Source organism: Castellaniella hirudinis, assembly GCF_042651965.1.
Taxonomy (GTDB): domain Bacteria; phylum Pseudomonadota; class Gammaproteobacteria; order Burkholderiales; family Burkholderiaceae_B; genus Castellaniella; species Castellaniella hirudinis.
Window position 1 is genome coordinate 57,672 of record NZ_JBHSDY010000003.1, and the last position, 56,507, is coordinate 114,178.

The window sequence follows — 56,507 nt, forward strand, 5'->3', positions numbered from 1 at the left end:
CGTCACCATCGGTGATGATCGCGCCGGCATTCCCCTGCGGGCGTATTCGATCGCCAATGCGCCCCGGCCCGACGGCGAAATCGTCTTGCAGGTCGCGCGCGCCGACGACGGCGTCACCAGCGCCTGGATCCATGACGTGTTGCGGGTCGGCGACAGCGTCAAGATCAATGGCGCCTACGGCACCTTCATCGGCGATCCGTCCGCGGAAACCCCGGTGCTCTGCCTGGCGGCGGGCACGGGCCTGGCGCCGATCATGGATCTGGCCGAGGCGGCCCTGCGGCGTGGCTACCGCAAAAAAGTGGACCTGATCTTCTCGGCGCGCACCGTGGCCGACGTCTATGGCCAGGGCATGATGGCGTGGTGGCGCACCAAGCATCGTAATTTCGACTATAAAATAACCCTCACGCGCGAACAGCAGGAAGGCTATCTGGCAGGCCGCATCGACACGATTCTGCCCGGCCTGTACCCCGACCTGTCCGCGCATAGTATTTTCATCGCAGGCAGTCCTGAATTCGTGGACGCCTGTGTCGCGGCGGTCAAGGCCCTGGGCGCGAAGGACGAACTCATTCACAAGGAAGGGTTCTTCGCCATCCAGAACGCCCGCTCCGAGGGCCGCTAATCCTGACATCCATGTTCTGACCGTCTTGATCCCCGCCATCCAGCATCGCATCGACAGCTTCCGTCAACAGCAGCGGGTTCGCGCGGGTTCGCTGATCATGTCGGTCTTCGGTGACGCGGTGCTGCCGCGCGGCGGGCGGATCTGGCTGGGCAGCCTGATCCAGCTCCTCGAACCGCTGGGCCTGAACGAACGCCTGGTGCGGACCTCGGTGTTTCGCCTGGGCAAGGAAAAATGGCTGCGGGCCGACACGCATGGGCGTCGGGCGGAATACGTGCTGACCGATTCCGGGCGCTTGCGCTTCGAAGAAGCCTCGCGCCACATCTATTCATCCCACGCACCGATCTGGGACCGCCGCTGGCGCCTGATTCTGGTCGTCGGCGATCTGGATGCCCGGCAGCGGGACCGCCTGCGTCAGGCCCTGCTGTGGCAGGGCTTCGGCAGCCTGGGCAGCGATTGCTTCGTCCACCCGTCGACGCACCTGGAGGCCGTGCATGACACGCTGGAGGCCGATGGCCTGGGCGACATGCTGGGCCATCTGCTGCCCCTGCTGGCGGCCGACGCGCGCATCGCCCTGACGGCATCCGACGCCGATCTGGTGGCTCGGGCCTGGAATCTGGAACGCCTGGCCGAGTCCTACACCGCCTTCGTGGCCGATTATCTGCCGATCCTGGCGGAACTGCGGCGCGACCGCCGGGTCCGTCTGGAACCCGAAGAAGCCTTTCTGGCGCGGGTGCTGATGATCCACGATTACCGCCGGCTGTTGCTGCGCGACCCGGAACTGCCGGAAGTCCTGCTGCCGGCGGATTGGCCCGGGCAGTCCGCACGCATGGTGTGCCGCGAACTGTACCGCCGCCTGGCCGAACCGTCCGAATGGCATCTGGACGCCCACATGCGGCTGGCCGACGGCACCATGCCCGCGCGCCTGGAAGACAGCGTCGAGCGCTTCCCCTCCGACGATCCGCTGGTCTCGATCTCGCTCTGATCCGCGCGGATGCGTTCCGCGCGTTCCGGGCTGATCCGGGTCCAGGCGTCTTGTTTCAGGCTTTAATGATACATATTTGAATAAAAAAATCTGATTTACGTGTTGCGCCGGGATCCCTTGATCCAGAGGTTGATCTGATGAATGGATGAGTCAGACCCAGGTTTATCTTGATGGTTTTCCCGAATGAATGTGGGTTACATATCAGACAGGCTTGCTCATCCGGCTCAAGTCCTCTATGTTTTCTCTGATACCAAATCCAATGTTTAAAAAATGGATTTGTAATACATCGGGATCGAATGCCGCCTGCCGTCCGCAGAACGGCACGGAATCCCGGCGAGGAGACATGCCGTGCATGCGGAATTCTTGCAGTTCCTGTTTTCGGGGCTGACCGTCGGGGCGACCTATGCCCTGGCCGCCCTGGGCTTCAACCTGATCTACAACTCCAGTCACGTGATCAACTTCGCCCAGGGCGAGTTCATCATGCTGGGCGGCATGCTGGCGGTGTTCTTCACCCAGGCGGGCCTGCACTGGGCGCCCGCCTTCGCGCTGGCCGTGCTGCTGCCGGCCCTGGTCGGGGTGTTGCTCGAAAAGTGCGCCATCGAACCGGTCAAGGACGCCGACACGGTCACCCTGATCATCATCACCATCGGCGCCTCGCTGGTGCTGCGCGGCCTGATCCAGGTCTGGCTGGGCAAGGGCGCCCACAGCCTGCCGCCGTTTTCCGATCACGCCCCCCTGGCGGTGCTGGGCGCGACCCTGCAGCCCCAGAGCTTCTGGGTGTTCGGGGTGACGGCCGTGGTGGTGGCGCTGCTCTGGTATTTCTTCAGCCGCACGCTGTCGGGCAAGGCCATGCTGGCCACGGCCTACAACCGGGTCGCCGCGCAACTGGTGGGCGTGAGCACCGGCTGGGTCCTGCTCATGAGTTTCGCCCTGGCGGCCGCGCTCGGCGCGCTGGGCGGCATCCTGATCACGCCGATCACGCTGACGTCCTATGACGTGGGCATCATGCTGGGCCTGAAGGGCTTTGTGGCGGCCGTGGTGGGCGGCCTGGGCAGCGGCCTGGGCGCGGTGGTCGGCGGCCTGCTGGTCGGTGTGCTCGAGGCCATGGGCGCGGGCTACATCTCGTCGGCCTACAAGGACGCCATTCCCTTCGTCCTGATCCTGCTGATTCTGTTCTTCATGCCGCGCGGCCTGTTCGGCGGTCTTTCTACCGAGCGGGTGTGATCATGCGTGGACGTTCCCTCATCGGTCTGGGCATTCTGGCCCTGGCCTTGGCCGCAGCGCCCTTCGTGGTGCCCAACAGCTACTACCTGGACATCATCATCCGCATGTGCATCAATGCCGTGATCGTTCTCAGCCTGAACCTGCTGGTCGGCTATGCGGGCCAGATCAGCCTGGGCCATGCCGGCTTCGTGGGCCTGGGGGCCTATGCTTCGGCGGTGCTGCCCAGCCATTTCGGCTGGCACCCGCTGCTGGCCCTGGCGGCCGGGGCGGTGGGCACCGGGCTGCTGGCGCTGCTGGTCGCGCGGCCCATTCTCAAGCTCAAGGGGCACTACCTGGCCATGGCGACGCTGGGCCTGGGCATCATCATCAATATCGTGATCCGCAACGAGTCCGAATGGACCGGCGGCCCGGACGGCATGCCGGTGCCGTCCATGGAACTGTTCGGCTATGAACTGATGCGCGATACCCAATGGTATTGGGTCGTGGCGGTGCTGCTGTTGCTCAGCGTCTGGGGGGCGCTGAACCTGATCGACTCCCCGTTTGGCCGCGCCCTGCGAGGCTTGCACGGCTCCGAGATCGCTTCCCAGGTCGTGGGGGTGGACGTGCCGCGCTACAAGACGGCCGTGTTCGTGCTGTCGGCCGTCGCGGCCAGCATCATGGGCAGCGTCCTGGCGCATTACGTCGGTTTCGTGACCCCCGAGGTCGCCAACTTCTTCCATTCGATCGAGCTGGTCACCATGGTCGTGGTGGGGGGGATGGCGTCGGTCTTCGGCTCGGTGCTGGGGGCCGTGCTGCTGACGGCATTGCCGCAGGCCCTGGCGACGTTCGAGGGTTGGGAAATCGTGGTCTTCGGCGCGATCCTGATGCTGTGCATGATCTTCCTGCCGCGCGGCCTGGTGCCGACGCTGGCGGCTCGCCTGCGCGTGGGGGACTGACATCATGACCCTGCTCGAAGTCGATCGTCTGTGCATCCAGTTCGGCAACGTCCGCGCCGTCCAGGACGTCAGTTTTTCCGTGGACGAAGGGGTGGTGTATTCCGTCATCGGCCCCAACGGGGCCGGCAAGACGACCCTGTTCAACCTGATCACCGGCGTTTATCGGCCGACGTCGGGCGCCGTCCGCCTGGACGGCCAGGAAATCCAGGGCCGCACGCCTTATGAACTGGCCCGCCGGGGGATGGCGCGCACTTTCCAGAATCTGCAGGTCTGGATGAACATGAGCGCCCTGGAAAACGTCATGGTCGGGGCCCATCTGCACCTGGACGGCAGCCTGTTCAAGGCGTTGCTGCGCACCCCGGGCCTGCGGCGCCGCGACCAGGCGCTGCGCGAAGAAGCCGCCGGCCTGATGGCGTTCGTCGGCCTGGAATCCTATGTGCGGTCGCGCGCCGACAGCATGCCCTATGGGGCGCTCAAGCGCCTGGAGATCGCCCGGGCGCTGGCCATGAAACCGCGCCTGCTGTTTCTGGATGAACCGGCCGCCGGACTCAATCCCAAGGAAACTCAAGAGGTCGACGTCCTGGTGCGGCGGATCGCCGAAACCGGCGTGACCGTCGTCCTGGTCGAACACGATATGAAGATGGTCATGAACCTGTCGGACCGGATTCTGGTACTGGACTATGGCAAGCGCCTGGCCGAAGGCTCGGGACCCGAGGTCCGCAGCAATCCGGACGTGATCGCGGCCTACCTGGGCGGCCACGCCTGATCGGGGACATCATGCACGCATTGGACATCATTCAGGAAGAACACCGCAATCTCTGGCGCATTGCCATCACCATGGACTGGGTGGCCGGCGAATTGCAGACGGGCGCACCGGTCGAGGAAGGCTTCTTCCACGCGCTGTTCGACTACATCCAGGAATTCATGGACGGCTGCCACCATGCCAAAGAGGACCAGTACCTGTTCCTGGCCATGCGGCGGCGCGCCCCGGAGGCCTCAGCCTCCATTCTGGACGCCCTGGAGGCGCAGCACCGCCAGGGGCCCGACAGCCTGCAGGAACTGCGCAGCTATCTGGGTCGCGGGGGGCTGCTGGCGGAACAACCGGCGTTCATCGACGGCCTGCGCCAATACGCGGACCAGTTGAAGCAGCACATCCGGATCGAGGAAAAGGATGCCTTCCCGCTGGCGCGTGAAGTCCTCCAGCCCGAGGATTGGGCGGGCATCACGGCGGCGTTCTCCGATCACCGCGACCCCCTGTTCGGCGATCAGGCCCGCGCGGAATACCGCGAACTCTATCACCGCATCGTGTCGCTCGCGCCGGAAACGATCGGCCTGGGGGGCAGTCAGGCGGGGGCCTTCGGCCACCTGGCCGCCGCCGCGCGCGAACCGCTGCTCGAAGTCCGGGATCTCGAGTCCTGTTACGGGCGCATCCAGGCGCTCAAGGGCATCAGCCTGGACGTCTTCAAGGGCGAACTGGTCGCGCTGGTGGGCGCCAACGGGGCGGGCAAGACCACCTTCCTACGCACGCTGTCCGGCATCCAGCCCATGAGCGCCGGGCAGATCCGTTTCGCGGGTCGGGATTTGTCCCGGGTGCGGGCGGACCGGCGCGTGCAGGCCGGCATCTGCCACAGCCCCGAGGGCCGCCAGGTCTTCGGCCCCCTGTCGATCGAGGACAACCTGCGCCTGGGCGCCTACCTGCGGCCCGCCGGCCGGGTGGACGAGGACCTGGAGCGCGTCTATGCGATGTTCCCCGTCCTGCGCGAAAAGCGCCGCCTGCCCGCCGGGACGCTGTCCGGGGGGCAGCAGCAGATGCTGGCCATCAGCCGGGCCCTGATGGGGCGGCCGCGCCTGTTGCTGCTCGATGAACCGTCCATGGGACTGGCGCCCCTGCTGGTCGAAGAAGTCTTCAACGTCATCCGCGCGCTCAAGGCCCAGGGGATTACCATCCTGCTGGTCGAGCAGAATGCCTTCGCCGCACTGGGCATCGCCGACCGCGCCTACGTCCTGGAGACCGGCAATATCGTGCTGTCGGGCACCGGTCAGGACATGATCCGCAATGAACAGGTGCGCGCCGCGTACCTGGGTATGTGAAACACCGAGAGGAATCCGTCATGAGCAAGCAATTCGCATCCGTCGCCGATCTGGAAGAAAAGAAGGCCACTTTCGCCCGCCTGTCCGAGCACTGCTGGTCCTATACCGCCGAAGGCGACCCGAACACCGGCGTCATCATCGGCGACGAGTCCGTCCTGATCTGCGACACGCTCGCCACCCCGGTGATGGCGCGTCGGCTGATCGCGGAAATCCGCAAGATCACCGACAAGCCCATCAAATACGCCGTGCTGTCGCATTACCATGCCGTGCGGGTGCTGGGCGCTTCGGGCTACCGCGACGAGGGCCTGCAGGAAATCATCGCCAGCCAGGGCACCTACGAGATGATCGTGGAACGCGGCGCGCAGGACATGCAGTCCGAATACGAGCGCTTTCCGCGCCTGTTCCAGGCCTTCGAGTCCATTCCGGGCCTGACCTGGCCGACGCTGGTCTTCCAGGACGGCATCAGCCTGTGGATGGGACGCGACCTGGAAGTCCGTATCTTCCATCCCGGCGCGGGCCATACCCGGGGCGATACCGTGGTCTGGGTGCCGTCTGAAAAAGTCCTGTTCTCCGGCGACCTGGTCGAATACGACGCCGCCTGTTATACCGGCGACGCCCAGTTGGCCGACTGGCCGGCCACGCTGGACGCGCTGGCCGCCCTGGGGGCCGAGAAACTGGTGCCGGGGCGCGGTCCTTCGCTGGACACCCCGGAACGGGTCGCCGCCGGCTTGGCCTATACGCGCGACTTCGTGTCCACCCTGTACACGGCCGCCTGCGAGGCGCACGCGCAGGGCCTGGACCTGAAGCAGGCCATGGCCCACATCCGGAGCGCCATGGATCCGAAGTTCGCCCAGGTCTTCATCTACGAGCATTGCCTGCCCTTCGATGTGGTCCGGGCCATGGACGAGGCCGGCGGCATCCGCCATCCGCGCATCTGGACGGCCGAACGCGACCAGGAAATGTGGCACGGCCTGCAATCGGGCAACTGACCCGCGCGGCGGGTATCGCGGCCCAAAGACCGCGACCCGCGCCGGTCCGGAGGAGACAGACATGCTCAGCACTTATCAGTATCAGAAATTCGAATATCGTCCGCCGCGTGAACTGGGATCGAATACGCCCGTCCGCCACCCTGTCGTGGTCGTGGGCGCCGGTCCGGTCGGCCTGGCGACTGCCATCGATCTGGCCCAGCAGAACGTGCCCGTGCTGCTGCTCGACGATGACGACACGGTCTCGGTCGGTTCGCGCGGGGTCTGCTACGCCAAGCGGGCCCTGGAAGTGCTGGACCGTCTGGGGGTGGCCGATCCTTGCGTGAACAAGGGGGTCAGTTGGAACGTAGGACGCACCTTTTTCCGCGCCGAAGAGGTCTACAGCTTCAATCTGCTGCCCCAGCCCGACCATCACCGGCCGGGCATGATCAATCTGCAGCAGTATTACCTGGAAGAATTCCTGGTGAAACGGGCCCAGTCCCTGCGGTCCCTGGATCTGCGGTTTCGCCACAAGGTCGTGTCCATGCGCGCGCGCGACGACGGCGTGGCCTTGCAGGTCGAGACGCAGGACGGCACCTACGCGGTCGAGGCCGACTGGCTCGTCGTGGCCGATGGCGCCCGCAGCTCCATCCGCCGGATGATGGGCCTGGAGGCCGAGGGCAAGGTCTTCATGGACCGCTTCCTGATCGCCGACGTGGTCATGAAGGCCGATTTTCCCGCCGAGCGCTGGTTCTGGTTCGACCCGCCCTTCCATCCCGGTCAATCGGTCCTGCTGCACCATCAGGCCGACAATGTCTGGCGCATCGACTTCCAGCTCGGCTGGGATGCCGATCCCGAAGAAGAAAAACGCCCGGAACGCGTCATTCCGCGCATCAAGGCCATGCTGGGCGAAGAGCACGAATTCGAGCTCGAATGGGTCAGCGTCTATACCTTCCAATGCCGGCGCATGAGCAAGTTCCGCCATGGCCGGGCGCTGTTCGTCGGCGACGCGGCCCACCAGGTGTCGCCCTTCGGTGCGCGCGGCGCCAACTCCGGCATACAGGACGTGGATAATCTGGCCTGGAAATTGCGGCTGGTGATGGAGGGCAAGGCGCCCGACCGCCTGCTGGACAGCTATTCCGACGAGCGGGTCTGCGCCGCCGACGAGAACCTGCTGAACTCCACGCGCTCGACGGATTTCATCACGCCCAAGACGAAGACCTCGCTGGCCTTCCGCAATGCGGTGCTGGGGCTGGCGCGACACTACCCGTTCGCCCGGGCGCTGGTGAATTCGGGCCGCCTGTCGGTGCCGACGATTCTGACGGATTCCGCCCTGAACACGCCTGACGATGCGGTGTTCGCCGGCGACATGATGCCGGGCGCGGCCTGCGACGACAGCCCCATGCGGGCCCAGGTGGATCATTTCTGGCTGCTGGAGCGCCTGGGCAACCGCTTTCAGTTGCTGGTCTATGTGGACAAGCCGGGCGACGTCGCCCGTGCCGATGCCTTGCAGGCGTTGATGTCCGGCCCCCTGCCGGTGGACGTCATCCTGGTGACGCCTTCGGGCGGACGTTCGCCGCACGGCTTTCGCGTCTTCGAGGACTACACCGGCCGCTTCGCCGAACGCTATGACGCCCGGCCGGGGTCGGCCTGGCTGATCCGCCCCGACCAGCACGTCGCGGCCCGTTGGCGCACGCTGGATGCCGGGCGGATCCGCCAGGCGCTGGCCCGCGCCACCTGCAACCAGGAATGAATCCCATGGGACTGAATCTGAACCTGAATTTCGGCGAACCGGGCCGCCGCTATGCGCGCGCCTATACCCCGGGCGATGACTTCTACGAGGCGTTGATCGAGCTGCACCGGGATCTCAGCGACGAGCAGAGCGCCCAGGCCAATGCCCGCTTGATTCTGCTGCTGGCCAACCATATCGGTGATCTGTCCGTGCTGCGCGAGGCCATGGCGATCGCGCGCCAGGACCTCTGAGCGTCAGGCGCGGGTCGGCAGCATGCGGCGCAGGGTGTCGTCACGGCTGATGTAGTGGTGCTTCAGGGCCGCCAGGGCGTGCAGGCCGATCAGGGCGTAGCCGATGTTGGCGATCAGTTTGTGGGCGTCGATGATCGTGCGGCCCAGCGCCTTGTCCTCGCCGGTCAGGACGGGCAGCGCGAAGCCCCAGGCCTTGACCGTGCCGCCGAAGGAATTGATGCCGAACCAGGCCAGCAGGGGCATCGCGATCAGGAACGCATACAGCGCCGCGTGCATCAGGCGGGCGCCGACCTGTTCCCAGGCGGCGGGCGCCGGGGTGATGGCGGGGCTGCGCTGGAACAGGCGCGTCGTCAGGCGGATCACGGTCAGCGCCAGAATGGTCAGTCCGCAGGACGAGTGCACCATCTTCATGACGGCGCGCTCGGGGCTGTCCTTGGGAAACAGCCCCTTGAGTTCCATCATGGCGTAGACCACGACGATCAGAAGCAGGGTGAGCCAGTGCAGGCTGATGGACAGGCGGCTGTAGCGGGCGGATGCGGTCATGCGGGTTCCAGAGACGGTATGCAATAGCGGCATGATCGCCCGCGTCGCATGAACCGAAGATGAACGCGGCGCATGTCCATCCACATAGGCCCGGCGCGCGCCGTGCGCCGGGAGCCGCCTTCAGGCGCGCGCCCAGCCCTGGCGGATCGGCCAGGCGAAGGCCAGGCGGTAGACGGGCTCGATGCATTGTCGCAGAACGGGGATCACCGTGCCGCGCAACGGCAGGCTGATTCCGGCGGCCGCCAGGCCCGTCAGCAGAGCGCCGGCCATGTCCAGCGGGAAATGTACGCCCATGTAGACGCGCGCCCAGGCGATCGGCAGTGCGGCCAGGGCCAGGATCCACGCGGCCGTGCGGCGGACCGGATGCAGGGCCAGCCCGGCGCAGATCGCCCAGGCGAAGCTCAGGTGATTGCTGGGGAACGAGGCGGTCGGCTTATGGGGCATGTACTGGTGGCCGATGCCGACGACGAAGGGGCGCGGGTGGAACCAGACTTTAGATACTGCCCAGGACAGCAGCATGGCGATGGCCGCGCTGACGATCGCCTGCAGCAGGGCTTCGCGCCCGGCGGCGTCCGTCCGCAGCCAGCTCAGCGCCAGGTACAGGGGGAACAGGTAGATCAGGTCGTTGGCCAGGATGCGGCCCAGCAGCAGAGCGGTGGCCGAGGGATCACTGGCGTTGATCCAGAGGAACAGGGTATCGTTCAGCGCTTCCATGCGGACGGTCATCATAGTGTCATGCCGGGCGGGTAGCATAGCACCGGTCCGGTTCGGACAGCGTATCCAGATGATGCGGGACGCATGGCCCGAATCCGCGGCGAACACGGGCCGGCGGCCGCGATTGGCGGCATTGGCGGCGTGTGGCTGCCTAACACCCCTTCCCCACCATTGCACGGAAAATCTCCCGTCATGAACAGCGCGAACATGTGGCTGGATGCCACGATCCTGGGCCTGGTCCAGGGCCTGACCGAATTCCTGCCGATTTCCTCCAGCGCCCACCTGCGTATCCTGGGGCCGCTGCTGCCCTCGGGAGGAGATCCAGGGGCGGCTTTCACGGCGATCACCCAGATCGGCACCGAGACCGCCGTGCTGCTGTATTTCCGCCGCGACATCCTGCGCATTCTGCGCGCATGGCTGGCCGCGCTCGTCACGCCCGCGCGTCGAGCCGATCCGGACGCCCGCATGGGCTGGCTGATCCTCATCGGCACGCTGCCCATCGCGGTGCTCGGCCTGTTGTTCAAGGACGCGATCGAAGGCAATTTGCGCAATCTGTACATCACGGGGGCCGTGCTGGCGCTCTTCGCGCTCATCCTGGGCGTGGCCGACCGGATCGGCGTGAAGCGGCGCGGGCTGGAGGGACTGACCTGGGGGCATGGCCTGTTGTTCGGCCTTGCCCAGGCGTTGGCGCTGATTCCAGGGGTTTCGCGTTCGGGCGGCACGATCACGGCGGGCCTGCTCCTGGGCTATACCCGCGAGGCTGCGGCGCGCTATTCGTTCCTGCTGGCACTGCCGGCGGTGTTCGCCGCCGGTTTCTACCAGCTCTTCCGCAGCTGGGGGCAGGTCGGACCGATCGCGGCCGGCCCGACGGCCTGGGCCACGCTGGTCGCCTTCGGCGTGGGATATGGCGTCATCGTCGTCTTCCTGCGGTTCATTTCCACCCACAGCTACCTGCCGTTCGTGCTCTACCGTGTCGTGCTGGGCGCCCTGGTGCTGGCGTTGCTGGCGGGGGGCGTCCTCAGTCCGCTCTGAGGCGCCGGCCGGGGATCTCAGTGGTCGCCGGACGCGTGTCCCGTCCCCGCGACGAACACGGACTGCTGATCCGAATTGCCGGCCGTCAGGTGGTTGAACAGCAGGTTCAGCGTGATGGCCATGATGGCGGCCGAGCTGATGCCGGAATGGAAGATGGTCGCCACCCAGGCCGGGAAGTGGGCGTAGAACTGGGGCGCGGCGATGGGGATCATGCCGAAACCGATGGAGGTCGCCACGATGATCAGGTTCATGCTGTTTTCGTAGTTGACCCGGGCCAGGGTGCGGATGCCGCTGGCGGCCACGGTGCCGAACAGCACCAGGCCGGCGCCGCCCAGCACGGCCGTGGGCACGGCGGCGATGAAGCGGCCGATGACCGGCAGCAGGCCCAGGGCCAGCAGGATCAGGCCGCTGGTGGCGACCACATAGCGGCTTTTCACGCCGGTGACGGCGACCAGACCGACGTTCTGGGCGAAGGCGCTTTGCGTGAACGAACCGAAGACCGGCGCCACGACACTGGAAACCATGTCGGCGCGCAGCCCGTCGCCCAGGCGGTGCGAGTCGATCTTGGTGTCGATGATGTCGCCCACCGCCAGGATGTCGGCCGAGGTTTCCACCAGCACCACCAGGATGACGATGAACATGGACACGATCGCGGCGGGATGGAATTCGGGCCAGCCGAAGTGGAACAGGGTCGGCAGGGCGAAGGCCGGGCCGTTGGCCGCCTGGGAAAAGTCGGTCATGCCGGTGGCCCAGGCGATGATCGTGCCCAGCACCATGGCCAGCAGAATCGACAGGCGCGAGATCGTTGCGTTGCCGATCTTGCTGAGCAGCAGCACGATGAGCAGGGTGACGGCGGCCAGGCCGATATTGGCCATGCTGCCGAAGTTCTCTGCCTTGGGGTTGCCGCCCATGGACCAGTTGGCCGCCACCGGCATCAGCGACAGGCCGATGGTGGTGATGACCGACCCGGTCACCAGCGGTGGAAAGAAGCGGATGATGCGGGAAAAGATCGGCGTGATCAGCAGGCCGATCAGGGCGGCCGCCATCACGGCGCCGAACACCGAGGCCAGGCTGCCGCCTGAACTCAGGATGGCCACGATGGTGGCCACGCTGGCAAAGGATACGCCCTGGACCAGCGGCAACTGGCAGCCGAAGAATGGAATGCCCAGCGTCTGCAGCAGGGTCGCCAGGCCGCCCATGAACAGGCAGGAGGCGATCAGCACGCCGATTTCCGCGCCGCTCAGGCCGGCCGCCTGGCCGACGATCAGCGGCACGGCGATGATGCCGCCGTACATGGTCAGGACGTGCTGGAATCCGTACATCAGGTTGGCCGTCATCCCCAGGGCTTCGTCTTCAGGGCGCGGCAGTGCGGTGCGGGCGGGTGTATTCAAAGCTGTCTCCATCCTCGTCGTTCGTCGTGATCCGGACGCGGTGCGGGCCGAGGGGGCGGGCAAATCCGGTGGCGCGGGCCTCCGGCGGGGCCGGGGCGGGTGTTCAGGCATGAGGGTTGATGGCCTTATTGTGAACCTCGCGTCCGGGTTCGGGGTGGCGGCCCCATCATATTGATCATCTTCATGTATTTATGCGAAATCCTGTCCATTGGTGTTTACGCTAGTGCGGTCTGGCCGCCTGATACTGCCCCGTTGCCTGGGCCTGCTCGCCTTGGGGGAAAGGCCGGTCGGTCGGGGGATTTCATTTAGAATGCCCGTTTCCGAAGTGCGAGTGAGGCCAGGATGGACGCAGGGCAAGCAGTGCCGGCTGGATGGCAGCCTCCGGATACGGGGAGCGGCCTGCCGGACTTCTTCGAAGCCACGCCGATGCCCTTGTGGCTGGAGGACTATAGCGGTCTGCATGCGCAGTTCGCCCGCTGGCGCGCCGATGGCGTCGTGGATCTGCGGAGCTGGCTGCTGCAGGATCGCGAACGGCTGCGGCATTGCGCCGGCTTGATCCGCATCCTGCGCGTCAATCGCCAGACCCTGACGCTGTTCGGCGCCCGTTCCCAGACGGAATTGATGGATCGGCTGCCCGAGGTGCTGCGCGACGATACCTACGAAGGGTGGGCGAACGAACTGGAACAGCTCTGGCTCGGCCAGGGGGGCTTTCAGAGCCAGACGGTGAACTATGCGCTGACCGGCAGGCGCCTGGACCTGTCCCTGAAGGCCGTGATCCTGGCCGATGATCGCCAGCCCTGGGATCGGGTGCTGGTCGCCATGGAGGACGTCACCCCGCTGCGGGATGCGCATCGCCAGGCCCAGGCCAGCGCGCGCGACGCCCGCGAGTTCTTCCAGCAGGCGCCCGTGTCGCTGTGGGTCGAGGACTTCAGCGCCATCAAGCTGCTGTTCGACGAACTGCGCGAAAAAGACATCAGCGACTTCCGCACTTTTCTGGACGTGCATCCCGACTTCGTCGAACGCTGCCAGCAGGAAATCCGCGTCCTCGACGTCAACGACTACACCCTGACCTTGTTCAAGGCGGAATCCCGGGACCAGTTGCTGGAACGGCTGGGCGACGTATTTGGCCAGGACTCCCGCGCCTTCTTCGCCGAGCAACTGATCGATTTGTGGCACGGGCGGCTCTTTCACCAGAGAGAGGTCCGCAACCACACGCTGGCGGGCGACGTGCTGCACATCCATCTGCAGTTGTCGGTCTTCCAGGGCCACGAAGAAGACTGGGGCCTGGTGCTGGTCTCCCTGACCGACATCACCGCCCGCAAGAAGGCCGAGGCCTATCTGGAATACCTGGGCAAGCACGATGTGCTGACCCAGTTGAAGAACCGGTCCTATTTCGTCGATGAGCTGGGCCGCTTGCAGCGCAAGCGCGCGCCGCTGGTGTCCTTCATCGCCCTGGACCTGAACAATCTCAAGCAGGCCAACGACGAGAGCGGCCACGCGGCGGGCGACGACCTGTTGCGCCGCTTCGGCGAGGTGCTGAACAAGGCGGTCGACCGTCCCTGCCAGGCGGCCCGCATCGGCGGCGACGAGTTCGTGGTGCTGCTGCCCGGCTACGACGAGGCGGCCACCCGCACGGTGCTGGACAACATCCGCGCCTTGATCGAACTGAACAACCAGTATTACGGCGGCGTCCCGTTGAGCGTGGCGGCCGGAGAGGCCACCTGCCGGGACGCCAACGCGCTGGAGCAGGCCTTGAAGGACGCCGACCGGGACCTGTACGCGGACAAGCGGCGGTACTACGCCGCCCACGAACGCCGTCGGTAATCCGGGCTCGCATTCGGCCGGATTACGTCGTTGGTTCGCCTCGCCGTGCAAGAGCACTGTCTTCGGCTTCCCGTCTCGTACTCCGACCGAATGCAAACCCGGTTGTTTACACAGCGCGCGGCAGCGGGCTGACCGTCACCAGGCCGGGCTGATCGACGGCTTCCAGGATGCGGCGCACGCGGTCCTGCCACAGGTGCGCGAAATCCTGCTGTTCGGCGTCGCTGGCGCCGCCGGACAGGATTTTTTGCAGCAGCGGCATGGCGGAGGGGGAACCCGGCACGCCCTGGGCGCTGAAGGACACCGCCACCCGGTCGCCCGTGTCGCGGCGGGTGAAGACGATCTCGCCCGGGACGTCGCCCTGGAAATGCAGCAGATTGCGCCGGTCGTGCCGGCCGCCCAGGCCCTTGAAGCCGGTGTCCGTGGTGGCGCCCGTGACCAGGCCGACCACATTGGCGATGACGCCGGTGACGCCCTGGGTCGCGCTGTCGGCGAACGTGACGTCGATGTCGCCGCGCTGCGGCACCGTGTCGGGGTACAGCGCGCGCAGCGCGCGCACCGTCATCAGCCAGGCGCCGGCCACGGTGGGGCAGGAGTGGCCGGCCAGTCGCACGGCGTCTTCGTAGCCGTATTCGATCAGGCCGTCGTCGGATGCGCCCAGCAGGCCGGCCAGCGGGTCGTGCAGCGCGACCCGGGGGGCCTGGGCGAAGAATGCGGGAAATGCCATGACAGGGCTCCAGAGAAACAGGGATCGGTCCAGTGTAGGCCGATGCCTCGGGAAAACCGGGCTTAACCCTGGGCGGCGTCCGGTCGTTGAGCGCCGGCTGTGTCCCGTGGGGGCCGTCCGTGGATGCCGCAATCCCCTGTCGCGCCTGGGGCCGGATGCGGGCCGCGTATGCGTAAGGGGTGTAAGATGGGCCGGATCAGCGGCTCCGTGGCTTAGGGAACCTCTGAACAAGTCCTCGCGCCGCGTGCATCTGCGGACTCGGGCGGTCTGCTGCGTTGCTCATCCTCGCCATAGCGATGGCTATGGCTGCGGTTCGCGCCTTGCATCCCATCCCGATCCACAGCGCCCGCTTTCCGCTCGACTTATTCAGAGGCTCCCTGGAGGCCCCGGCAGCCCGGGCTCGAACCGACAGGAGGACACTTCATGGCTCACCCCAACAGTTTCGGCGCGCGTGCGACCCTGGATGTGGGAGGCAAGTCCTACCGCATCTGGCGGCTGGACGCCTTGAAGGATCACGGACTCGATCCGGGCCGTTTGCCCTACGGCCTGAAGATCCTGCTGGAAAACCTGCTGCGCACCGAGGACGGCGTCGCCGTCCGGGCCGACGAGATTCGCGCCCTGGCCGGCTGGGACCCTGATGCGGAACCCAACCGCGAAATCGCCTTCACGCCGGCGCGGGTCGTGCTGCAGGACTTTACCGGCGTGCCCGCCCTGGTGGACCTGGCCGCCATGCGCGACGCCATGCGGGCCCTGGGAGGGGATCCCGAGCGCATCAATCCCCTGGCGCCGGTGGAACTGGTCATCGATCACTCGGTGATCGTCGATGACTTCGGCCACAACCAGTCGTTCCGGCGCAACCAGGAAATCGAATACCGACGCAACGTCGAACGCTACAAATTCCTGCGCTGGGGCCAGACGGCCTTCGACAATTTCCGCGTCGTGCCGCCGGACACTGGCATCGTCCACCAGGTCAACCTGGAACACCTGGCGCGCGGTGTGTTCACCCGCCAGGCCGACGGTGTGACCGAAGCCTATCCCGATACCTGTGTGGGCACGGACTCGCACACTCCGATGGTCAACGGCCTGGGCGTGGTCGCCTGGGGCGTCGGCGGGATCGAGGCCGAGGCCGCCATGCTGGGCCAGCCCATTTCGATGCTGATTCCGCGCGTGGTCGGCTTCAAGCTGTCCGGCGCGCTGCCCGAAGGCACCACCGCCACTGACCTGGTGCTGACCATCACCGACATGCTGCGCAAGCACGGCGTGGTGGGCAAATTCGTCGAATTCTACGGTCCCGGCGTGGCCGCCGTGCCGCTGGCCAACCGCGCCACCATCGGCAACATGAGCCCGGAATACGGCTCCACCATTTCCATCTTCCCGATGGACGAAGAAACCCTGGCCTATCTGCGCTTCACCGGACGCTCCGACGAACAGGTCGCGCTGGTCGAGGCCTACGCCAAGGCCCAGGGTCTGTGGCACGATCCGGCGCACGAGCCGCAGTATTCCGAACGCCTGGAACTGGACCTGGGCACCGTGGTGCCCTCGATCGCGGGGCCCAAGCGGCCGCAGGACCGGATTCCGCTCACCGATGCCAAGCCCGCCCTGGCCAAGTCCCTGGCCGCGCTGCCCGGCGCGCCCACATCCAATCCGGCGACCCTGAGCCTGCCGGACGCGACCGTCGCCGCGATCGACCACGGCGCCGTGGTCATCGCGGCCATCACTTCGTGTACCAATACGTCCAACCCGGCCGTCATGATGGCGGCCGGCCTGCTGGCGAAAAAGGCCGTCGAGCGCGGGCTGCGCCGCAAGCCCTGGGTCAAGACCAGTCTGGCGCCGGGATCCCGCGTGGTCACTGACTACTACGAAAAGGCCGGCCTGACGACCTACCTGGATCAGTTGGGCTTCAATCTGGTCGGTTACGGCTGCACCACCTGCATCGGCAATTCGGGGCCGCTGATCCCCGAGGTTTCCGAAGCCGTGCACGCGAATGATCTGGCGGTCGTGTCGGTGTTGTCGGGCAACCGCAACTTCGAAGGCCGCATCCACGCCGAGGTCAAGCTCAACTACCTGATGTCTCCGCCGCTGGTGGTCGCTTACGCGCTGGCCGGCACCATGAACATCGACCTGCTCAACGATTCCTTGGGCCAGGACGCCGAGGGGCGGGACGTCCGCCTGCGCGACATCTGGCCGACGGGCGAAGAAGTCCAGGACGCGATCCGGACCTGCATTTCCTCTGACATGTACACGCGCGGTTATGCCGGTGTGTTCGACGGCGGCGACATCTGGCGCGACCTGGATACGCCCGAAGGCAGCCTGTTCGACTGGCAGGACGACTCCACCTACGTGCGCAATCCGCCTTACTTCCAGGGCATGCCCCGCCAGCCGCAAGCCGTGAGCGACATCCGCGGCGCGCGGGTGCTGGCGCTGCTGGGCGATTCGGTCACCACCGACCACATCAGCCCGGCCGGCTCCATCGGCAAAGACACCCCCGCCGGGCAGTACCTGCGCGCGCACGGGGTCGAGCCCCAGGATTTCAACTCGCTGGGGTCGCGGCGCGGCAACCACGAAGTCATGATCCGGGGCACCTTCGCCAATGTGCGCCTGCGCAACCAGATCGCCCCGGATACCGAAGGCGGCTGGACGCGCGACTTCACCCGCGACGGCGCGCCGGTCGCCACGATCTTCGAGGCCTCGCAGCATTATCTGCAGGCGGGCACGCCGCTGGTGATCCTGGCAGGCAAGGAATACGGCTCCGGCTCCTCGCGCGACTGGGCGGCCAAGGGCACGGTGCTGCTGGGGGTGCGCGCGGTGATCGCCGAATCCTACGAGCGCATCCACCGCTCCAACCTGATCGGCATGGGGGTGCTGCCCTTGCAGTTCCCGGCCGGTCAGAATGCGGCGACGCTGGGGATCCGGGGCAAGGAAACCTTCGAGATCACCGGGGTCGAGGCCTTCAACGGCGGCAGCACGCCCAAGACCGTGCGCGTGCGGGCGGGTGACATCGAATTCGACGCCCTGGTGCGCATCGACACCCCGACCGAGGCCGCCTACTACCGCCACGGCGGCATCCTGCAGTACGCCTTGCGGCAACTGCTGGAATAACGGGTTCAGAGGTTCCCTTCTACAATGCGGGCTTCGGCCCGCATTTTTTGCCGTCGGGCCGCCCCAAGGCCCGCCCCCATTGGATGGGGGCAGCAAGCCGAAGGCGCGGCGTGGGGGCATTTTTTGCCATGGGTCCGCCTGATCTGGTTCAATGCATGACTTCATCTGCTTCCGCCTCCTGGGGCGACCTGCTGCGGGGCCGCAACGGCCTGCGCTCCCTCGCCCTGGCGGGCGGTGTGGCCGTGCATGCGATCAATATGTTCATCGCCACCACCATCCTGCCCTCGGTCGTCGAGGACATCGGCGGTCTGCCCTGGTACGCCTGGAACACCACGCTGTTCGTGGCCGCCTCGATCATGGGCTCGTCGTGCTCGCCGCTGGGTATCCGGGGTTACGGCTTGCGGCGCACCTTTCTGTTTGCCCTGCTGGTGTTCATGCTGGGGACCGTGGTCTGCGCCCTGGCGCCCAGCATGCCCTGGCTCTTGTTCGGTCGGGTGGGGCAGGGCCTGGGGGGCGGGATGCTGCTCAGCCTGAGCTATGCCACCGTGCCCCTGGTGTTCGATCAGGCCCTGTGGTCGCGGGCCATGGCGCTGATCTCCGGCATGTGGGGCGTGGCGACGCTGTCGGGGCCGGCCATCGGCGGCGTGTTTGCCGAATCCGGACACTGGCGCTGGGCCTTCTGGGCCGTGCTGCCGGTGTGCGTGCTGCTGGGCGTCTTGCTGGTGACGCAGCTCGACGCAGAGGGGCGGGACCGTGATGCGCCGCGAGAGGCGCCCTTGCTGCGCATGGGCTTGCTGGTGGCGTCCGTGCTGGTGGTGTCGGCAGCCAGCCTGTATGCCTCCTGGGTGGTCCAGGCCGCCGGCGTGGCGGCGGGTCTGCTGCTGGCCTTCTGCCTGTCACGCCTGGACGGCCGGGCGCGGCAGCGTTTTCTGCCCGAGGGCGCCTGGTCATTGAGCCATCCGCTGGGCCGCCGCTATGCCATGATCGGCCTGCTGAGCATCGGCGTGACGACGGAAGTCTTCGTCCCGTATTTCTTGCAGGTGCTGCACGGGCAGTCGCCGCTGTACGCGGGCTATCTGTCGGCGCTGATGTCGGCCGGCTGGTCACTGGGGACATTGCTCAGTTCCGGGCGCGGGTCTTCCGGCGCCGCCCGTCTGCTGGCGCTGGGGCCGATCCTGTCGGCGTCGTCCCTGGCGGGTCTCTACATTTTCATGCCCGATCCGGCCGCCCCGGCGGCGCTGCTGGCCGTGCTCTTATTGGGCGTGGGCATGGGGGTGGGGGTGTGCTGGCCGCACTTGCTGACCGGCGTGTTCCGCGCGGCGCCGCCGGCGCAGCAGAACATCGCTTCGGCGGCGATCACGACCATGCAGTTGTACGCGATCGCCCTGGGCGCCAGCGTGGCGGGCATGGTCGCCAATGCCGCCGGGTTCACGGATCCGGGGGGCTGGCAAGGCGCGCGCCAGGCCGCCTGGGCGGTCTACGGCGTGTTCGCGGTCGCGCCGGCGCTGGCGATCCGCCTGGGATGGCGGGCGCGGCGCGACGGCGTCTGACGGCGCTGGACCCGTGTGCCGGCCGGCAGGACCGGCAAGCGCCTATTTCTTCATCAGGTAGAAGGTATCGGGATCGGGGCCGATGCGGCCGTCGGCGCGGTCCAGAACCGCGATCCGGGCCAGCGCGGCATCGTCCAGATGCAGGTTCCACAGATTGATGTTTTCCTGGAGCCGCGCCGGGTGCGAGGATTTCGGGATGACCATGTGCCCCATCTGGATGTGCCAGCGCAGGATGACCTGGGCGGGCGTAGCCTGCAGTTGGTGGGCCAGTTCCAGGATCACGGGGTCCTGCAAGGCCTGGGTCCGGCCGAGCGGGCTCCAGGCTTCGGTGCGGATGTCGTGGTCCTGATGATAGGCGCGCAGTTCGGCCTGCTGGAAATGGGGGTGGAGTTCGATCTGGTTGACCACCGGCAGCACGCCGGTGCTGTCCAGCAGCTTTTGCAGGTGGCCGACCTGGAAATTGCAGACGCCGATCGACCGGGCGCGGCCCTCGTCGCGCAACTGGATCAGAGCCTCCCAGGTTTCCAGGTAGCGCTTGTTCTGGGGCACCGGCCAATGGATCAGGTACAGATCGACGTAGTCGAGCCCGAGCCGGTCCAGGCTTTCCTGGAGCGCGGTCTTGGTACTATCGTGGCCATGCCGGTCGTTCCAGACCTTGGTGGCCACGAACAAGTCTTCGCGCGGGATGCCGCACCGGGCAATGCCGCGGCCGACCTCGACCTCGTTGCCGTAGATGGCGGCGGTGTCGATGGACCGGTAGCCGGCCTCGACGGCGGCCTGGATCGATGGGACGACGGCGTCGCCGGTCAGTTGCCAGGTGCCCATGCCGAGTTGGGGCGCGCGGCGGCCATCATGGAATGTGATATACGGTTGATTGGTGGTCATGCAGGTCTCCGGTGGAGGCAGCATCTGGCTGCGGTCGGCCTGGCGGGCCAGTATCTGGCCGGCGGGCGATGAACGAATTCTTTGGAGTCAATCAAATGAGTGTACATAGTCAGGCGCAACGCGTCACGGTGCCCCAGCTTGTCTCGTTCAAGGGGGAACGCAAGATCGCCGCCTTGACCGCCTATATCGCACCGATCGCCCGCTTGCTGGACGAGGCCGTGGACATGCTGCTGGTGGGGGATTCCACGGCCATGGTCGGCTATGCGATGCCCGACACGCTGTCGATCACGGTCGAGATGATGTCCGCGCACGCAGCCGCCGTGGTCAGGGCCACCGAGCACGCGTGCGTGATCGTGGACATGCCCTTTGGCAGCTACCAGCAGTCTCCGGCCCAGGCCTTCGCCAATGCGGCGTCCATCCTGGCGGGCAGCGGCGCCTCCGGCGTCAAGCTGGAGGGCGGCCTGCCCTTGGCCGAGACCACCCGTTTCCTGGTGGATCGCGGCATTCCGGTGCTGGCCCACGTCGGACTCATGCCCCAGTATCGCAATACCATGGGCGGCTTCAAGGCCCAGGGCATGACCGACGCCGCCGCCCGCCGCATCCTGGAAGATGCCCAGGCCCACGCGCAGGCCGGCGCCTTCGGCGTGGTGCTGGAAGGCATCAGCGAACCGCTGGGGCGTGAAATCACGGCGGCGCTGTCGATCCCGACCATCGGCATCGGCGCCTCGCCCGCCTGCGACGGCCAGATCCTGGTGACCGAGGACATCCTGGGCCTGAGCGGCGACCGGATTCCGAAGTTCGCCCAGCGCTTCGGCGACGCGGCGCAGGTGATCCGCCAGGCGGCCCAGGACTACGCCCAATCCGTGCGAGAGGAGACCTTTCCTACGCTTGCTCATTGCTTTGGTGTCCGGGCCAAGCAGTAAGATTCATATAAGTTTTATATCTATATGTTTCGCCTGGATCTCCATCGGCAGATCCGGGCGATTTCTGTCGCCGGGCCGTCCCAAGCACGCCCCTCCCAGTATCCGGTGCCATGGAAATACGCCAACTCGAGGCTCTGAACGCCATCGTGGCCAGCGGCAGCGTCACGGCCGCCGGCCGTATGCTGGGCCGTTCGCAGCCCGTGGTCAGCCGCCAGATCAGCGACCTGGAATCCGAACTGGGTTTCATGCTGTTTGCCCGCACCCGGCCTGCCATCACCCTGACCGAGCAGGGTTCGGAGTTCTACCAGGAAGTGCGCGGCATCCTGGCCGATCTGCAGCAACTGGAATCGCGCGTCCAGGGCATGCGCAGCGGCCAGGTGCGTCCCTTGCGCGTCCTGGCGTCCGTCGATCTGGCCCGCAGTCTGCTGCCCGAGGCTTTGGCCCGGATGGACCGGTTCAGCCCCATCTTCCGCCAGAAGCTCATCATCGAGGAAGTCGTCCACGAACTGCCCGCCAATGCGCTTGCGGAAGGCCGGGCGGATTTCGCGCTCGTCAACCTGCCCATTGATACCGAGGCCGTGCGCGTGCACTGGTGCGGTCAGGCGCCCTGCCTGCTGGCGCTGCCTGCCGCGCATCCGCTGGTGTCCCGGGACGCGGTGCAACTCGAGGACATCCGCAACACCGACGTCATCACGCTGCTCAGCCGCTACCGCATGCGTTATCACCTGACCAGCAGCCTGGCGCAGGCGACGGCAGGCGAGGCCCGGCGCCATATCGAGGTCGGCAGCCAGCAGACGGCGCTGTCCCTGGTGCGGCTGGGTCTGGGCGTGGCCTTGATCGATCCGTTCTCGATCCGGGGCGCCCAGCTCGAGGGCATTGTGCTGCGGCCCATCCAGACCGACATCGCCTACATGATCGGGGTCGTTTCCCAGGCCACGCATGAACTGCCGGAAGGCGCCCTGCGTCTGATCCAGGGCTTGCATCTGCACATCCAGAACTGCATTCCCCACTATGTCGACACCGATCCCAGCGGCTTGCGCCCGGGAGTGTCCAGCAAGGCCGAGATTCTGCGTCTGGCCTGATCCCGGTATGCGATGATGTGGGGTCTTCTTCATACGGCATAAATCAGTATCGTGATCCCGTTTTCCCCGGAAATCCTGGCGGCGCTGGCCCTGGCGCTGCTGGTCGGCGTTGTGGCCGGCGCCTGGCCCGCGCGGCGGCGCCTGCTGGCCCAGGCGGCGCAGGCCGCCCGCCAGGCCGAACGCGCCGATCAATTGCAGGACCGGATCGCGCAGCTCGACCGGGACGCGGTCACCCAGGCGCAGGCGCTGGAAGACTGGCGCGCCCGGGCGCAGGACGGCCGGCTGGAATTGGCCCGGCTGCAGGCCGCCCACCAGGAAAAGCTGGCTGCTTTCGACGAATTGCGCCAGGCCTTTGAACAGTCGCGTGCCGCCATGCGGACGGAATTCCAGCAGTTGGCCGGCCAGGTGCTGGAAGAAAAAAGCCAGGGCTTTTCCCGGTCCAGCCAGGCCTCGCTCGACGGTCTGCTGCGGCCGTTCCGCGAACAGATCGAGGGCTTCCAGCGGCGCGTCAATGAAATCCACGATGCCTCGGTGCGCGGCCAGGCCCGGCTGGACACGGAAATCCGCCGCGTCCTGGACGTCGGCCTGAAAATGAGCGACGAGGCCCAGTCCCTGACCACGGCCCTGAAGGGCGACAAGAAGACCACCGGCAACTGGGGCGAGGTGCTGCTGGAACGCAGCCTGCAACTGGCGGGGCTGATCGCAGGCGACCACTACCAGGCCCAGGCGCCCTTCCGGGACGAGGCCGGCAACCGGCGGCAGCCGGATTTCGTCGTCCGCTTGCCGGACGGCAAGCATCTGGTCCTCGACAGCAAAGTCTCACTGGTGGACTACGATCGGGCCGTGTCGGCGGCCACACCCGAGGCGCGCGAGGCCGCGTTGGCTGCGCACGCGCGCGCCGTGCGCCATCACATCGACGACCTGGCCCGCAAGGACTACAGCGCCCTGATCGGCATGAAAAGCCCGGGCTTCGTGCTGATGTACCTGCCGATCGAGCCGGCTTACATCGAAGCCATGCAGCATGACCGCACCCTGTTCGACCACGGCTACCGCCACAACGTCATCCTGGTGTCCCACACGACGCTGATGCCGATCCTGCGCACGGTGGCGACCTTGTGGATGCTGGCGCGCGGCAACGAACAGGCGCGGGCGCTGAGCGATCAGGCCGGCGGCCTGTACCGGCAGGTCGAAGTGGTGGCCGATCGTCTGCAGAAACTGGGTCACGCCCTGGGGGCGGCGGCCACGCACTACAACAGCACGGTCACCGCCGTGACGGGACAGCGGGGGCTGTACGGCAAGGCCGGCCGCTTTGCCGAGCTGTCGGCCAAGGCCGGCCGGCCGCTGCCGCCGCTGGAACCCCTGCATGCGGATTTCGAAGTCCAGCGTCTGGATGGTGTTGCATCCGATCCCTCCCTTTCTCCCCCGGAGTCGAATCCATGATGAGTCATTCCCTCTCGCGTGCCGCCGTCCTGGCCGCCGCCGTCCTGCTGTGGGCCGGTGCGTGGGCAGGCCTGCCGGCCCAGGCCGCGCCCGGCCCCGTGACTGCCGGCATGGCATCCGCCCCGGCCGCCGCGCAGGCGGCGGGGCGCGTGGACGATACGCCGCGCCTGGCCATCCTGTCCGCCTTCGCGCCGGAACTGGAACTGCTGCGCGCGCGCCTGGGTGATGCCCGCGTCCACGTCGTCCAGGGCGTGACGTTCACCACCGGGCGACTGGAAGGCCGGCCCGTCGTCCTGGCGCTCAGCGGCATCAGCATGGTCAACGCCGCCATGAACACCCAGTTGCTGTTCGACCGTTTCCATGTCACGCACCTGATCTTCAGCGGCATTGCAGGCGGCGTGAACCCCGACCTGAACATTGGCGACGTCAGCGTCCCGGAACGCTGGGGGCAGTACCTGGAAGTGGTCATGATGCGGGAAACCGCGCCGGGGCAGTACCATGCGCCGGATTCCAAGGGCGCTTTCGAATTCGCTCCCTATGGCATGATGCAGCCGCGCGCCATGCGCGTGCAGCCGGCCGACGGCACGGCGATCCAGGAAAAATTCTGGTTCGAGGCCGATCCGCGCATGCTGGCCGTGGCGCGCGGCATCCAGTCCGTGCCTCTGCGCGGCTGTGACCGCGAGGACCGCTGCCTGGACAAGCGCCCCCGTCTGGTGGTCGGCGGCAGCGGCGTGTCCGGTCAGGCTTTCGTGGACAATGCCGATTTCCGCCGCTATGCCTTCCGTACCTTCCAGGCCAATGTGCTGGATATGGAAAGCGCGGCCTGCGCGCAGGTCGCCTGGCGCGCGGGCGTGCCCTTCATCGCCTTCCGCTCGCTCAGCGATCTGGCCGGCGGCGGGCCGGGCGAAAACGAAATGAATGCCTTCCTGCACATCGCTGCGGACAATGCGGCGCAGGTGCTATTGGCGTTCCTGCGCGCCTGGTCGGACTGAATTCGGCGCCTGGACTCGCCATGCTGCGTTGCTGATCCACCTCACCGCTGGCAAGCGGTTCGGATTCGTCAGGCACGGAGCAGTCCGCAGGGACTGCCCCGTGTCCGGACTCATCCTCGCGATAGAACCACTATCGCTGCGGTTTGCGCCTTGCCTGGCAAGCCCATGCATCCGAATTTGAGTATCAGAAATGAGGGAAAGCATGATGGTTACACCGACATCCGCGGATGATACCGGGCTGGGCGACGCCTTCCGGCGGTCTGCCGTGGCTTCCACCCTGTATATCGCCGGCCAGCCGGACCGCGAGGTCGATCTGGCCGATCTGGGACCGGCCGCCTTGGATGCGGGCCTGCTCTGGGTCGGCCTGAAAGAACCGGACGAGGCCCTGGTGCGCGACCTGGGCCGGCGGCTGGGTCTGCCCGATCGCGCCGTCGAGGAAATCATTGCCCCGCACCGCCGCCCGAAGATCATCGAATACGACCAGTTGACGCTGGTGGTCGTGGTGACGGTCGAGATCGACCAGGACCGGCCCAGTTTCGGCGACACCCAGTTGCTGATCGGACCGGGCTATCTGCTGACGATCCGCCGCCACGCGCAAGGATCGCACCGGGAGCTGCGTGAGCTGCTGAGCAGTTCGCCGGAATTTCTGAGTCGGGGCAGCGATTACGTCGCCTCCATGCTGCTGGATCTGCTGGCGGACCGCTACGTCGAGGCGCTGGATCACATGGAGAGCCGGGTCGAGAGCGTGGAGCACCAGTTTCTGCTGCGCGGGTTCCGCGAAATGGAAATTCGCCGGTTGTACCGCATGCGGCGCGACCTGCTGCGCATGCAGACGGCGATCGCGCCGCTGGTGGAAATCTGCCGTCGCCTGGCGCGCGTGGACATACGCAACATCGGCGCCGACAGCCGGGGTTATTTCAATGAGGACGCGGACCGGATCCAGCGCATCATCGAGTCCCTGGCCGGATTGCGCGAAGCGCTGGTCTTCGCCTTCGAGGCCAGCATGATGATCAGCCAGATGCAGCAGACCGACATCACCCGCAAGCTGGCCGCCTGGGCCGCCATCCTGGCGGTGCCTACGGCGGTGGCGGGCATCTATGGCATGAACTTCCATGACATGCCGGAACTGGGCTGGACCTACGGTTATCCGGCGATGCTGGCCGGGACAGGCCTGGTCTGCGGGCTGCTGTACTGGAAGTTCCGCCGGATCAAGTGGCTGTAGGGGGCCCGGCCCCGGAACTCCGCACGCCGATGGGCGAAGCCCCAGGGTCGAGGGCCTTCGGGGCTGGACCCCCCGTGCACGGCCTAGTGGAACAGCGCGCTCGCCTTGAGCAGGGTTTCCCAGATGCCCAGCGCCAGCGGGATGCCGACGTAGAGCCAGAACAGGACGATCAGGGCGGGCGAGGGGGTACGCGTTGTCGTGGACATGGCAGTCTCCTATTTTTGATGGGCCAGGCCGGCACCCAGGGGCACGCTGTCGGTTTCGGCGGCCATGTGGTGGTGCGACGCGACCGGGCGGACCAGCAGATTGCAGATGAAGCCGACGACCAGCAGGCCCGCCATCAGGTACATCGTGACGGTATAGGACTGGCCCGGCGGGACGCCGTGGTCGACCTGGTACTGGCGGATATAGTTCACCAGCACGGGTCCCAGCACGCCGGCGGCCGCCCAGGCGGTCAGGATGCGGCCGTGGATGCCGCCCACGTAGCGGGTGCCGAACAGGTCGGCCAGATAGGCCGGGATGGTGGAAAAGCCGCCGCCGTACATCGAGATGATGATCGCGTAGAACAGCACGAACAGGGCGACGTTGCCCGAGGCCCCCATGCCCGGCACCAGGAAGTACAGCACCGCGCCCAGGACGAAGAAGATGCCGTAGGTGGTCTTGCGTCCCAGATAGTCCGAGGTGCTGGACCAGAAGAAACGCCCCAGCATATTGGCCAGCGACAGCAGGCCGACGAAACCGGCCGCCGCAGCCGGCGTGATGGCGCCGCGGAAGCTTTCCTGGATCATCACCGAGGCCTGTCCCAGCACGCCGATGCCGGCCGTCACGTTCAGGGTCAGCGCCCACCACAGCAGCCAGAACTGCGGGGTCTTCAGGGCCTGGTCGATGTGGACGTGGTTGCGCGAGATCATGGCTTTCTGCGTCACAGGCGGGGTCCAGCCCTCGGGCTTCCAGTCGGGCGCCGGAATGCGGATGGTGCAGGCGCCGATCAGCATGGAGACGAAGTACAGCCCGCCCATCACCAGAAAGGTCGGGGCCACGCCCATGGAGTCCGGTGTCCGGAAGTGCTCCATCAGCGCCACTGACATCGGCGAGGCGATGAAGGCGCCGCCGCCGAAGCCCATGATGGCCATGCCGGTCGCCATGCCGCGCTTGTCCGGAAACCACTTGATCAGGGTCGAGACGGGCGAGACATAGCCGATGCCCAGGCCGATGCCGCCCAGAACGCCGTAGCCCAGGTACAGCAGCCACAGTTGGTGGGTCGAAATCCCGATCGAGGACACGATGAAGCCGCCGCCGAAGCAGCAGGCCGCCACGAACATGGCTTTGCGCGGCCCGACGTCTTCCAGCCATTTGCCGGCAAAGGCGGCCGACAGGCCGAGGAACAGGATGGCGAGGCTGAAGATCCAGCCCAGGGCGGGCAGCCCCCAGTCATCCGGCGCGGGCTGCTGGATGCCGATGAGCTTCGTCATGGGGCCGTTGAACACCGAGAAGGCGTAGGCCTGGCCGATGCACAAGTGGACGGCCAGGGCGGCCGGCGGGATCATCCAGCGGTTGAAGCCGGGTGGGGCGGTAATGCGTTCTTTACTGAAAAAACCGTGTTGGCTTGCTTCCGTACTCATCGTCTCTCCTCCTGGGTCGGGTGCCCATGTCTGTGTGTATTGCTGAGGTCGGAAAAATGCAGGGAGCCCTGCGGAATGTCAGGCGGGGCTGACCCCTTGCCTGGGATAAAGGCGTTCGCGGTGCCGGGCGATGGCTTCCAGGCAGATGGGCGACAGGACGGTGTCGCCCCATTGCCCGTCCGGATGCGCGCCGAGATAGTCCAGCAGGGCGCGCCGCATGCGCGGGTCCCAGAACCGCCGGATGTGGTCGGCAATGCTGTCGATGCCGGCGGTCCGGTCGGGCATGGCCTCGAAGAACAGGCCGATGCGGTTGGCCAGGCGGATCAGGTGTTCGATGTTGGTCACGTGCGGCTCCCGTCCAGATAATCGGGTCGGCTGTAGAGCGTGCAGCGGCCATCGCGCGCGAAGCCGGCCAGCATCATGGGGGCTTCCTGGGCCAGCCGCACGGCCAGGGTGGTGGGGGCCGAGACGGCGACCAGCGCCCGGATGCCGGCGGCTTGGGCCTTTTGCACCATCTCGAAGCTGGCGCGGCTGGAGATCACGACGAATCCCCGGCCACGGTCCACCGGCTCGCGCAGCAGACGGCCGATGAGCTTGTCCAGCGCGTTGTGACGGCCGACGTCTTCGTAGGTCCAGGCCAGGCGTCCGTCGGGCTCGGCCCAGGCCGCCGCGTGGGTGGCGCCGGTCAGGTTGTGCAGCGGCTGGCGCTGGCGCAATTGGTCCAGTGCGGCTGCGATCGCGCGGATCGTCCAGGGCTGATCCGGCGGCGTCAGGGGCGGCAGGTCGCGGCGGATCTGCGCCAGGCTTTGCACGCCGCACAGGCCGCAACTGGTGCTGCCTGCCAGACTGCGCCGGCGCAGCTTCAGGGCGTGCAGCCGGGCGTTGACGATCCGCAGCCGCACCACCAGGCCGTCGGCGGTGGCCTCCACGTCCAGGTCCAGCACGTCGGCCGGGGACTGGATGATGCCTTCAGTGTAGGAAAAGCCCAGGGCCAGTTCGGGGATGTGCAGCGGCGAGGCCAGCAGGGCGACGTGCGCGATGCCGTTGTATTCCAGGGCGACTGCCTGCTCGCAGGCGATGGCGTCTTGCGTGGCCGTGGCCCGATGTTCGCCGATGCGCACGATGTCGCCCATTGCAAGGCCGGCGGACGGGTCAGGCAAGTCGATCATGGGGTCGAAGTCTGCGGGGTGCATGCGGGTCTCCTCAGGCACCGGCGGGCGAGGCCTGGGGCAGGCGGGCGTTCAGGAGTTCGTCCTGGCGCTGCCCGACGGTCGTCCAGTCCCGCTGCCATGCCGAAGGTTCGGTGACCTTGCGTACCTGGACGGCCGTCACCTTGTATTCGGGGCAGTCCGTGGCCCAGTCGGTGTTGTCGGTGGTCAGCACGTTCGAGCCGCACTCCGGGAAGTGGAAGGTGGTGTACACCACCCCCGGCTGGATCCGGTCGGTGACGGTGACGCGCAGCGCGGTCTCACCGACGCGGCTTTCGATGACGACCTGATCGCCCTCGACGATGCCCCGGTCCTCGGCGTCGTGGGGATGGATCTCCAGGACGTCCTCGCTGTGCCAGGCGTTGTTGGCCGTGCGCCGGGTCTGCGCGCCCACGTTGTACTGCGCCAGGATCCGGCCTGTGGTCATCAGCAGCGGGAAGCGGCGCGTGGAGCGTTCATCGGTCGGCACATACTGGGTGATCATGAAGCGGCCCTTGCCGCGCACGAATTCGTCCACGTGCATGATGGGCGTGCCTTCGGGGGCCGCGTCGTTGCAGGGCCACTGGACGCTGCCGCCCAGCGCCGTGATGCGGCCGAAGGACACGCCGGTAAAGGTGGGTGTCAGCCGGGCGATTTCGTCCAGGACCTCGCCCGGATGGGCGTAGTCCATGGGATAGCCCAGGGCCTTGGACAGCGCGCAGGTGACTTCCCAGTCGGCCAGCCCCCCCTTGGGCGCCATGACCTGCCGGACCCGCGAGATGCGGCGTTCGGCATTGGTGAAGGTGCCGTCCTTTTCCAGGAAAGACGAGCCCGGCAGGAAGACGTGCGCGTACTTGGCGGTCTCGTTCAGGAACATGTCCTGGACGATCACGCATTCCATGGCTTCCAGGGCCGCCACCACATGGCGGGTATTGGGGTCGGACTGGGCGATGTCCTCGCCCTGGCAGTACAGGCCCTTGAACGAGCCGCCGTGGGCCGCGTCGAACATATTGGGCAGCCGCAGGCCGGGTTCGGCCTGCAGCGGGACGCCCCAGGCGCGTTCGAATTCGGCCCGCACGGCGTCGTCGGACACGTGGCGGTAGCCGGGGAATTCGTGCGGGAACGAACCCATGTCGCAGGAACCCTGGACATTGTTCTGGCCGCGCAGCGGATTGATGCCCACGCCTTCGCGGCCGATGTTGCCGGTGACCATGGCCAGATTGGCGATGCACATGATGGCCGTGGAGCCCTGGCTGTGCTCGGTGACGCCCAGGCCGTAGTAGATGGCGGCATTGCCGCCGGTGGCGTACAGGCGGGCGGCGCCGCGCAGGTCGGACGCCGGCACGCCGGTGATGGATTCGGTGGCCTCGGGGGCGTGTTCCGGACGGCGGATGAACTGCATCCACTCGTCGAAAGCACGATCCTCGCAGCGCGCGCGGACGAAGTCGTGGTTCACCAGGTCTTCGGTGACGATGACGTGGGCCATGGCGTTGAGCACGGCGACGTTGGTGCCCGGGCGCACCGGCAGGTGATAGTCGGCCTTCACGTGCGGGCCGTCGACCAGTTCGATGCGGCGCGGATCGATCACGATCAGGCGCGCACCCTGGCGCAGGCGCCGCTTCAGGCGCGAGGCAAAGACCGGGTGCGCGGCGCTGGGGTTGGCCCCCAGCACGATCGCCACGTCGGTGTGCATGACCGAGTCGAAGGTCTGCGTGCCGGCCGATTCGCCGATGGTGGTTTTCAGGCCGTAGCCGGTGGGCGAGTGGCAGACCCGGGCGCAGGTATCGACGTTGTTGTTGCCCATGGCGGCGCGCACCATTTTCTGCACGAGGTAGGTTTCCTCGTTGGTGCAGCGCGACGAGGTGATGCCGCCGACCGAATCCACGCCGTATCGAACCTGGATCCGCTTCAGTTCGGACGCGGCATGGCCCAGGGCCTCTTCCCAGGAAACCTCGCGCCAGGGATCGGTGATCCTGGCGCGGATCATGGGCTTGGTCAGGCGGTCGCTGTGGGTGGCGTAGCCCCAGGCGAAGCGGCCCTTGACGCAGGAATGGCCGCGATTGGCCTTGCCGTCCTTCCAGGGCGTCATGCGGATGACCTGGTCGCCCTTCATCTCGGCCTTGAAGCCGCAGCCCACGCCGCAGTAGGCGCAGGTGGTGATGACCGCGTGGTCGGCCTGGCCCTGGTCGATGACGGTGTTCTCGATCAGCGCCGAGGTCGGGCAGGCCTGGACGCAGGCGCCGCAGGAGACGCAGTCGCTTTCCAGGAAGCCGTCGTTCTGGCCCGCGATGATGCGCGAATCGAAACCGCGCGCCTCCACGGTCAGGGCGTACGTGCCCTGGACGTCGTCGCAGGCCCGCACGCAGCGGCTGCAGACGATGCATTTGGACGGATCGTAGGTGAAATAGGGGTTGGACGTGTCGCTGGCGTCGGCCAGGTGGTTGGCGCCGTCGAAACCGTAGCGCACGTTGCGCAGCCCCACCACGCCGGCCATGTCCTGCAGTTCGCAGTCGCCGTTGGCCGGACAGGTCAGGCAGTCCAGCGGGTGGTCCGAGATGTAGAGCTCCATCGCGTTGCGCCGCAGTGCGTGCAGCTTGCCGGTCTCGGTGCGGACCACCATGCCGTCTTCGACGGGCGTGGTACAGGACGCCGGGTGGCCCCGGCGGCCTTCGATTTCCACCAGGCACAGGCGGCAGGAGCCGAAGGCTTCCAGGTTGTCCGAGGCGCAGAGCTTGGGGATCTGGATGCCGGTTTCGGCGGCGGCGCGCATGATCGAGGTGCCGGCCGGGACGGTGACGGTCTGGCCGTCGATGGTCAGGGTGACGGTTTCGGTGGACAGGGACTCGGGCGTGCCCAGGTCGCGGTCGCGCTTGAGGACGGTTTCCAGCATGGCGGGCTCCTTAGGCGGTGTGCAGGGCCGGTTCGGCGGCGAGGCCGAAGTCTTCGGGGAAGTGGCGCAGGGCGGACAGCACCGGATAGGGGGTCATGCCGCCCAGCGCGCACAGGGATCCGGCCATCATGGTGTCGCACAGGTCGTGCAGGAGTTCGGCGCGGGCTTCGCGGTCCTGGCCGTCGCGGATCGCGCGGATGACCTCGGTGCCGCGCACCGAGCCGATGCGACAGGGCGTGCATTTGCCGCAGGATTCAATGGCGCAGAATTCCATGGCGTATTCAGCCAGGGCGGCCATGTCGGCCGTGTCGTCGAAGGCCACCACGCCGCCGTGACCCAGCATGGCGGAAATGGCGATGAAGGCCTCGTAGTCCAGCGGCGTGTCCCATTGGGATTCGGGCAGGTAGGCGCCCAGCGGGCCGCCCACCTGGATCGCACGCAGCGGCCGGCCGGAGGCGCTGCCGCCGCCGAAGTCGAACAGCAGCTCGCGCAGCGTCAGGCCGAAGGCTTTTTCGACCAGGCCGCCGTGGCGGATATTGCCCGCCAGTTGGAAGGGCAGGGTGCCCCGGGACCGGCCCATGCCGAAGTCGCGGTAGGCATTCGCCCCCTGGGCGAGGATGAAGGGCGCCGTGGCCAGGGAGATGACGTTGTTGATCACGGTGGGACAGCCGAACAGGCCGCGCACGGCGGGCAGCGGCGGCTTGGCGCGCACCAGGCCCCGGCGGCCTTCCAGGCTTTCGAGCAGCGAGGTTTCTTCGCCGCAGATGTAGGCGCCCGCGCCGCGCCGCAGTTCGATGTCGAAGGCGCGGCCCGAGCCCTGGATGTCGTCGCCCAGCCAGCCGGCCTCGCGCGCGGCCTGCAGGGCACCCGTCAGGATGCGTTCGGCCTGGGGATATTCGGAGCGGACGTAGAGATAGCCGCGTGTGGCGCCCACGGCCAGGCCGGCGATCGTCATGCCCTCGATCAGGGCATAGGGGTCGCCTTCCATCAGCATGCGGTCGGAGAACGTGCCCGAATCGCCTTCGTCGGCGTTGCAGACGATGTATTTCTGCTCGGCCGGCGTTTGCAGCACGGTGCGCCATTTGATGCCGGTGGGAAAGGCGGCGCCGCCGCGGCCGCGCAAGCCGGATTCGGTCACGATGTCGACGATGGCCCCGGGCGTCATGCCCAGCGCCTTGCCCAGCCCGGCGAAGCCGCCATGGGCCTGGTAGTCGGGGATGCTGAGCGGGTCGATCAGGCCGACCCGGGCGAAGGTCAGGCGTTCTTGTTTCTTCAGAAAGGGGATGTCTTCGGTCGGGCCGTGGCACAGGGGATGGTGCGTGCCGTCCGGCGTGTTCGGGGCGCCGTCCGGCCAGGCCGCGTCCAGGATGGCCGGGACGTCTTCCGGCGTCACGGGGCCGTAGGCGATCCGTCCGGCGGGCGTGGCGATCTCGACCAGGGGTTCGAGCCAGTGCAGGCCGCGCGAGCCGTTGCGCACGAGGCGCAGGCCCAGGCCGCGTCGGGCGGCTTCGGCGCGGAAGGCATCGGCCACGGCGTCGGCCCCCATGGCCAGCGCGGCGGTGTCCAGCGGGACGTAGAGGATTCGTTCCATGTTCAGGCCTCCCGCGCTGCGGCCAGCAGGGCGTCCAGTTTTTCGGGGGTGACGCGCGCGTGGGGGCGGCCGTCGAGCATGACGGCCGGTGACTGGGCGCACAAGCCGAGGCAGTACACCGGCGCCAGCGAGACCTCGCCGGCCGCTTCGGCGGCGACGCGCGCCTGGGCGTGTTCGTACAGCGCGTTGCCGCCACAGGCCTGACAGGATTCGGCGCGGCAGACTTCGAGCTGCGTACGCGCGGGCGGCGTGGTGCGGAAATGGCCGTAGAAGCTGATCACGCCATGGACCTCGGCGCGGGATCGCTGCAGGGCGGCGGCGATTTGCGGCACAGCCGGTTCGGGGATCCAGCCCAGGGCGTCCTGCACGTCGTGCAGGATCGGCAGCAGGGCGCCGGGACGGCCGGCGTGCCGGGCCAGGATGTCCCGCACCAGGAGCGAATCGGCGTCGTGCGGGGCTGCGTCGGCATCGGACCGGATGGTGTCCATGGCTTTGTCTCCGGGCGCATGATCGGCGGGCATGCGCGGCAATAATAGGTTTATTTATGCATATATGATTCAGTGCCGTGCATTCACTCTACTCTTGAAAATAATTTGATTTCAATAAGATAATAAAAACATATTTAGGGCAGGGTCATATTTTTATATGTAATTGAATTCATATTAATAAGCCTTTCAGGAGACAGAATGGCGGTTTACCGATTCAAACCCCGGCTGCATTCCGAATGGGTCCTGGAAAAGCAATCCGGGGAAATACTGCCCATGGGCGACGTGCTGCGGCTGTTGGCCGCCGTCGATGAGCATGGTCATATTTCGGGGGCCTGTCAGGCGCGCGGGATCTCCTATCGCCATGCCTGGGGCATCCTGCGCAAGGCCGAAGCCGAATTTCAGGCGCCGCTGATCGAGACGTCCCGACGGCGCGGTTCGCGCCTGACCAGCTTCGCGCAGCATCTGTTGTGGGCCAACCGGCGCATCGACGCGCGCCTGGCGCCGACCTTCGAAAGCCTGGCCTCCGAGCTGCAGGAAGAATTGCAGCGCCTGTATTCCGAGGAAATGTCCGTGCTGCGCCTGCATGCCAGCCACGGCTTCGCCGTCGAGGGCCTGATGCGCCTGGCCAACGGCCAGGACATGCTGCCGCTGGAACTGCGCTATCGCACCGGGATCGAGGCGCTGGCCTCGCTGGATCGCGGGGAATGCGATCTGGCGGGCTTCCAGGTGCCGGTGGCGGAATACGAAAAGCCGATCCTGCAGCACTATCTGCGCTGGCTCGATCCGGACCGCATGCTGCTCTTGCATCTGGCCGAGCGCAACACGGGGCTGTTCGTGCAGCCCGGCAATCCGAAGCACATCCTGTCGGCCAGCGATCTGGCGCGCCCGGACGTGCGTTTCGTGAACCGGCAGATCGGCTCCAGCACGCGCTATCTGGTGCATCTGATGCTGGAGAGCCTGGGCATCGACCCGCAAGACGTCACCGGCTTCGACAGCGGGGAATTCACGCACATGGCCATCGCCGCCCACATCGCCAGCGGCATGGCTGACGTCGGCATCGGCGTCGAGACCGCCGCCTGGCGCTGCGGGCTGGAATTCGTGCCGCTGGCGCGGGAACGCTATTTCTTCGGCATCAACAAGGATCTGGTCGGCACCCAGTCGCTGCAGCGCTTGCTGGACCTGATGAACGGGGACGCGTACCAGGCTTACGTCCGGGATCTGGTGGGCTACGACTGCAGCCTGATGGGCCAGGTCCAGACCCTGGAACAGGCTTTCGGGCCGGAATTCGCCGGCAGGCGCTGAGCGCCGCGGCCGCCGGGGCGTGGTCCGGCGGGCGGCGTTTCGGGATGCGGGGCCGTGTTCAGTGCAGCGAGAAGTCCACGCGTGTGGCCGGGCCGTCGTCTTCGATGCCGTCTGCGTCGGGCTTGGGCGCGACGAGGAAGACCCGGTCGGTCAGATCGGGGGCGTCGGCCATGATCTGCTCGTACACCGCTTGCGCGCGGGCCTCGGCCAATGCGGCCAGAGGCTGTTTGCCCAGCGGGGCGGCCGCCAGCAGCAAGGCGTTCATCTGCTCGGGCGGCAGCGATTTGGCGATGCCGATGGCGTTGCGCGGCTTGTCCTTGATCTTGGTGTCGCCATAGACCTTTTCCAGGTACTTGGCGCGGTCTGCGTCGGTCAGTGTGATGCCGGCGGCATCGGCTTGCTTGCCGCGTCCGCCGGTGTCGCGGGCCTTGGCGGCGCGGATCTTGTCGTCCACCCAGACCTGGCGCAGCCCGGCCTCGTCGGCCTGGGGATCGGCGCGGCCGATGATGTCCATCTTCAGCGCGGGGCGGTCGCTCAGCGCCTTGACCAGCGTGGCGATATTCGATTTTGCCGTGTCGTCGAGCGTGGCGATGCCCGGTGCGAAATCGATGCGCGACAGATCCTCGCCGCCGCCGAAGGCGGAGGCCAGCAGCCTGAAGGGCGCAGTCACCGCCTTGGTGATCGTGTTCACGATCACCTGCACGATGATGCCGCCGATCGAAAACTGCGGATCGTCCAGCGAACCGGCGATCGGCAGATTGATGTCGATATTGCCATTGGCGTCCTTCAGCAGGGCGACGGCCAGCAGCACCGGCAGCTTGAGCGCGTCGGGACTGTCGGACGGTTTGCCGAAGGTCAGTTGGTTGAGCAGCACCTTGTTGCCGGCCTGCAGGGCGCGATCCTTGATCTGGTAGTGCAGGTCCACCGACAGTTTGCCGCGTTCGATGGCGTAGCCGACGTACTTGGACGAATAGGTGGTGAAGCGGGGCAGGTCCACGCCCTTGGCGGAGGCATTCAGGTCCAGCGCCAGGTAGCGTGCGAACGGCTGCACCGTGCCCGAGACGGACAGCGGCGCGGTGCCGTAGACGCGGCCCGTGACGCGGACCTTGGCCGGCGCAGGCCGGGTCGAGGACACCGCCGTAAGCGTGCCTTCGATGGCCGAGAGTTCGGCGCGGTAGTTGGGCCGCACGAAATGGTCGTTGAAGATCATGCGGCCGCGCTTGAGCGTGACGCTGTTGATCGAGATGTCGGGCGCGCTGGTCGGCGGGGCCTTTGGGGTCTTGGCCTGCGCCGCGCCGGCCGCGTGGGTGCGGCGGGTCTGCGTGTCCTGGGTGATGGAGCCGGCGGCCGTGCCCTTGTCCACCAGAATGTCCATCACGTTCAGGCGTGCATTGCTGTTGAGCAGGATGTCGCCGTAGAAGTCGTCCAGCAGAATGTCGCCCAGATTCAGCCCGATCTTCGGTCCCGCCACCGACACGTGCATTTTGTTCAGGCCCAGATGCTTCCAGTTCAGGAACGCGGCCTTGTTGACGCGGTCCTGCAGGTCCAGGCCATCGACTTGAACGGCGCCGCGCCAGTCCGCCCGCATCGGCTTGCCGTCCTGCGCCGGGGCGAATTCGGCCTGGCCGCGCGCGCCCAGGTTCACGCTGCGCACAGTGGCATTCAGGCTGGACGCGACATAGGGCGCCAGAGAGGCCGCGTCGAATCTGGACAGGTCGACCGAGGTCTTGAGCGTCAGCGGCTGCGCCGTCAGGGTGCCGTCGAGCGCCAGCGTGCCGTGTTTCTGGAGACCCTCGGCCCGCAGGGTAAAGTGCGTCGGTTCGGCGTCCAGGGCCAGCCGGTCGGCCGTCAAGGCCAGCGAGCCCATGGACAGATCCACGCCGGGCTTGACGGAGGTATCGCGCGCGGCAAGCTGCTGCAGGCCGAGTTTCACCTCGTGGGCCTCGATCCGGGCATCGCTTACGGCGATGCGACCTGCCAGGCTCAGCCGGCCGTCCTGCAGTTCGATGGGGGTGTAATGGCGCACGGCCGCCGCGAACGGCGCCAGCGCAAGATGCGCCAGGTCGACCTGTGCCTGGACCGACAGGGGCTGCAGCACGATCGGCGCCTGGACCCGCAAGGCGCCGCCGTCCTGGCTGTGGTCCATGCTCAAGCGGGCTTGCATGGGCTGATCCGCGGCCTGCGGCCAGGTGATGTGCTCGACCTCGGCGCTCAGGCCGTCCAGCGGATAGTCCAGACCGCTGGGATCGTCGCGCAGATGCACGGCGCCGGCCTCGAGCTTGAAGGCGCCGAGGGCGATCTTCCAGGCGGGGGCGGCGGGTTGGGCCGGGGCTTTGGCGGTTTGCGGTGGCGTGCCGGGTGCGGCGGCTGGTGTGTCGTTGGGTGTGTCGCTGGCCGGTGCCGGGGCGGGCGAGACGGGATCGGCGGATTCGGGCTCGGTCGATGTGTCGGCAGCAGCAGGTTCGGGTGCTGTGGATTCAGCCGCAGCCGGTTGGGCCTCGGCAGTCGTGCCGGATACCGGATCGGCCGGCGCGGATTCTTCCAGTTTGGCGAAGCCCTCGGCCACGCGTTGCCAGTTCAGTTGCTGGGCGTCGTGGTGCGCTTCCACCTGCGGTTTCGTCAGCGTCACCGTGTCCATGGACACCGTGCGAGCATCCAGATCGAGCGCCAGCCCCTCGGCCTGCAGATTGTCCCAGGCCAGCAGCGGCGCCCCGGAGGTTTCGGTCACGTCCAGTTGGCGCAGGCCCAGGCCGCCCTGCACACGGATGCGCGGCATCGCGCCGGGCGGCTGTTCGAACAGCACCTCCAGCTTGGAATCCAGCAGGGCGCTCTTGACCTTGACCGGCAGGGGCAGCGGCCAGAAGTCCGCCCATTTGTCGAGCGCCACACCGTCCAGCGTCACGTCCAGCGTGGACGTGGGCACCTTCTCGAATGGCCGCGCCGTGCCGCTCAGGTCAAAGGGGCTGCCGTTGATGCGCAGATGCAGCGCGGGCTGCACGTCGATGTCGGTGGCGTAACTGAGCGAAGACAGAAAGGGAATGCCCAGCTTGATCTCGTCGACCGTCTGTTGGCGGCCGGTGACCTGGTCATCCAGGCGGATCACGCCGTCTGTCAGTGACAGATTGTTCAGGGAAAAGCGTGGCGGTCCGGCGTCGGCCGATTCGGGTTCGGCAGGTTGTTCAGCGGCGCGCGCGGCCAGCCGGTCCACGATGTCGGAAAAGTTGAAGCGTGCAACGTCCTGGCGCACCAGCGCGATCCGGGGCCGGTCGATGTGGATCCGGTCGACCACCGGTGCGAACACCGCGAGGGACCGCCAGGCCACGCGCAGGTCGAGCTCGCCGATTTCAAGCAGCGGTTCGGACTGGGGCTGTTCGATGACGAGATCCTGCGCGCGCAGCGCCAGCGTGAAGGGATTGAAGCGGATCTCGCCCACCTGCACCGGGCGGCCCAGCAATTCGGAGACGTCCTGGGTCAGCGCGCTGCGCACGGCTTTGGGCACCAGCCAGGCCGCCAGCGCGGCCAGCACCAGCAGCGTCAGCACGGTGCCTGCCAGGATCTTGAGCATTTTCCGGCTGGGCTTCAACGCGGGCATCCGCAACGGCATGGCATGCGCTCCTGGCAGGGTTTGTTTTTGTGTGTGGTGTCGGACCGCGCGCATGGGTGTCGCGCTTTGTCGTTGGCTTGTCCTCATTATCCCCGCCGGGTTCCGGTGCGTCTATCGGGGCGGGCGGAGCTTTGCGTTTTTTTACGATGTGGGGTGGGCGGACCCGTCAGCTTGCCGGACTGCCGGCATCCGCGAGGATCAGGTCGGACGCTTTTTCGCCCACCATGATGGCGGCTGCATTGGTGTTGCCCGAGACCAGCGAGGGGAAGATAGAGGCGTCCGCAATCCGCAGGCTGTCGATGCCGTGCACCCGCAGCCGGTGATCGACCACGCTGGTCCCCGGCTCGGGGCCCATGCGGCAGGACGAGCAGGCGTGAAAAACACTCCAGGCGCTGGCGCGGATGTTCTGGATGAGCTGTTCGTCGTTGACGCAGTCCGCGCCGGGGTGGATCTCCCGGGCGATGATGTCTCTGAGCGCGGGCGCCCCGGCCAGCCGGCGGATGAATCTGACGCCTCGCAGCAGGGCTTGCAGATCGCGGTCGTCAGCCAGATAGTTGGGCTGTATCCTGGGTGCTGCGTGTGGATCGCCGGACCGGATGTGGACGGTGCCCCTGGAATAAGGGCGGCAGTTCGAGACGCCCAGCAGGAAGGCGGGGAACGGGTCCGGGTTCATCAGGGGCCGTGTGCCGGCGGGCGCCCGGGTGTAGCTGACCGGAGAAAAATAGAGCTGCATGTCGGGCTGGGCCAGTTCGGGATCCGTCTTGAAGAATCCGCCGCCCTGGTTGATGCTCAGGCCCAGGGGGCCTCGGCGGAACAACAGGTAGGCCAGCCCCGCCCGCAGCTTTCCCCACCAGGGATTCAGGTCGTTGTTCAGGGTTCTCAGCCGGCTTTCAAACAGGTAATCGACGCCGAGATGGTCCTGCAGATTGGCGCCGACGGCAGGGTTGTCAGAGAGGACCGCGATTCCCTGGGGGGCCAGCACGCCGCGCGGACCGATGCCGGAAAGTTGCAGAAGCTGCGGCGTGTTGACGGCGCCGCAGCTCAGGATGACTTCCCGATGGGCCCGGGCCTGGTGGATGCGGCCGTGCCGTTCGTATTCCAGGCCGATGGCTCGCCGGCCGTCGAACAGCACGCGCGTGGCGTGGGCATGTGTCCGGATGGTCAGGTTGCGGCGACCCGCTGCCGGACGCAGGTACGCCTTGGCTGCGGACATGCGAAAGCCGTTCTTGACCGTAAGCTGGTAAGGACCGACGCCATCCTGATGCGCGCCGTTGAAGTCCGGGTTGTAGCGCATGCCGACCTGCATGCCGGCCTGCAGATAGTGCTGGCAGAGCGGGTGGAGCGCCCCGGAGACGTCTGAAACGTACAGGGGGCCGTCCGTGCCGCGATAACCGGGCTCGCCGGTCTGGCAGGTTTCCATCTTCTTGAAGTACGGGAGGACGTCCGCATAGCTCCACCCCGGGTTGCCGGCGGCGGCCCAGGCGTCGTAATCCAGCGCATTGCCGCGAATGAAGACCATGGCGTTGATCGAGCTGGAGCCGCCCAGCACGCGTCCCCTGGGCCAGTAGCTGGGTGTGCCGTTCAGGCCCGGCACGGGTTCGGTCAGGTATCGCCAGTTGACGGCTTCCTGGTAGTAGGTCTTGCCATAGCCGATGGGGACCTGCACCCAGAATCGCCGGTCGCTGCCGCCGGCCTCGAGCAGCAGGACCCGGTGGCGTCCGTCCGCGCTCAGGCGGTTGGCCAGTACGCATCCGGCCGAACCTGCGCCGACGATGATGTAGTCGTATTGGTCCATGCGCGTGTCCGGGTCCGTGGCCTTCAGATCCGGATCGTGACGTTCTTGACCCGGCAGTAATTGCGCAAGGCCTCCAGGCCTTTTTCCCGGCCGAAGCCGGAACGCTTGTTGCCTCCGAAGGGCGTGTAGATGCCGCCGGCGAAATACTGGTTGACCGTGATCTGGCCCGCGTCGATGTCGCGCGCCAGGCCGAGAGCCTTCTGGAGGTCCTTCGTGTAGATGCAGGCCGCCAGGCCATAGTCGGTGCCGTTGGCCGCGTGCAGCGCGTCTTCGATCGTGTCGACGATCTGGACGCAGAGCACCGGCCCGAAGATTTCCTCCTGAACGACGGGATCGCCGGCCGGCACGTCGTCCAGGACGGTCGGCTGGAAGAACCAGCCCGTCCCGCTGTCGGGGTCCGTGGCGCGCCCACCGCCCGTGACGGCCCGGATGCCCCGGGCGCGGGCGCCGTCCACGGCAGCGGCGATTTTGTCGAGTTGACGGTGCGAGTTGATGGCGCCGATGGCGGGATTCTTCAGGCCGTGCCCCATCGTCAGCGCCTGGGCGCGCGCGCTGAATTTCTCGATGAATTCGGCATGCGCGCCGCGTTCGATGACCAGGCGTGATCCTGCGGAGCAGACCTGGCCTGCATTGAGGTAGATTGCCTCCAGCATGTCTTCTACGGCGTGATCCAGATCGCAGTCCGCCAGCACGATGGCGGGCGACTTGCCGCCCAGTTCCAGGGTGACGCTGGCAATGTGCTGCGCGGCGTTCCGCATGACGCGCCGGCCGGTGTCCACCGAGCCCGTGAAGGTGACGTGCCGGACCGAGGGGTGGCGGCTGAGCGGTTCGCCGACGGCCGCCCCCGTGCCGGTCACGACGTTGCAAACGCCTGGGGGCAGGCCCGCTTCGGAGAGGATGTCCGCAAGCAGCAGCGCGGTGATCGAAGTGGTCTCGGCCGGCTTGACGACCGTGGTGCAGCCGGCTGCGAGCGCAGGGGCGACTCCCCGTATCATGGAGAACATCGGGAAGTTCCACGGCACGATGTGCGCCGTGACGCCGACCGGTTCCAATTGGTTGTAAGACACGAAATTCCCGCCCAGCGGGATCGTATCTCCCTGCAGCTTGTCGGCGGCGCCGCCGTAGTAATCCAGAAGCCTGGCGACGGTTTCGACGTCCTCCAGGGATTCGGAGAGCGGCTTGCCGCAGTCCAGGGTTTCGACGACGGCCAGGCGCGCCGCGCGGGCGCGCACGAGGAGGGCGGCTTTGCGCAGGATCGTGGCCCGTTGCGAGGGGGGCGCATGCCGCCAGACGTCCCGGTAGGCGCGTTCGGATGATGTGACGGCGATGTCGACGTCTTCGATGGCGCCGGCTGCGATTGCGGCAAAGGGCCTTTCCGTGCCGGGGTCGACGGCTTCCATCCGGTCGCCGGAGGCGGCCGGCCGCCATTGCCCGTCGATGTAGAGCTGGTCCGGCAGTCCCGGTAATGTCCCGGTGCGCAGGGCCTGGGTGACGTGGTCTTGTAGCGTGGCGTTCATACGATTCCTAGTCCGTCTCGCTGATGCGGTAGTCCGCGCGTGCGAGCCATTGCGGGTCGATCGACACGCCCCAACCCGGCCCTTCCGGGATCTGCACCTTGCCGTCCCGTGCCACCGGGTAGTCGGAATAGATGCCATATTGCCAGGGATAGTAATCGGCTTCTTCGATGGAGAATTCGACGTAGGGACCCGCGTTTTCGATGGCGCCCATCAGGTGCAGGGTGAAAATCGTGACCAGTGACAGATTGGCGGAATGGGGCGTGCACGGCAACCCTGCCGATTGGGCCATCCGGGCGACCCGCAAGGTGCGTTCGATGCCGCCCAGATAGCAGATGTCAGGCTGTACGACGTCCACGGTGCGGGAGTCGATCATGTGCTTCCACAAGGCGAGGCTGTTGTCCTGCTCGCCGCCGGCCACGTCCAGGTGGAGTGCTTCGGTCACTTGGCGGGTCCAATCCAGCCGCCAGTACGGGCAGGGCTCTTCGAAGTGACGGATGCCGTGGGCTTCCAGCAGCCGTCCGACCTCGATGGCCTTTTCAGGCCGGTAGCAGCTATTGCCGTCGACCAGCAGGTCCGCCTCGTCGCCCAGTGCGGCGCGGATCGCCGGCACGATTTCTTCCGTGCGACCGGGCCATTCGTCCTGATCATGCCCGCATTCCGCGCCCACCCGGAACTTGAAGGCGTCATAGCCGTGGGCATCGCGCAGGCGCAGGAAGCGCTCGGCTTCGGCCCGGGGCGTGATGTCGCGCTTCATGCTCGAGGCGTAGACGCGGATGGGCCGGGGCGCGCCGCCCAGCAGTTCACAGACGCTTTTGCCCTGCGCCTTGCCGTGCAGGTCCCAGAGCGCCGTGTCCAGGCCGCCCAGCGCCCGGCACATGTACGAGCCCGGGAATTTGTATTCTTTTTCGTAGATCCGGTCGATCAGGCCGCCCAGCCCCGCGAGATCCGAGACGTCCTCGCCCAATGCATGGATGGCGACCTGCCGGTGCAGCACCAGGGCGGAGATGTCCGAATGATAGGTCGAGACCTGTCCCCATCCTTCGGCGCCATCGTCGGTGCGCACGCGGACCAGGCCGACATCCCGGGTGCTGAATGTTTCGATGCTTTTTATTTTCATGATGGGATGCTTGCGCGAAGGGTGAGCGCCCGGCAGGGCACTCGGTAGCGATGATGGTAAGGAGAAAATGGTTGTGCGTTAATATCCATTCTGGATAAAATTGCATACCAATCTGGCTGAATGCGGAGGGAGCATCGATGGTGAAGGTAGCCGGCGGCGCCTTGCTGGCGTCGATCACGATAGACCGCGATTCCTCCAAGACCATCAGCACCCAGATCTGTGCGGCGATCCGCAAGATGATCTTTTCGGGCGCGCTCAGCGCGGGCGAGCGGCTGCCGTCCAGCCGCACCCTGGCGATGGAACTGAACGTTTCGCGCACCACGATCAACTATGTCTTCGAGCGTCTGGCCGAAGAAGGCTTGATCGATTCGCGCACGGGCTCGGGTTCCTTTGTGTGCGAAACCCTCAGCACACACCTGTCCAGGCTGCCCGCGCCCTCGACCGAAATGCTGGCGCAGCGGCGCAAGCACCTGCGCCTTTCGCGCTGCATCGCACATTCGATCGATCAGTTCGGCGTGCGCATTCCTCATGAAAAAAGGGCATTCACGACCGGAACGCCGGCATTTGACGCGTTTCCTCTGGCGCAATGGTCGCGTCTGGTGGCCCGGCATTACCGGGAAAAGCGCGACAGGGTCATGGGCTACGGCGATCCGGAGGGATTCGCCCCTTTGCGGCGGGCGATCGCCAATCATTTGCGCGGTAATCGCGGCCTGTCCTGCGAGCCCGAGCAGGTCTTCATCGTCAGCGGCGCTCAGCAGGCGTTCAATCTGGCGTGCAGCGTCCTGCTCGATCCGGGCGACAAGGTCTGGTTCGAGAACCCGGGCGCCATCGGTGCGCGCAACAGTTTCAAGGCGCACGGCATGGACCTCGTGCCGGTGCCTATCGATGAGGACGGCTTGATCGTCGAGGCGGGCTTGAGGCAGGCGCCCTATTTCCGCCTGGCGTTCGTCACGCCCTCGCACCAGCAGCCGATCGGCGTGACCATGAGCCTGGCGCGCCGCATCGAACTGCTGCAGGCCGCCGAGCGCAGTGATGCCTGGATACTCGAAGACGATTACGACGGCGAGTTCCGCTACCGCAGCAGCCCTCTGCCGACTCTGCAGAGTCTCGACACGGCAGAGCGCGTGATCTATGTAGGCACTTTCAGCAAGTCTCTGTTTCCGGCCCTGCGCCTGGGCTATTTCGTGGTCCCGCCCATCCTGGTCGATACGTTCCGCAAGGTGTCGGGCGCTTTTCTTCAGGGCGCGCCCTCGAATCTGCAGGCGGTGCTGGCGGATTTCATGGACGAGGGGCATTTCGCCACGCACATCCGCCGCATGTGCAAGATCTACGCCGAGCGCCACGACACCCTGATCGAGGCCTCGGGCGCGCGGCTGGGAGGGCTGCTGGATGTGATGCCGACCGAGACCGGCTTTCATACCGTGGGCCGCCTGGCGCCCGGGTTTGCCGAGCTGGCGGTCAGCCGGGCCGCGGGCGAGCAGGGTATTTCAGTGTCCCCGGTCGGCCGGTATTGCATCGAGCCCATCGCCCTGCAAGGGCTGGTCCTCGGGTTCAGCACGATTCGTTCGCCGGAGATCCGCGCGGGCGTCGAGGCGCTGGCCCGGGTGCTGGAGGGACTGCGGGCCTAGTGTCCTGTCCGGCGGTGCGAGCGGGGCTAGCGGGGCCGGGGTTTGCCGAAGGTCTGGGCGGCCACCAGCAGGCCGGTCGAGATCAGGATCATCAGGGTCGAGATCGATGTGATCGTCGGGTCGATCTGGTCGCGCAGCGCATTGAACATGTTGCGCGTCAGCGTGGCGTTGTCACCACCGGAGATGAACAGCGAGATGACGACCTCGTCGAAGGAGGTCAGGAAAGCCAGCAGCGCCCCCGTGATGACCGAGAAGCGGATCTGCGGCAAGGTGACTCGCATGAAGGCGACGAAGCGCGACGCCCCCAGGTTGCGCGCCGCCATCTCCTGGCTGGGGTCGAAGTGCTTGAGGGCGGCCCCGACGACGATCAGCACCAGCGGCGTGGCCAGGAGCGAGTGCGCCAGCACCAGGCCGGGGATCGTGTTGAGCAGGTTGAGCTTTGCGTAGACGTAGAACGCGCCGATCGCCAGCAGGATGACGGGAATGATCATGGGGGTGATGATCAGCAGGTAGATCAGCCGGGTTGCGCGGATTTTCGACAGAGACAGTCCGTACGCCGCCATGGTCCCGAGCGGAGTCGCCAGGAGCATGGTCAGGACGGCGGCCTTCACCGATGTCAGCGTCGCCTGCATCCATTCCGGTGATTCCAGGTAGTGCGCGTACCAGCGCAGCGACCAGCTGGTCGGCGGAAATTCCAGGTATTGCGAGTTCGAGAACGACATCGGTATGACGATGAGCGTCGGCGCGATGAGAAACACCATGGCCAGGGCGGACAGGACGTACAGCCAGAGCCGCTGTCCGTGCGTGATCTGGGTTTCGGAGGCGGGGCGGTCCAGCCAGCGGGCCGCCGGGCCGTCTGCGCGCTTGGGACGGTCCGATGTGCTCATGGGTCATTCCCCGGGGCGCCGGCGAGGCTCGAGCGGGACAGCCGGTTCGCCAGGTACAGGATCAGCATGGTCAGGGCGAAGAGCACGACGCCAAGCGCGCTGGCGGCGCCCCAGTTCACGAACAGTTCGATGTTCGAGGCGATGCGCATGGACACCAGGATGATCTTCCCGCCGCCCAGGATGGCGGGCGTCACGTAGAAACCCAGGCACAGGATGAACACCATCAGCATGCCGGCGAACAGGCCGGGCAGGGACAGCGGCAGGAACACTTTCCAGAACGCCCGGGTGGGGCTGGCGCCGAGATTGGCGGCGGCTTTGAGATAGTCGCGGTCGATGGCGCGCATGGCGCCGTAGACGGGCAGCACCAGGAACGGCAGCATGATGTGCACCATGCCGATCAGCGTGCCGGTCATGTTGTGCACCAGGTTGACGGGGTCGTTCCACAAGCCCAGCTCCATCCCCCAGTGGTTGATCAGGCCCTGGCGCTGGAGCAGCACGAGCCAGGCGTAGGTGCGCACCAGCAGTGAGGTCCAGAACGGCACCAGCACGGTGATCATGAACAGGTTCGCCACGCGCGTGGGGAGCTGGGACAGGAAATAGGCCAGCGGATATCCGATCAGGACGCAGATGAGCGTGGTCAGGATGCTGACCTCGAAGGTCAGCCGGAAGACCTGGAGATAGGATGAACTGGCCAGCATGCGCTGGTAGTTCTCCAGCGAGACATGGCCGTTCTCGCCCACGAACGACAGCCAGAACAGCCAGGCCATGGGGATCACCATGATCACCAGCACGAGCAGCAGCGCGGGCGAACACAGACCCGCGAGCGCCAGCCGCTCTCTGAGGGCCTGGCGCCGCAGGGCGGCGGCGTTGGGCTCAGTCATCGCAGACCAGGATGGTGTCATCGCGGCGCAGGCCCAGCGTGACCGGGCCGCCGATCCTGAATGTCGCCGATTCGGGATGGCCGACGCTGCGCATGCTGATCACCTGCTCGTCGGATAGGGTGATTTGCGTCAGTACGCTGTCGCCCTGGTAGACGATGCGTTTGATCGTGCCGCTGAAGGTGTTCATGCCGGCTGCGGGGCCGTCGGTCAGGAGGCGGAGCTTCTCTGGCCGCAGCATCAGGAAGCTGTCGGCCCTGAGGGGCGTGTCCGCGGGCAGTTCGAGCGGTCGGCCGTGGCAGACGGCCTGGCTGCCCGATATCTCGACGGGCAGGAACGTGGAATCGCCGATGAAATCCGCCACGAACTTGTTCGCGGGCCGCTCGTACAGCGCTTCGGGGTCGCCCAATTGCATCACGCGGCCCTGGTTGATGACGGCGATCCGGTCCGACATCGTCAGCGCTTCGCGCTGGTCGTGCGTGACGTAAACCGTGGTCATGCCGAGCTTGTCGTGCAGATGCCGCAGTTCGATCTGCATGTGCTCGCGCAGTTTCTTGTCGAGCGCCGACAGCGGTTCGTCCATCAGCAGGATCCGCGGCTCGAACACGATCGCGCGCGCCAACGCCACGCGCTGCCGTTGGCCGCCGGAAAGCTGGGCGATGCCGCGCTGCCCGTAGCCGCCGAGCTGGACCGTTTCCAGTGCCTGGTCCACGCGCCGCGCGATCTCGTCCTTGGGCAGCCGCCTCAGGGTCAGGGGGAATGCGATGTTGGCCGCGACGTCCATGTGGGGAAACAGCGCATAGCTCTGAAAAACCATGCCCACTTCCCGCTTGTGCGGCGGCGTGCAGATGACCTCGGTCCCGCCGAACTTCAGGCTGCCGCTGTCCGGCCGGGTGAAGCCGGCGATGGTCATGAGCAGGGTGGTTTTTCCCGAGCCGGAGGGGCCGAGCAAGGTCAGGAATTCCCCGCTGCGGATTTCCAGGTCGACGTGGTCGAGTGCGCGGGCGCCGCCGTAGGTCTTGGTCAGGCCCGAGATCGTGATGGGCAGGGAGGCTGTTGTGGTGATCGGCTCAGTCACGCCAAGGTCTCCTGTCGTTTTTATCGTTTGTCAGGGGCGGCGGGCGCCTCGCCGGCCGCCGCCCCTGCGGGGATGCTACTCCAACATCATGTCCTGATACAGCGCGGCGGCCTGCTTCTCGAATTTCTCGTACCACTCGATATCCAGGGGGATCTGCAGGGCGGCGTTGGCCGGGGACGAGGGCAGGGTCTTGGCCACGGCGTCGCTGATCAGGCCGCCGGAATAGGCGTCCTTGTTGGTCGGGCCGTAGGTGATGTATTGGGTCAGGCCCGCCTGGTACTTGGCCTTGCTGATCTCGGCCAGGAACTTCATCGCCGCATCCTTGTGGGGCGCGCCCTTGGGGATGGCGAAGCAGTCGTAATCGAGCAGCCCCTGGTCGAAGGAATAGGTCACCTTGGCGCCATGCTTGGCGATGTCGTCGAAGCGGCCGTTCCATCCGGTGGCCATGTCGACTTCGCCGTCCTTCATCAGTTGCGCATGCTGGGCGCCGGAAGACCACCAGACTGCGATGTTGGGCTTGAGCTGACGGATTTTATTGATGGCGCGCTCGATCCCGCCTTTCGAAGAGAGCACCGCATAGACCTGGTCGGGCGGCACGCCGTCGGCCATCAACGCCGGTTCCAGCGAGCCGGCCACGCCGCCCCGATAGGCGCGTTTGCCCGGGAATTTCTTGACGTCCCAGAAATCGGCCCAGGTCCTGGGGCCGGGCTGGCCGTCCTTGCCGTATTTTTCTGTGTTCCAGGCGAAGACGTTGGAGAAGACGTCGCCGCCCACGCAGAATTTGGACTTCATCGTCGGGTAGAAGTGCGAGACGTCGATCACCTGGTAGTCCAGAGGCTCCAGGAGGCCCTCGGCGCCCGCGCGGGCGGCGCTGCCGGATCCGCTGGCCACGATGTCCAGGGTGACGGCGCCCGTCTGCACTTGCAGGCGCACATCGGACATGCCGTTGTAGGTGGCCTGCTTGACGTCCATGCCCAGCGCCTTGGCGGCCGGGACGAACAGCGCCTCGCTTTGCGCTTTCTGGTAGGCGCCGCCCCAGGACGCGATGGTGAGGTCGGCGGCGCTGGCGCCGACACTGAAAAGAGAAAAGGCGCTGATGGCCGCCGCAGTGCGCAGGGCCTTCTGTGTCTTCGTCATGTCCGACATGGTTTGCCTCCTGGCTTGTGCTTCTGTGATTTTTGTCCAGCCTGGGACCCATTAAACCGTTCTACTGGATTACACAAAAGGGCCATTATGGAAGTATCGAAGATACCAATCCTGGGAGTGGTATGTGGAAATTTCCAGAATGGACATTACCTTCTGCGCATGCGCCCCCCTATGATGGACGCGGAGAGCGCGCGCCCGGTCGCCGGCGTGCTGCGGCGCGGTGTTTCGAACCTGTCATCGGGTGGGGCATACGAAAGCGATGGATGATTATCGAGGGGTGAGTTTCTGGTTCGACATGTTGGGCCAGGACGTGCGGGCGCGGCCTTCCCTGCCGGGGCCGATCGAGGTGGATGTCGCCATCCTGGGCGCGGGCTATACCGGTCTTTGGACGGCGTACTACTTGAAGACCCTGGCGCCGTCTCTGTCGGTCGCGGTTCTGGAGGCCGAGACGGCGGGGTTCGGCGCATCGGGCCGCAACGGCGGCTGGCTCAAGGGCAGCATGGCCGGCGAGGACATGTATCTTTCGAGCCAGCCGGCTGAACGACGCGAGACCGGCTACCGCTTGCTGCATGGCATCGTGGACCAGGTCCGGGCGGTTCTGGAACGGGAACACATCGAGTGCGGCTTCAAACAGGGCGGGGTGTTGTTCGCGGCTGCGCGCTATCCCGAACAATTGCCTCTGGTGCGCGCGCATCTGGACCGCCTGCGCCGGGCCGGGCATGCCGAGGACGATTACCGCTGGCTCGACGCGGGGGAACTCAATCAGCAGGTGCGCATGCACAGGCCCTACGGCGCGATCTTTTCGCCGCATTGCGCGGTCGTGAGTCCCGGAGAACTGGTCAGGGGGCTGGCGCAGGCCGTCGAACGGCGTGGAGTGTCGATTTACGAGCGGACGCGCGTAGACGCCATACAGGGGAAAACCGTGCTGACCGCCCGAGGCGCCGTGCGTGCGCAATGGATCGTCCCGGCGCTGGAGGGCTATGGGGGTTCGATCCATGGCCTGGCCGGAACGGTGCTGCCCGTGCAGAGCCAGATCATCGCGACCGAGCCGTTGAGCGAGGCGCAATGGGACGAGGTGGGGTTGGCGAGCCGTCCCGCTTTCAGCGACGGGGGGCGGCTCATCACCTATGGCCAGCGGTCCGCGGATGGACGCCTGATTTTCGGCGCGCGCGGCGGCTATCGGTTCGGCGCCCGGCCGCGCGACGATTTCTCGCTGGAGGGGCCTGAGTCCGCACTGCGGAAGCGACTGATGGTGGAGTTGTTTCCGGCCTTGAGCGGCGTGCGCGTCACGCACGGGTGGGGCGGCACCATGGGTATGGCGAGACGCTTTGCGCCGCATGCGGTGTGCGATCGGCGTTCTGGGATCGCCACGGCTGGGGGTTATGGCGGCGGCGGAGTCGGTGCGTCCAACCTTTTCGGCAGGACGCTGGCCGACCTGATTCTGGAGCGAGAGACAGAGTTGACGCGGATGCCTTGGGTCTTTTCGGACGTCTCTCCGAGGCGGGCCTTGCGCCGATGGGAGCCGGAGCCCTTTCCGTGGCTGGCCTACCGGGCTGTCCAGGCGGCCTACGTCTGGGAAGAATCCTTGTGCCGCTCGGTCGATGCCTCGCCCTGGCTCAAGGTCGTGGCGGGCCGGATCAGCGCCGCGTTGTCGAGGCTGTTGACGTAGGCCGTTTTCGAGCGCTGTTGCGACACCGTATCCGCCCATTGATTTCCTCTAGATATCTGACTAAAGTCAGATATCTGGGAACGCGAGTCGATCATGGACGAAAACCAACTCCGGCAAGTGCGCTGTTTCAACCGGTCGTTCACCCGCCGGATCGGCGTGCTGAGCGATGATTACCTGGGCACCGGCCGTCCGCTGGGCGAGGCGCGGCTGTTGTACGAGATCGGCCCGGACGGCGCCGTGGTGCGCGATCTGCGCGCGCGCCTGGGACTGGACTCGGGCTATCTCAGCCGGATGCTGCGCGCGCTGGAAACGTCGAAACTGATCGTGCTGAAGCCGGATGCGCAGGACGCGCGCGTGCGCAGGGCTGCCCTGACCGCCAAGGGACGGCGGGCATGGGGGTCGCTCGATGAGCGGTCCAGGCGCATGGCGGCCTCGTTGCTGGCGCCGCTCGGGGCGGCGCAGCGCGAGCGGCTGCTGGCCGCCATGGCCGAAGTGGAACGGTTCCTGCGCGCCTCGGCCGTGACCATCGAAATCGCCGATCCTTATGGCGACGAGGCGCGTGCCTGCATCGATACCTATTTCCAGGAACTGCAGGCGCGCTTCGACGAGGGCTTCGATCCCGCGCTGACCGTGTCCGCCAGTCCCGAAGAGCTGGTGCCTCCCTTGGGGTGGTTCCTGATCGCGCGGCTGGAGGGCGCTCCGGTGGGTTGCGGGGCGCTCAAGATCCAGGACGGCGGTTGCGGCGAAATCAAGCGCATGTGGGTCGCTCCGTCCGCCCGGGGCCTGGGCGTCGCCCAGCGCCTGCTGGAAGCGTTGGAAGCACGTGCCGTCGACGCCGGCGTGGACGTGCTGCGCATGGACACGCACCGCAGTCTCGCCGAAGCCCGCGCGCTGTACGCGCGCAATGGCTATGCAGAGATCGCGGCGTACAACACCAACCCCTATGCGCATCACTGGTTCGAGAAGCGGGGGCTGGAGCGGTCAGCGTGATCCCCGGGCGATCGCCAACAGCACCCCGAAACCGACCAGGAGTCCGCCGAATGCGCGGTCGATCCAATGGCGCACGGCCAGCAGCCGATCGCGCACGGCGTTCGCCGAGAAGCACGTGGCTACCAGGCTGAACCAGGCGATATGCGCCACGGAAATGAACGCGCCATAGCCGATCTGCGTCGCCAGCGGCGTGTCGGGCCGCACCACTTGCATGAACAGACTGACGATGAACACCGTGGCCTTCGGATTCAGCGCATTGGTGAGGAAGCCGGTGCGCAGCGCCGCTCCATCCGATAGCGGCGTGACATGATGATCGGCGGATGCGCCGCGGGGCTGCGCGCGCAGCATCTTCACGCCCAGGTAAATCAGGTAGGCCGCGCCCGCCAACTTGATGGCATTGAACAGCCACAGAGACTGTTGGATCAGCAGACCCACGCCGACCAGGGTATAGGTGACGTGCACCAGCACGCCCAGGCCGATGCCAAGGGCGGTCAGCACGCCTGCGCGGCGTGACAGCAGCAGGCTGTTGCGCGTGACCATCGCAAAGTCCGGTCCGGGGCTGATGACGGCCAGCAAGGTGATGGTGATGACGGCTATCAGTTCGGTCATGGCGTATCCTGAGGGAATCGATGAAACGATGATGGAATGAGGCTATGGTATTCACGAAAGCGTGTGGTGAATAACGATGTTTTCTGACTGTGATGGTGAATTGAATTCACCATTCTCACATGAGCGCCTGCCATCCCTGCTGGCGCTGCGCTGCTTCGAGGCGGCGGCCCGTCTGGAACACTTCAGCCGGGCCGCCGCTGAGCTGCACCTGACCCATGGCGCGGTCAGCCGCGCCGTGCGCCTGCTCGAAGACGAACTGGGCGTGCCGCTGTTCGAGCGGCGCAGCCGGCGCGTGTATCTCACGGATGCCGGTCGCACCCTGGCTCGTGCGGTGGGCGGCGGCTTCGATCTGATGCGGCAGGCCGTGGGTGAATTGCGCGCCAGCGTCCGCCAGTCGCAACGGTGGGTCCTGTCCTGCGAACCCACGCTGCTGATGCGCTGGCTGATTCCACGCTGGTCGGATTTCCAGGCCCGGCATCCGGGGATCGACGTGCACCTGGTGGCCGGCGGCGGCCCGGTTTCTTTTGATGGCGGGATCGACCTGGCCATCCGCCGCGATGATTTTCCCCGGCCTGACGCGATGCATGCCGAGTCTCTGTTCGCAGAGCGGGTCGGTCCGGTGTGCCGGCCGGACAAGGCGGCGGGCTGGCTGTCGTCGAAAAAGGGTGCCGTCACGCTGCGGGCGGCCGCGCCGCGTCTGCACACCCGCACCCGGCCGGGCGCGTGGCGTGAATGGGCTGCGGCCAGCGGCCGGACGGTTCCGGATGTGCCGGGGCAGACCTTCGACCACTTCTATTTCAGCTTGCAGGCGGCCGTGGCCGGCTTGGGCGTGGCGATCGGTCCCTGGCATCTGGTGCGCGACGATCTGGACAGCGGCGTGCTGGCCGCGCCACTCGGTTTCGTCGAGGACGGCTCGCAGTATTGCCTGCTATCGCCCCAGCCCGTGCAGGCCGGCAGTCCTCCGGCGGACCTGCTGGCGTGGCTGCGGGCGGTGGCCTGACCCGGTTCCGGCCGTTCAGGCCGCAAGCGAGGCGCAATCAATGACGAAGCGGTACTTCACGTCGCCCTTGAGCATCCGGTCGTAGGCCGTATTGATCTGGTCGGCGCGGATCATCTCGATGTCCGCGACGATATCGTGTTCGGCGCAGAAATCCAGCATTTCCTGCGTCTCCGGGATGCCGCCGATCATCGAGCCGGCCAGGCTGCGGCGCTTCATGATCAGGTTGAACACCGCAGGCGCAGGGTGCGGCGAAGCCGGCGCACCGACCAGCGTCATCGTGCCGTCGCGTTTGAGAAGGGCAAAAAATGCATCAAGATCGTGCGGCGCCGCCACGGTGTTGAGGATGAAGTCGAGGCTCTGGGCGTGCGCGGCCATTTCGTCGGCGTTGCGGGACACCACGACTTCGTGCGCACCCAATGCCTTGGCCGCCGCGCGTTTGGATTCCGAGGTGGTGAAGGCCACCACGTGCGCACCCATGGCGTGCGCGATCTTGATGCCCATGTGGCCCAGGCCGCCGATGCCGACCACGCCGATTTTGTGGCCCGGGCCTACCTTCCAGTGGCGCAGCGGCGAATAGGTGGTGATGCCCGCGCACAGCAGCGGCGCCACGGCGGCCAGTTGCGCCTCGGGATGGCGGACGCGCAGCACGTAGCGCTCGTGCACCACGATCTGCTGCGAATAACCGCCCAAGGTGTGGCCGGGCGCATCGGGCGTGGGGGCGTTGTAGGTGCCGACCATATGGTTGCAATAGTTCTCCAGCCCGTCGTCGCATTCGGCGCAGTGCTGGCAGCTCTCGACGATGCAGCCCACGCCGACCAAGTCGCCGACCCGGTGGCGGGACACCTGCGCGCCCACGGCCGAGACGCGACCCACGATCTCGTGGCCCGGCACACAGGGATAAATGGTGCCCGCCCATTCGGCGCGCACCTGGTGCAGGTCCGAATGGCAGACGCCGCAATAGGCGATGTCGATGCGTACGTCGTGCGCGCCCGGAGCACGGCGGGTGATGTCTAGGGGTTCGAGGGGGAGATTGCCCGCGTGGGCGCCGTAAGCCTTGATGATCATGATCCTGTTCCTCGGTGCAATCCGGCCGGCATGGCCCGGAACCTTTATTGTTCCACCGTCGGCACGCACCCGCCAAGCGGCGCCTACCCGATCACGAACCGGCCTTTCATGCCGGCCTCGAAGTGGCCTGGAATCGTGCAGGCAAAATCGAGCATGCCGTGGTGCGGAAACGTCCAGGACAGCTCCCCGCTTTGACCCGGATCCAGTGCCAGGGCATTGGTCTCGTGATGCGCCGGCATGTCGGGGTGTGCGCGCATTTCCTCGGCGTGCGCCAGGATTTCTCCCATCTCTCCCAGAACGATTTCATGGGGCAGCTTGCCGGCGTTGTGGATCTTCAGTCGCACCGTCTCGCCGGGCTGCACCTCGATCTGGTCGGGCAGAAAACGCATGGTGTCGTCCATGGTGATCTCGATGATGCGGGCGGTCTGCGCGTGTGCCGCCATCGCACCCATGTCGTGCGCCGCGTCGTTGTGGGCATGCGCCGTGGAGGCGAGAAGAAGCGCCGAGAGGGCGGAGATCGATCGGATACGCATGATTTTGGACTCCTGGAACTGAATGATCGAAGGAGCGTAAACCTTGCCATCGTGGCAAGCGCAAGCGTCACTGTTCAGGCGCGCTCCGATCAAAGCCTATCCACGTCGACGGGTCAAGCCTCCCCAAAAAACGACCATCCCCCTGTTCCGTCCCAAAACATTCAGGCTTAAAATTTACCGGCCGCCCGATGCTGCAGAAGATGCCCACACCGACGGCATTCAGACAGCGGAGGATCTATGGATGCATCGCTTGTTTCGCCCCCGGGCGCCCAGCCGGATTTCATTCGATGGCACTACCTTTGGTTTGTCGCGGCGGCGCTCATTGTCCTGGTGACGGCCATTTTCGCCGGGAACATCTGGTTCCTCGATTGGGTCCACGTCATGAGCGGTGTGCTGTGGACCGGGATCGACCTGTTCATGGGATTCGTCATCGGACCGATCATCCGCAGTGTGGCGGTGCCGGTGCGCAAGGAAATCATCATCCGGCTGACCCCGGTCACCCTGTTCCTGATGCCGACCTTGTCCATCATGACGAGCACGGCGGGCTGGTTCTTGGCGGTGCAGCTCGGACTCACGCAGTTGCCCTGGCCGCAGTTCGGCTGGATCGCCGCGGCGCTGGTCCTGGTGACGTTGATGACGATCCAGGGGCTGGGCTATCTGCTGCCGACCAGCGTGCGGGTGTGTCTCGAAGTGCGCAAACCCGTCCCGGACGGTCCGAAAATCGGCCGCATGATGAGCCGGTTTTATTACGTGGTGGCCAGCCAGGGCGTCATGCAGATCGCCATCATCGTGGTCATGGCCAGGCTCGCCACCGGGGTGTGAATCAATCAGGCCGTTCGTCGTGAAATCCGGCGGTCCGTTCTTTTCGGCGATCAGCCCCCGCGCACCATTTGCAGGATCCTGGCAGTGTTCAGGCCGCGCGACATTGCCTGCATCTGCGGCAGGTACTGGTCCTGCATCTGGCGGCCGTCCGCCATCACGTGCTGGTAAGCGTCGCGCAGCATCTGCGTATTCAGCGCGCGGCCGCCGGCATAGTACTGGTTGGCGACGTGGCCTAGCGCATAGGTGGAGGCGAAGCTCATGCCGCTGCTGACTGTCTGGCGGCCCAGCCCGCCGAGGATGCCCTTGCCCAGCAGGCTGCCGAGCAGCTTGCGGCCCGCCTGTTCCAGGTACTGCGACGTCAGGCCCACGCCCAGGGTGGCCAGCAGGTCTTTGATGTGGCCGCGGTCCAGCTCGTAGCCATGGCTCTGGCCGATCTGGTAGACCAGCCGCATTTGCAGCGGGATGATGGCCAGCGTGGACAGGTTCTCGGGCAGCAGTTCAATGGCGCCGTTGAGGATCGACGCGTTGAGGATCTTGCGGTCCATGACCTCCGACGGCAGCGTGCCGGGACGGCGTTGCGCGGCCGTGCCGGATGGCGCGTCGAGTGCGGCCGGCTGCGGCGCGTCTGCGCCCGCCGCCGTTTCTGGAGTCGCCATGGATGCCGTTCGCAACGGCGCGGCCGCCAGCGCGTCGGCCTGTGTGTCGAATGCCGTCGGCGCCTGGCCGAGTGCCTCGCGCAGCCGGGCGAGGAATGCCTGTTCCGGTGCGCTGGTCCGGCCGTCGGCTTCGCAGACGCAGACGGCCATTTCATAGGCTAGCTGGCGCGCTTCGCTGCTGGACAGCTTCGGCAGCACGTCGGCCAACTGCAC

Annotated in this window: 48 protein-coding genes and 1 pseudogene (2 of these 49 cut by a window edge); 25 read left to right on the forward strand and 24 right to left on the reverse strand. The window is 66.5% G+C overall.

The features are described from left to right. From ACFO0J_RS05455 to ACFO0J_RS05500, 10 genes and pseudogenes are all read left to right on the forward strand, one after another. Nucleotides 1-619 carry the 3' portion of a 2Fe-2S iron-sulfur cluster-binding protein gene (locus ACFO0J_RS05455; RefSeq protein ID WP_376812049.1) on the forward strand. It extends 413 nt beyond the left edge of the window, so only the last 619 of its 1,032 coding nucleotides appear in the window; its start codon lies off the left edge, out of view; it ends in the stop codon at nt 617-619. 25 nt (nt 620-644) lie between these two features. After that, nucleotides 645-1,601, forward strand: a complete 957-nt coding sequence (gene paaX / locus ACFO0J_RS05460; RefSeq protein WP_376812050.1) for a phenylacetic acid degradation operon negative regulatory protein PaaX — start codon at nt 645-647, stop codon at nt 1,599-1,601. Nucleotides 1,602-1,949: 348 nt separating this feature from the next. Beyond that, nucleotides 1,950-2,825, forward strand: a complete 876-nt coding sequence (locus ACFO0J_RS05465) for a branched-chain amino acid ABC transporter permease (RefSeq protein ID WP_376812051.1) — start codon at nt 1,950-1,952, stop codon at nt 2,823-2,825. Nucleotides 2,826-2,827: 2 nt separating this feature from the next. Continuing rightward, nucleotides 2,828-3,760, forward strand: coding sequence for a branched-chain amino acid ABC transporter permease (locus ACFO0J_RS05470; protein WP_376812052.1), 933 nt, complete (start codon nt 2,828-2,830; stop codon nt 3,758-3,760). A 4-nt stretch (nt 3,761-3,764) separates the two neighbouring features. Continuing rightward, nucleotides 3,765-4,526, forward strand: a complete 762-nt coding sequence (locus ACFO0J_RS05475; RefSeq protein ID WP_376812053.1) for an ABC transporter ATP-binding protein — start codon at nt 3,765-3,767, stop codon at nt 4,524-4,526. A gap of 11 nt (nt 4,527-4,537) precedes the next feature. Continuing rightward, nucleotides 4,538-4,936: pseudogene (locus tag ACFO0J_RS05480) on the forward strand (hemerythrin domain-containing protein); the annotation flags it as partial. Nucleotides 4,937-5,149: 213 nt separating this feature from the next. Continuing rightward, a complete protein-coding gene (locus ACFO0J_RS05485) occupies nt 5,150-5,851 on the forward strand; it encodes an ABC transporter ATP-binding protein (RefSeq protein ID WP_376812353.1) in 702 nt (233 codons plus the stop codon). A 20-nt stretch (nt 5,852-5,871) separates the two neighbouring features. Beyond that, a complete protein-coding gene (locus ACFO0J_RS05490; RefSeq protein WP_376812054.1) occupies nt 5,872-6,840 on the forward strand; it encodes an MBL fold metallo-hydrolase in 969 nt (322 codons plus the stop codon). A gap of 61 nt (nt 6,841-6,901) precedes the next feature. Further along, on the forward strand, nt 6,902-8,569 hold the full coding sequence (locus ACFO0J_RS05495; protein WP_376812055.1) for an FAD-dependent oxidoreductase: 1,668 nt from the start codon (nt 6,902-6,904) through the stop codon (nt 8,567-8,569). A gap of 5 nt (nt 8,570-8,574) precedes the next feature. Next, nucleotides 8,575-8,799 (forward strand): DUF2783 domain-containing protein, encoded by a 225-nt coding sequence (locus ACFO0J_RS05500; protein WP_376812056.1) that lies wholly within the window; start codon nt 8,575-8,577, stop codon nt 8,797-8,799. Nucleotides 8,800-8,802: 3 nt separating this feature from the next. Here the strand turns inward: ACFO0J_RS05500 and ACFO0J_RS05505 are convergent, their stop codons facing one another. Together ACFO0J_RS05505 and ACFO0J_RS05510 are read right to left on the reverse strand one after the other, a co-directional pair. Beyond that, entirely contained in the window at nt 8,803-9,342 is a 540-nt protein-coding gene (locus ACFO0J_RS05505; RefSeq protein WP_376812057.1) for a cytochrome b, read from the reverse strand. Between the two features lie 120 nt (nt 9,343-9,462). Continuing rightward, nucleotides 9,463-10,071 (reverse strand): phosphatase PAP2 family protein, encoded by a 609-nt coding sequence (locus tag ACFO0J_RS05510; RefSeq protein WP_376812058.1) that lies wholly within the window; start codon nt 10,069-10,071, stop codon nt 9,463-9,465. Between the two features lie 177 nt (nt 10,072-10,248). Between ACFO0J_RS05510 and ACFO0J_RS05515 the strand changes: the two genes are divergently transcribed. Next, a complete protein-coding gene (locus ACFO0J_RS05515) occupies nt 10,249-11,088 on the forward strand; it encodes an undecaprenyl-diphosphate phosphatase (protein ID WP_376812059.1) in 840 nt (279 codons plus the stop codon). A 17-nt stretch (nt 11,089-11,105) separates the two neighbouring features. Here the strand turns inward: ACFO0J_RS05515 and ACFO0J_RS05520 are convergent, their stop codons facing one another. After that, on the reverse strand, nt 11,106-12,425 hold the full coding sequence (locus tag ACFO0J_RS05520; RefSeq protein ID WP_376812354.1) for a nucleobase:cation symporter-2 family protein: 1,320 nt from the start codon (nt 12,423-12,425) through the stop codon (nt 11,106-11,108). A gap of 396 nt (nt 12,426-12,821) precedes the next feature. Between ACFO0J_RS05520 and ACFO0J_RS05525 the strand changes: the two genes are divergently transcribed. After that, complete coding sequence (locus tag ACFO0J_RS05525; protein WP_376812060.1) at nt 12,822-14,303, forward strand: sensor domain-containing diguanylate cyclase; 1,482 nt, start codon at nt 12,822-12,824, stop codon at nt 14,301-14,303. A gap of 106 nt (nt 14,304-14,409) precedes the next feature. Here the strand turns inward: ACFO0J_RS05525 and ACFO0J_RS05530 are convergent, their stop codons facing one another. Beyond that, nucleotides 14,410-15,027 (reverse strand): FmdE family protein, encoded by a 618-nt coding sequence (locus ACFO0J_RS05530; RefSeq protein WP_376812061.1) that lies wholly within the window; start codon nt 15,025-15,027, stop codon nt 14,410-14,412. Nucleotides 15,028-15,450: 423 nt separating this feature from the next. On the opposite strand from ACFO0J_RS05530, the gene acnA reads away from it, so the two are divergent. Both acnA and ACFO0J_RS05540 read left to right on the forward strand, forming a co-directional pair. Continuing rightward, nucleotides 15,451-18,126: an aconitate hydratase AcnA gene (gene acnA / locus ACFO0J_RS05535; protein ID WP_376812062.1), complete on the forward strand. Its 2,676-nt coding sequence runs from the start codon at nt 15,451-15,453 to the stop codon at nt 18,124-18,126. 155 nt (nt 18,127-18,281) lie between these two features. Next, nucleotides 18,282-19,676, forward strand: coding sequence for an MFS transporter (locus ACFO0J_RS05540; RefSeq protein WP_376812063.1), 1,395 nt, complete (start codon nt 18,282-18,284; stop codon nt 19,674-19,676). 42 nt (nt 19,677-19,718) lie between these two features. On the opposite strand, the gene ACFO0J_RS05545 is transcribed toward ACFO0J_RS05540, so the two are convergent. Next, nucleotides 19,719-20,561: an aldo/keto reductase gene (locus tag ACFO0J_RS05545; RefSeq protein WP_376812064.1), complete on the reverse strand. Its 843-nt coding sequence runs from the start codon at nt 20,559-20,561 to the stop codon at nt 19,719-19,721. A gap of 95 nt (nt 20,562-20,656) precedes the next feature. Here ACFO0J_RS05545 and panB point away from each other — a divergent pair, with 95 nt between their 5' ends. The 5 genes from panB (at nt 20,657) to ACFO0J_RS05570 (ending at nt 26,220) form a co-directional block, all read left to right on the forward strand. Continuing rightward, nucleotides 20,657-21,484 carry a 3-methyl-2-oxobutanoate hydroxymethyltransferase gene (gene panB, locus ACFO0J_RS05550; protein WP_376812065.1) on the forward strand — a complete coding sequence of 276 codons (828 nt, stop codon included), beginning with the start codon at nt 20,657-20,659 and terminating at the stop codon, nt 21,482-21,484. A gap of 110 nt (nt 21,485-21,594) precedes the next feature. Next, on the forward strand, nt 21,595-22,566 hold the full coding sequence (locus ACFO0J_RS05555) for a LysR family transcriptional regulator (RefSeq protein WP_376812066.1): 972 nt from the start codon (nt 21,595-21,597) through the stop codon (nt 22,564-22,566). A 51-nt stretch (nt 22,567-22,617) separates the two neighbouring features. Next, on the forward strand, nt 22,618-24,006 hold the full coding sequence (locus ACFO0J_RS05560) for a DNA recombination protein RmuC (RefSeq protein ID WP_376812067.1): 1,389 nt from the start codon (nt 22,618-22,620) through the stop codon (nt 24,004-24,006). A 110-nt stretch (nt 24,007-24,116) separates the two neighbouring features. Then, nucleotides 24,117-24,998, forward strand: a complete 882-nt coding sequence (locus ACFO0J_RS05565) for a 5'-methylthioadenosine/S-adenosylhomocysteine nucleosidase (RefSeq protein WP_376812355.1) — start codon at nt 24,117-24,119, stop codon at nt 24,996-24,998. 205 nt (nt 24,999-25,203) lie between these two features. After that, entirely contained in the window at nt 25,204-26,220 is a 1,017-nt protein-coding gene (locus ACFO0J_RS05570; RefSeq protein WP_376812356.1) for a magnesium and cobalt transport protein CorA, read from the forward strand. Nucleotides 26,221-26,303: 83 nt separating this feature from the next. On the opposite strand, the gene ACFO0J_RS05575 is transcribed toward ACFO0J_RS05570, so the two are convergent. From ACFO0J_RS05575 to ACFO0J_RS05605, 7 genes are all read right to left on the reverse strand, one after another. Continuing rightward, nucleotides 26,304-26,426 (reverse strand): MFS transporter small subunit, encoded by a 123-nt coding sequence (locus ACFO0J_RS05575; protein WP_376812068.1) that lies wholly within the window; start codon nt 26,424-26,426, stop codon nt 26,304-26,306. 9 nt (nt 26,427-26,435) lie between these two features. Further along, entirely contained in the window at nt 26,436-27,842 is a 1,407-nt protein-coding gene (locus ACFO0J_RS05580) for an L-lactate MFS transporter (RefSeq protein ID WP_376812069.1), read from the reverse strand. Between the two features lie 78 nt (nt 27,843-27,920). After that, on the reverse strand, nt 27,921-28,187 hold the full coding sequence (locus ACFO0J_RS05585) for a formate dehydrogenase subunit delta (RefSeq protein ID WP_376812070.1): 267 nt from the start codon (nt 28,185-28,187) through the stop codon (nt 27,921-27,923). Further along, the gene (gene fdhD / locus ACFO0J_RS05590; RefSeq protein WP_376812071.1) at nt 28,184-29,035 is read right to left on the reverse strand and encodes a formate dehydrogenase accessory sulfurtransferase FdhD; all 852 of its coding nucleotides are present in this window, start codon (nt 29,033-29,035) and stop codon (nt 28,184-28,186) included. Before fdhD ends, ACFO0J_RS05585 begins: the two co-directional genes overlap by 4 nt. Before the next feature lie 10 nt (nt 29,036-29,045). Continuing rightward, a complete protein-coding gene (gene fdhF, locus ACFO0J_RS05595) occupies nt 29,046-31,919 on the reverse strand; it encodes a formate dehydrogenase subunit alpha (protein WP_376812072.1) in 2,874 nt (957 codons plus the stop codon). 10 nt (nt 31,920-31,929) lie between these two features. Continuing rightward, on the reverse strand, nt 31,930-33,510 hold the full coding sequence (locus ACFO0J_RS05600) for a formate dehydrogenase beta subunit (RefSeq protein ID WP_376812073.1): 1,581 nt from the start codon (nt 33,508-33,510) through the stop codon (nt 31,930-31,932). A 2-nt stretch (nt 33,511-33,512) separates the two neighbouring features. Then, nucleotides 33,513-33,998 carry an NAD(P)H-dependent oxidoreductase subunit E gene (locus tag ACFO0J_RS05605; RefSeq protein ID WP_376812074.1) on the reverse strand — a complete coding sequence of 162 codons (486 nt, stop codon included), beginning with the start codon at nt 33,996-33,998 and terminating at the stop codon, nt 33,513-33,515. Between the two features lie 198 nt (nt 33,999-34,196). On the opposite strand from ACFO0J_RS05605, the gene ACFO0J_RS05610 reads away from it, so the two are divergent. Then, complete coding sequence (locus ACFO0J_RS05610; RefSeq protein WP_376812075.1) at nt 34,197-35,300, forward strand: substrate-binding domain-containing protein; 1,104 nt, start codon at nt 34,197-34,199, stop codon at nt 35,298-35,300. 58 nt (nt 35,301-35,358) lie between these two features. Here ACFO0J_RS05610 and ACFO0J_RS05615 read toward each other — a convergent pair whose 3' ends face one another. The 4 genes from ACFO0J_RS05615 to ACFO0J_RS05630 form a co-directional block, all read right to left on the reverse strand. Continuing rightward, nucleotides 35,359-38,904 (reverse strand): DUF748 domain-containing protein, encoded by a 3,546-nt coding sequence (locus tag ACFO0J_RS05615; protein ID WP_376812076.1) that lies wholly within the window; start codon nt 38,902-38,904, stop codon nt 35,359-35,361. 166 nt (nt 38,905-39,070) lie between these two features. Next, nucleotides 39,071-40,699, reverse strand: a complete 1,629-nt coding sequence (locus ACFO0J_RS05620) for a GMC family oxidoreductase (protein WP_376812077.1) — start codon at nt 40,697-40,699, stop codon at nt 39,071-39,073. A 23-nt stretch (nt 40,700-40,722) separates the two neighbouring features. After that, entirely contained in the window at nt 40,723-42,216 is a 1,494-nt protein-coding gene (locus ACFO0J_RS05625; RefSeq protein ID WP_376812078.1) for an aldehyde dehydrogenase family protein, read from the reverse strand. Between the two features lie 7 nt (nt 42,217-42,223). Continuing rightward, complete coding sequence (locus ACFO0J_RS05630; protein ID WP_376812079.1) at nt 42,224-43,333, reverse strand: mandelate racemase/muconate lactonizing enzyme family protein; 1,110 nt, start codon at nt 43,331-43,333, stop codon at nt 42,224-42,226. Between the two features lie 137 nt (nt 43,334-43,470). Between ACFO0J_RS05630 and pdxR the strand changes: the two genes are divergently transcribed. Continuing rightward, nucleotides 43,471-44,961 carry a MocR-like pyridoxine biosynthesis transcription factor PdxR gene (pdxR, locus tag ACFO0J_RS05635; RefSeq protein ID WP_376812080.1) on the forward strand — a complete coding sequence of 497 codons (1,491 nt, stop codon included), beginning with the start codon at nt 43,471-43,473 and terminating at the stop codon, nt 44,959-44,961. Nucleotides 44,962-44,987: 26 nt separating this feature from the next. On the opposite strand, the gene ACFO0J_RS05640 is transcribed toward pdxR, so the two are convergent. The 4 genes from ACFO0J_RS05640 to ACFO0J_RS05655 all read right to left on the reverse strand — a co-directional run bounded on the left by ACFO0J_RS05640 (nt 44,988) and on the right by ACFO0J_RS05655 (nt 48,950). Further along, entirely contained in the window at nt 44,988-45,848 is an 861-nt protein-coding gene (locus ACFO0J_RS05640) for an ABC transporter permease (protein ID WP_376812081.1), read from the reverse strand. Then, nucleotides 45,845-46,729, reverse strand: coding sequence for an ABC transporter permease (locus ACFO0J_RS05645; protein WP_376812082.1), 885 nt, complete (start codon nt 46,727-46,729; stop codon nt 45,845-45,847). Before ACFO0J_RS05645 ends, ACFO0J_RS05640 begins: the two co-directional genes overlap by 4 nt. Beyond that, a complete protein-coding gene (locus tag ACFO0J_RS05650) occupies nt 46,722-47,792 on the reverse strand; it encodes an ABC transporter ATP-binding protein (protein ID WP_376812357.1) in 1,071 nt (356 codons plus the stop codon). Before ACFO0J_RS05650 ends, ACFO0J_RS05645 begins: the two co-directional genes overlap by 8 nt. 87 nt (nt 47,793-47,879) lie before the next feature. Then, complete coding sequence (locus tag ACFO0J_RS05655; protein WP_376812083.1) at nt 47,880-48,950, reverse strand: ABC transporter substrate-binding protein; 1,071 nt, start codon at nt 48,948-48,950, stop codon at nt 47,880-47,882. Between the two features lie 259 nt (nt 48,951-49,209). Here ACFO0J_RS05655 and ACFO0J_RS05660 point away from each other — a divergent pair, with 259 nt between their 5' ends. Then, a complete protein-coding gene (locus tag ACFO0J_RS05660) occupies nt 49,210-50,619 on the forward strand; it encodes an NAD(P)/FAD-dependent oxidoreductase (RefSeq protein ID WP_376812084.1) in 1,410 nt (469 codons plus the stop codon). Between the two features lie 93 nt (nt 50,620-50,712). Further along, the gene (locus tag ACFO0J_RS05665; RefSeq protein ID WP_376812085.1) at nt 50,713-51,609 is read left to right on the forward strand and encodes a bifunctional helix-turn-helix transcriptional regulator/GNAT family N-acetyltransferase; all 897 of its coding nucleotides are present in this window, start codon (nt 50,713-50,715) and stop codon (nt 51,607-51,609) included. Here the strand turns inward: ACFO0J_RS05665 and ACFO0J_RS05670 are convergent. Further along, nucleotides 51,601-52,218, reverse strand: coding sequence for a LysE family transporter (locus ACFO0J_RS05670; RefSeq protein ID WP_376812086.1), 618 nt, complete (start codon nt 52,216-52,218; stop codon nt 51,601-51,603). The two genes, ACFO0J_RS05665 and ACFO0J_RS05670, sit on opposite strands and share 9 nt — an antisense overlap. Nucleotides 52,219-52,294: 76 nt before the next feature. Here ACFO0J_RS05670 and ACFO0J_RS05675 point away from each other — a divergent pair, with 76 nt between their 5' ends. Continuing rightward, nucleotides 52,295-53,218 carry a LysR family transcriptional regulator gene (locus ACFO0J_RS05675; protein WP_376812087.1) on the forward strand — a complete coding sequence of 308 codons (924 nt, stop codon included), beginning with the start codon at nt 52,295-52,297 and terminating at the stop codon, nt 53,216-53,218. Between the two features lie 15 nt (nt 53,219-53,233). On the opposite strand, the gene ACFO0J_RS05680 is transcribed toward ACFO0J_RS05675, so the two are convergent. After that, the gene (locus tag ACFO0J_RS05680; RefSeq protein ID WP_376812088.1) at nt 53,234-54,283 is read right to left on the reverse strand and encodes an NAD(P)-dependent alcohol dehydrogenase; all 1,050 of its coding nucleotides are present in this window, start codon (nt 54,281-54,283) and stop codon (nt 53,234-53,236) included. Nucleotides 54,284-54,366: 83 nt separating this feature from the next. Continuing rightward, complete coding sequence (locus ACFO0J_RS05685) at nt 54,367-54,816, reverse strand: cupredoxin domain-containing protein (protein ID WP_376812089.1); 450 nt, start codon at nt 54,814-54,816, stop codon at nt 54,367-54,369. A 237-nt stretch (nt 54,817-55,053) separates the two neighbouring features. On the opposite strand from ACFO0J_RS05685, the gene ACFO0J_RS05690 reads away from it, so the two are divergent. Then, nucleotides 55,054-55,638, forward strand: coding sequence for a hypothetical protein (locus ACFO0J_RS05690; RefSeq protein WP_376812090.1), 585 nt, complete (start codon nt 55,054-55,056; stop codon nt 55,636-55,638). 50 nt (nt 55,639-55,688) lie between these two features. Here ACFO0J_RS05690 and ACFO0J_RS05695 read toward each other — a convergent pair whose 3' ends face one another. Beyond that, nucleotides 55,689-56,507: the 3' portion of a YcjF family protein gene (locus ACFO0J_RS05695; protein WP_376812091.1), read on the reverse strand. 171 nt of this gene lie beyond the right edge of the window; only the last 819 of its 990 coding nucleotides appear in the window; its start codon lies off the right edge, out of view; the stop codon is at nt 55,689-55,691.

What these genes read in the sequence shown, in the direction of transcription:
- ACFO0J_RS05675 (WP_376812087.1), top strand. Translation starts at nt 52,295, where the DNA reads ATGTTTTCTGACTGTGATGGTGAATTGAATTCACCATTCTCACATGAG.
- ACFO0J_RS05645 (WP_376812082.1), bottom strand. Translation starts at nt 46,729, where the DNA reads ATGACTGAGCCCAACGCCGCCGCCCTGCGGCGCCAGGCCCTCAGAGAG.
- ACFO0J_RS05580 (WP_376812069.1), bottom strand. Translation starts at nt 27,842, where the DNA reads ATGAGTACGGAAGCAAGCCAACACGGTTTTTTCAGTAAAGAACGCATT.
- ACFO0J_RS05660 (WP_376812084.1), top strand. Translation starts at nt 49,210, where the DNA reads ATGGATGATTATCGAGGGGTGAGTTTCTGGTTCGACATGTTGGGCCAG.
- ACFO0J_RS05570 (WP_376812356.1), top strand. Translation starts at nt 25,204, where the DNA reads ATGGTTACACCGACATCCGCGGATGATACCGGGCTGGGCGACGCCTTC.
- acnA (WP_376812062.1), top strand. Translation starts at nt 15,451, where the DNA reads ATGGCTCACCCCAACAGTTTCGGCGCGCGTGCGACCCTGGATGTGGGA.
- ACFO0J_RS05490 (WP_376812054.1), top strand. Translation starts at nt 5,872, where the DNA reads ATGAGCAAGCAATTCGCATCCGTCGCCGATCTGGAAGAAAAGAAGGCC.
- fdhF (WP_376812072.1), bottom strand. Translation starts at nt 31,919, where the DNA reads ATGCTGGAAACCGTCCTCAAGCGCGACCGCGACCTGGGCACGCCCGAG.
- ACFO0J_RS05600 (WP_376812073.1), bottom strand. Translation starts at nt 33,510, where the DNA reads ATGGAACGAATCCTCTACGTCCCGCTGGACACCGCCGCGCTGGCCATG.
- ACFO0J_RS05530 (WP_376812061.1), bottom strand. Translation starts at nt 15,027, where the DNA reads ATGGCATTTCCCGCATTCTTCGCCCAGGCCCCCCGGGTCGCGCTGCAC.
- ACFO0J_RS05505 (WP_376812057.1), bottom strand. Translation starts at nt 9,342, where the DNA reads ATGACCGCATCCGCCCGCTACAGCCGCCTGTCCATCAGCCTGCACTGG.
- ACFO0J_RS05610 (WP_376812075.1), top strand. Translation starts at nt 34,197, where the DNA reads ATGGCGGTTTACCGATTCAAACCCCGGCTGCATTCCGAATGGGTCCTG.
- ACFO0J_RS05555 (WP_376812066.1), top strand. Translation starts at nt 21,595, where the DNA reads ATGGAAATACGCCAACTCGAGGCTCTGAACGCCATCGTGGCCAGCGGC.
- ACFO0J_RS05475 (WP_376812053.1), top strand. Translation starts at nt 3,765, where the DNA reads ATGACCCTGCTCGAAGTCGATCGTCTGTGCATCCAGTTCGGCAACGTC.
- ACFO0J_RS05525 (WP_376812060.1), top strand. Translation starts at nt 12,822, where the DNA reads ATGGACGCAGGGCAAGCAGTGCCGGCTGGATGGCAGCCTCCGGATACG.
- ACFO0J_RS05620 (WP_376812077.1), bottom strand. Translation starts at nt 40,699, where the DNA reads ATGGACCAATACGACTACATCATCGTCGGCGCAGGTTCGGCCGGATGC.
- ACFO0J_RS05515 (WP_376812059.1), top strand. Translation starts at nt 10,249, where the DNA reads ATGAACAGCGCGAACATGTGGCTGGATGCCACGATCCTGGGCCTGGTC.
- ACFO0J_RS05640 (WP_376812081.1), bottom strand. Translation starts at nt 45,848, where the DNA reads ATGAGCACATCGGACCGTCCCAAGCGCGCAGACGGCCCGGCGGCCCGC.
- ACFO0J_RS05565 (WP_376812355.1), top strand. Translation starts at nt 24,117, where the DNA reads ATGGCATCCGCCCCGGCCGCCGCGCAGGCGGCGGGGCGCGTGGACGAT.
- ACFO0J_RS05670 (WP_376812086.1), bottom strand. Translation starts at nt 52,218, where the DNA reads ATGACCGAACTGATAGCCGTCATCACCATCACCTTGCTGGCCGTCATC.
- ACFO0J_RS05615 (WP_376812076.1), bottom strand. Translation starts at nt 38,904, where the DNA reads ATGCCGTTGCGGATGCCCGCGTTGAAGCCCAGCCGGAAAATGCTCAAG.
- ACFO0J_RS05495 (WP_376812055.1), top strand. Translation starts at nt 6,902, where the DNA reads ATGCTCAGCACTTATCAGTATCAGAAATTCGAATATCGTCCGCCGCGT.
- ACFO0J_RS05690 (WP_376812090.1), top strand. Translation starts at nt 55,054, where the DNA reads ATGGATGCATCGCTTGTTTCGCCCCCGGGCGCCCAGCCGGATTTCATT.
- ACFO0J_RS05630 (WP_376812079.1), bottom strand. Translation starts at nt 43,333, where the DNA reads ATGAAAATAAAAAGCATCGAAACATTCAGCACCCGGGATGTCGGCCTG.
- ACFO0J_RS05605 (WP_376812074.1), bottom strand. Translation starts at nt 33,998, where the DNA reads ATGGACACCATCCGGTCCGATGCCGACGCAGCCCCGCACGACGCCGAT.
- ACFO0J_RS05685 (WP_376812089.1), bottom strand. Translation starts at nt 54,816, where the DNA reads ATGCGTATCCGATCGATCTCCGCCCTCTCGGCGCTTCTTCTCGCCTCC.
- ACFO0J_RS05500 (WP_376812056.1), top strand. Translation starts at nt 8,575, where the DNA reads ATGGGACTGAATCTGAACCTGAATTTCGGCGAACCGGGCCGCCGCTAT.
- ACFO0J_RS05625 (WP_376812078.1), bottom strand. Translation starts at nt 42,216, where the DNA reads ATGAACGCCACGCTACAAGACCACGTCACCCAGGCCCTGCGCACCGGG.
- ACFO0J_RS05575 (WP_376812068.1), bottom strand. Translation starts at nt 26,426, where the DNA reads ATGTCCACGACAACGCGTACCCCCTCGCCCGCCCTGATCGTCCTGTTC.
- pdxR (WP_376812080.1), top strand. Translation starts at nt 43,471, where the DNA reads ATGGTGAAGGTAGCCGGCGGCGCCTTGCTGGCGTCGATCACGATAGAC.
- panB (WP_376812065.1), top strand. Translation starts at nt 20,657, where the DNA reads ATGAGTGTACATAGTCAGGCGCAACGCGTCACGGTGCCCCAGCTTGTC.
- ACFO0J_RS05680 (WP_376812088.1), bottom strand. Translation starts at nt 54,283, where the DNA reads ATGATCATCAAGGCTTACGGCGCCCACGCGGGCAATCTCCCCCTCGAA.
- ACFO0J_RS05540 (WP_376812063.1), top strand. Translation starts at nt 18,282, where the DNA reads ATGACTTCATCTGCTTCCGCCTCCTGGGGCGACCTGCTGCGGGGCCGC.
- fdhD (WP_376812071.1), bottom strand. Translation starts at nt 29,035, where the DNA reads ATGCACCCCGCAGACTTCGACCCCATGATCGACTTGCCTGACCCGTCC.
- ACFO0J_RS05545 (WP_376812064.1), bottom strand. Translation starts at nt 20,561, where the DNA reads ATGACCACCAATCAACCGTATATCACATTCCATGATGGCCGCCGCGCG.
- ACFO0J_RS05470 (WP_376812052.1), top strand. Translation starts at nt 2,828, where the DNA reads ATGCGTGGACGTTCCCTCATCGGTCTGGGCATTCTGGCCCTGGCCTTG.
- ACFO0J_RS05520 (WP_376812354.1), bottom strand. Translation starts at nt 12,425, where the DNA reads ATGACGGCCAACCTGATGTACGGATTCCAGCACGTCCTGACCATGTAC.
- ACFO0J_RS05665 (WP_376812085.1), top strand. Translation starts at nt 50,713, where the DNA reads ATGGACGAAAACCAACTCCGGCAAGTGCGCTGTTTCAACCGGTCGTTC.
- ACFO0J_RS05655 (WP_376812083.1), bottom strand. Translation starts at nt 48,950, where the DNA reads ATGTCGGACATGACGAAGACACAGAAGGCCCTGCGCACTGCGGCGGCC.
- ACFO0J_RS05510 (WP_376812058.1), bottom strand. Translation starts at nt 10,071, where the DNA reads ATGATGACCGTCCGCATGGAAGCGCTGAACGATACCCTGTTCCTCTGG.